The sequence below is a fragment of the Kitasatospora xanthocidica genome (assembly GCF_014656195.1).
In the GTDB taxonomy this organism is placed as follows: domain Bacteria; phylum Actinomycetota; class Actinomycetes; order Streptomycetales; family Streptomycetaceae; genus Kitasatospora; species Kitasatospora xanthocidica.
Genome location: NZ_BNBY01000023.1, coordinates 55,361 through 112,496 on the forward strand (window position 1 = coordinate 55,361; position 57,136 = coordinate 112,496).

The 57,136-nt window shown below is 73.7% G+C and carries 51 protein-coding genes and 1 pseudogene (2 of these 52 cut by a window edge); 33 read left to right on the top strand and 19 right to left on the bottom strand.

Annotation, left to right across the window (positions count from 1 at the left end):
• Positions 1–509: the 5' portion of a CGNR zinc finger domain-containing protein gene (locus tag IE332_RS30300; RefSeq protein ID WP_189922573.1), read on the bottom strand. Its footprint begins 55 nt before the window's first position; 509 of the gene's 564 nt are visible here — the first part of the coding sequence; its start codon is at positions 507–509; the stop codon falls past the left edge of the window.
• A gap of 134 nt (positions 510–643) precedes the next feature.
• Positions 644–2,278 (bottom strand): ribosomal protection-like ABC-F family protein, encoded by a 1,635-nt coding sequence (gene abc-f / locus IE332_RS30305; protein ID WP_189922575.1) that lies wholly within the window; start codon positions 2,276–2,278, stop codon positions 644–646.
• A gap of 444 nt (positions 2,279–2,722) precedes the next feature.
• On the opposite strand from abc-f, the gene IE332_RS30310 reads away from it, so the two are divergent.
• Together IE332_RS30310 and IE332_RS30315 are read left to right on the top strand one after the other, a co-directional pair.
• Entirely contained in the window at positions 2,723–4,336 is a 1,614-nt protein-coding gene (locus IE332_RS30310) for a tannase/feruloyl esterase family alpha/beta hydrolase (RefSeq protein WP_189922577.1), read from the top strand.
• 214 nt (positions 4,337–4,550) lie between these two features.
• Positions 4,551–5,543: a hypothetical protein gene (locus tag IE332_RS30315; RefSeq protein WP_189922579.1), complete on the top strand. Its 993-nt coding sequence runs from the start codon at positions 4,551–4,553 to the stop codon at positions 5,541–5,543.
• 81 nt (positions 5,544–5,624) lie between these two features.
• Here the strand turns inward: IE332_RS30315 and IE332_RS30320 are convergent, their stop codons facing one another.
• Complete coding sequence (locus IE332_RS30320) at positions 5,625–6,458, bottom strand: Bax inhibitor-1/YccA family protein (protein WP_189922581.1); 834 nt, start codon at positions 6,456–6,458, stop codon at positions 5,625–5,627.
• 187 nt (positions 6,459–6,645) lie between these two features.
• Positions 6,646–7,113, bottom strand: coding sequence for an SsgA family sporulation/cell division regulator (locus tag IE332_RS30325; RefSeq protein ID WP_189922583.1), 468 nt, complete (start codon positions 7,111–7,113; stop codon positions 6,646–6,648).
• Between the two features lie 283 nt (positions 7,114–7,396).
• On the opposite strand from IE332_RS30325, the gene IE332_RS30330 reads away from it, so the two are divergent.
• The gene (locus IE332_RS30330) at positions 7,397–8,323 is read left to right on the top strand and encodes an alpha/beta hydrolase (RefSeq protein ID WP_189922585.1); all 927 of its coding nucleotides are present in this window, start codon (positions 7,397–7,399) and stop codon (positions 8,321–8,323) included.
• 108 nt (positions 8,324–8,431) lie between these two features.
• On the opposite strand, the gene IE332_RS30335 is transcribed toward IE332_RS30330, so the two are convergent.
• The 4 genes and pseudogenes from IE332_RS30335 to IE332_RS30350 all read right to left on the bottom strand — a co-directional run bounded on the left by IE332_RS30335 (position 8,432) and on the right by IE332_RS30350 (position 11,678).
• Positions 8,432–8,860: an SRPBCC family protein gene (locus tag IE332_RS30335; RefSeq protein ID WP_189922587.1), complete on the bottom strand. Its 429-nt coding sequence runs from the start codon at positions 8,858–8,860 to the stop codon at positions 8,432–8,434.
• A gap of 208 nt (positions 8,861–9,068) precedes the next feature.
• Positions 9,069–9,263, bottom strand: a pseudogene (locus tag IE332_RS30340) (response regulator transcription factor); the annotation flags it as partial.
• Positions 9,264–9,308: 45 nt separating this feature from the next.
• On the bottom strand, positions 9,309–10,166 hold the full coding sequence (locus tag IE332_RS30345) for an alpha/beta fold hydrolase (RefSeq protein WP_189922589.1): 858 nt from the start codon (positions 10,164–10,166) through the stop codon (positions 9,309–9,311).
• 126 nt (positions 10,167–10,292) lie between these two features.
• A complete protein-coding gene (locus IE332_RS30350) occupies positions 10,293–11,678 on the bottom strand; it encodes an amidase family protein (RefSeq protein ID WP_189922591.1) in 1,386 nt (461 codons plus the stop codon).
• 399 nt (positions 11,679–12,077) lie between these two features.
• Between IE332_RS30350 and IE332_RS30355 the strand changes: the two genes are divergently transcribed.
• From IE332_RS30355 to IE332_RS30400, 10 genes are all read left to right on the top strand, one after another.
• Entirely contained in the window at positions 12,078–12,272 is a 195-nt protein-coding gene (locus IE332_RS30355) for a hypothetical protein (protein WP_189922593.1), read from the top strand.
• Between the two features lie 542 nt (positions 12,273–12,814).
• Entirely contained in the window at positions 12,815–13,903 is a 1,089-nt protein-coding gene (locus tag IE332_RS30360) for a transcriptional regulator (RefSeq protein WP_229929041.1), read from the top strand.
• A 243-nt stretch (positions 13,904–14,146) separates the two neighbouring features.
• The gene (locus IE332_RS30365; protein WP_189922595.1) at positions 14,147–15,067 is read left to right on the top strand and encodes a phytanoyl-CoA dioxygenase family protein; all 921 of its coding nucleotides are present in this window, start codon (positions 14,147–14,149) and stop codon (positions 15,065–15,067) included.
• 48 nt (positions 15,068–15,115) lie between these two features.
• Positions 15,116–15,598 (top strand): GNAT family N-acetyltransferase, encoded by a 483-nt coding sequence (locus tag IE332_RS30370; protein ID WP_189922603.1) that lies wholly within the window; start codon positions 15,116–15,118, stop codon positions 15,596–15,598.
• 75 nt (positions 15,599–15,673) lie between these two features.
• Positions 15,674–16,594: a TauD/TfdA dioxygenase family protein gene (locus IE332_RS30375; RefSeq protein ID WP_189922605.1), complete on the top strand. Its 921-nt coding sequence runs from the start codon at positions 15,674–15,676 to the stop codon at positions 16,592–16,594.
• A gap of 129 nt (positions 16,595–16,723) precedes the next feature.
• A complete protein-coding gene (gene argE, locus IE332_RS30380; protein WP_189922607.1) occupies positions 16,724–17,929 on the top strand; it encodes an acetylornithine deacetylase in 1,206 nt (401 codons plus the stop codon).
• An 82-nt stretch (positions 17,930–18,011) separates the two neighbouring features.
• On the top strand, positions 18,012–19,280 hold the full coding sequence (locus IE332_RS30385) for an MFS transporter (RefSeq protein ID WP_189922610.1): 1,269 nt from the start codon (positions 18,012–18,014) through the stop codon (positions 19,278–19,280).
• A 79-nt stretch (positions 19,281–19,359) separates the two neighbouring features.
• Positions 19,360–20,811 (top strand): hypothetical protein, encoded by a 1,452-nt coding sequence (locus tag IE332_RS30390; RefSeq protein WP_189922612.1) that lies wholly within the window; start codon positions 19,360–19,362, stop codon positions 20,809–20,811.
• A 28-nt stretch (positions 20,812–20,839) separates the two neighbouring features.
• Positions 20,840–22,072: a hypothetical protein gene (locus IE332_RS30395; RefSeq protein WP_189922614.1), complete on the top strand. Its 1,233-nt coding sequence runs from the start codon at positions 20,840–20,842 to the stop codon at positions 22,070–22,072.
• A gap of 83 nt (positions 22,073–22,155) precedes the next feature.
• Positions 22,156–23,475: a cation:proton antiporter gene (locus tag IE332_RS30400; protein WP_189922616.1), complete on the top strand. Its 1,320-nt coding sequence runs from the start codon at positions 22,156–22,158 to the stop codon at positions 23,473–23,475.
• A 70-nt stretch (positions 23,476–23,545) separates the two neighbouring features.
• On the opposite strand, the gene yczR is transcribed toward IE332_RS30400, so the two are convergent.
• Positions 23,546–24,988, bottom strand: a complete 1,443-nt coding sequence (yczR, locus tag IE332_RS30405) for a MocR-like transcription factor YczR (RefSeq protein ID WP_189922618.1) — start codon at positions 24,986–24,988, stop codon at positions 23,546–23,548.
• 213 nt (positions 24,989–25,201) lie between these two features.
• Between yczR and yczE the strand changes: the two genes are divergently transcribed.
• Positions 25,202–25,888 carry a membrane protein YczE gene (gene yczE, locus IE332_RS30410; protein ID WP_189922620.1) on the top strand — a complete coding sequence of 229 codons (687 nt, stop codon included), beginning with the start codon at positions 25,202–25,204 and terminating at the stop codon, positions 25,886–25,888.
• 194 nt (positions 25,889–26,082) lie between these two features.
• Entirely contained in the window at positions 26,083–28,146 is a 2,064-nt protein-coding gene (locus IE332_RS30415) for a GAF domain-containing sensor histidine kinase (RefSeq protein WP_189922622.1), read from the top strand.
• An 88-nt stretch (positions 28,147–28,234) separates the two neighbouring features.
• Here the strand turns inward: IE332_RS30415 and IE332_RS30420 are convergent, their stop codons facing one another.
• Positions 28,235–28,456 carry a hypothetical protein gene (locus IE332_RS30420; protein WP_189922624.1) on the bottom strand — a complete coding sequence of 74 codons (222 nt, stop codon included), beginning with the start codon at positions 28,454–28,456 and terminating at the stop codon, positions 28,235–28,237.
• Positions 28,457–28,774: 318 nt separating this feature from the next.
• Between IE332_RS30420 and IE332_RS30425 the strand changes: the two genes are divergently transcribed.
• Positions 28,775–29,392, top strand: a complete 618-nt coding sequence (locus tag IE332_RS30425; protein ID WP_189922633.1) for a TetR-like C-terminal domain-containing protein — start codon at positions 28,775–28,777, stop codon at positions 29,390–29,392.
• A 27-nt stretch (positions 29,393–29,419) separates the two neighbouring features.
• Here the strand turns inward: IE332_RS30425 and IE332_RS30430 are convergent, their stop codons facing one another.
• The 3 genes from IE332_RS30430 to IE332_RS30440 all read right to left on the bottom strand — a co-directional run bounded on the left by IE332_RS30430 (position 29,420) and on the right by IE332_RS30440 (position 33,366).
• Positions 29,420–30,784: an FAD-dependent oxidoreductase gene (locus tag IE332_RS30430; RefSeq protein ID WP_189922635.1), complete on the bottom strand. Its 1,365-nt coding sequence runs from the start codon at positions 30,782–30,784 to the stop codon at positions 29,420–29,422.
• A 158-nt stretch (positions 30,785–30,942) separates the two neighbouring features.
• Positions 30,943–31,794, bottom strand: a complete 852-nt coding sequence (locus IE332_RS30435; protein ID WP_373313880.1) for a slipin family protein — start codon at positions 31,792–31,794, stop codon at positions 30,943–30,945.
• A gap of 135 nt (positions 31,795–31,929) precedes the next feature.
• Positions 31,930–33,366, bottom strand: coding sequence for an MFS transporter (locus IE332_RS30440; RefSeq protein WP_189922637.1), 1,437 nt, complete (start codon positions 33,364–33,366; stop codon positions 31,930–31,932).
• 153 nt (positions 33,367–33,519) lie between these two features.
• Here IE332_RS30440 and IE332_RS30445 point away from each other — a divergent pair, with 153 nt between their 5' ends.
• Positions 33,520–34,443: a LysR family transcriptional regulator gene (locus tag IE332_RS30445; protein WP_189922639.1), complete on the top strand. Its 924-nt coding sequence runs from the start codon at positions 33,520–33,522 to the stop codon at positions 34,441–34,443.
• Between the two features lie 27 nt (positions 34,444–34,470).
• Here IE332_RS30445 and pdxR read toward each other — a convergent pair whose 3' ends face one another.
• The gene (gene pdxR, locus IE332_RS30450) at positions 34,471–35,871 is read right to left on the bottom strand and encodes a MocR-like pyridoxine biosynthesis transcription factor PdxR (protein WP_189922641.1); all 1,401 of its coding nucleotides are present in this window, start codon (positions 35,869–35,871) and stop codon (positions 34,471–34,473) included.
• A gap of 46 nt (positions 35,872–35,917) precedes the next feature.
• Between pdxR and IE332_RS30455 the strand changes: the two genes are divergently transcribed.
• Positions 35,918–37,102 carry an MFS transporter gene (locus IE332_RS30455; protein ID WP_229929042.1) on the top strand — a complete coding sequence of 395 codons (1,185 nt, stop codon included), beginning with the start codon at positions 35,918–35,920 and terminating at the stop codon, positions 37,100–37,102.
• A gap of 164 nt (positions 37,103–37,266) precedes the next feature.
• Positions 37,267–37,944: a pyridoxamine 5'-phosphate oxidase family protein gene (locus IE332_RS30460; protein WP_189922645.1), complete on the top strand. Its 678-nt coding sequence runs from the start codon at positions 37,267–37,269 to the stop codon at positions 37,942–37,944.
• A gap of 44 nt (positions 37,945–37,988) precedes the next feature.
• On the opposite strand, the gene IE332_RS30465 is transcribed toward IE332_RS30460, so the two are convergent.
• Complete coding sequence (locus IE332_RS30465; RefSeq protein WP_189922648.1) at positions 37,989–39,218, bottom strand: MFS transporter; 1,230 nt, start codon at positions 39,216–39,218, stop codon at positions 37,989–37,991.
• Positions 39,219–39,273: 55 nt separating this feature from the next.
• On the opposite strand from IE332_RS30465, the gene IE332_RS30470 reads away from it, so the two are divergent.
• From IE332_RS30470 to IE332_RS30485, 4 genes are all read left to right on the top strand, one after another.
• The gene (locus tag IE332_RS30470) at positions 39,274–40,263 is read left to right on the top strand and encodes an ArsR/SmtB family transcription factor (protein ID WP_189922650.1); all 990 of its coding nucleotides are present in this window, start codon (positions 39,274–39,276) and stop codon (positions 40,261–40,263) included.
• 166 nt (positions 40,264–40,429) lie between these two features.
• A complete protein-coding gene (locus IE332_RS30475; protein WP_189922652.1) occupies positions 40,430–41,668 on the top strand; it encodes a styrene monooxygenase/indole monooxygenase family protein in 1,239 nt (412 codons plus the stop codon).
• Positions 41,669–41,857: 189 nt separating this feature from the next.
• Positions 41,858–42,382 (top strand): hypothetical protein, encoded by a 525-nt coding sequence (locus tag IE332_RS30480; protein ID WP_189922654.1) that lies wholly within the window; start codon positions 41,858–41,860, stop codon positions 42,380–42,382.
• A gap of 80 nt (positions 42,383–42,462) precedes the next feature.
• A complete protein-coding gene (locus IE332_RS30485; protein WP_189922656.1) occupies positions 42,463–43,374 on the top strand; it encodes a squalene/phytoene synthase family protein in 912 nt (303 codons plus the stop codon).
• A 41-nt stretch (positions 43,375–43,415) separates the two neighbouring features.
• On the opposite strand, the gene IE332_RS30490 is transcribed toward IE332_RS30485, so the two are convergent.
• From IE332_RS30490 to IE332_RS30500, 3 genes are read right to left on the bottom strand one after another with little or no spacing between them, the layout of a single operon-like run.
• Complete coding sequence (locus IE332_RS30490; protein WP_189922658.1) at positions 43,416–44,024, bottom strand: response regulator transcription factor; 609 nt, start codon at positions 44,022–44,024, stop codon at positions 43,416–43,418.
• A complete protein-coding gene (locus tag IE332_RS30495; RefSeq protein WP_229929043.1) occupies positions 44,021–45,202 on the bottom strand; it encodes a sensor histidine kinase in 1,182 nt (393 codons plus the stop codon). The genes IE332_RS30490 and IE332_RS30495 overlap by 4 nt, the downstream gene beginning before the upstream one ends.
• A gap of 16 nt (positions 45,203–45,218) precedes the next feature.
• Entirely contained in the window at positions 45,219–45,677 is a 459-nt protein-coding gene (locus tag IE332_RS30500) for a hypothetical protein (RefSeq protein ID WP_189922660.1), read from the bottom strand.
• Between the two features lie 231 nt (positions 45,678–45,908).
• Here IE332_RS30500 and IE332_RS30505 point away from each other — a divergent pair, with 231 nt between their 5' ends.
• Complete coding sequence (locus tag IE332_RS30505; RefSeq protein ID WP_189922662.1) at positions 45,909–46,862, top strand: IS481 family transposase; 954 nt, start codon at positions 45,909–45,911, stop codon at positions 46,860–46,862.
• On the opposite strand, the gene IE332_RS30510 is transcribed toward IE332_RS30505, so the two are convergent.
• On the bottom strand, positions 46,859–47,770 hold the full coding sequence (locus tag IE332_RS30510; RefSeq protein ID WP_189922664.1) for a S41 family peptidase: 912 nt from the start codon (positions 47,768–47,770) through the stop codon (positions 46,859–46,861). The two genes, IE332_RS30505 and IE332_RS30510, sit on opposite strands and share 4 nt — an antisense overlap.
• Positions 47,771–47,828: 58 nt before the next feature.
• On the opposite strand from IE332_RS30510, the gene IE332_RS30515 reads away from it, so the two are divergent.
• The 9 genes from IE332_RS30515 to IE332_RS30555 all read left to right on the top strand — a co-directional run.
• Entirely contained in the window at positions 47,829–48,335 is a 507-nt protein-coding gene (locus tag IE332_RS30515; RefSeq protein ID WP_229929044.1) for an ArsR/SmtB family transcription factor, read from the top strand.
• A gap of 528 nt (positions 48,336–48,863) precedes the next feature.
• Positions 48,864–49,958, top strand: a complete 1,095-nt coding sequence (locus tag IE332_RS30520; protein WP_189922666.1) for a sugar ABC transporter substrate-binding protein — start codon at positions 48,864–48,866, stop codon at positions 49,956–49,958.
• Between the two features lie 168 nt (positions 49,959–50,126).
• Positions 50,127–50,915, top strand: a complete 789-nt coding sequence (locus IE332_RS30525; RefSeq protein ID WP_189922668.1) for an ATP-binding cassette domain-containing protein — start codon at positions 50,127–50,129, stop codon at positions 50,913–50,915.
• Positions 50,912–52,180 carry a sugar ABC transporter permease gene (locus IE332_RS30530; protein ID WP_229929045.1) on the top strand — a complete coding sequence of 423 codons (1,269 nt, stop codon included), beginning with the start codon at positions 50,912–50,914 and terminating at the stop codon, positions 52,178–52,180. The genes IE332_RS30525 and IE332_RS30530 overlap by 4 nt, the downstream gene beginning before the upstream one ends.
• A 225-nt stretch (positions 52,181–52,405) precedes the next feature.
• Positions 52,406–52,570, top strand: coding sequence for an SflA family class IV lanthipeptide (locus IE332_RS30535; RefSeq protein WP_189922671.1), 165 nt, complete (start codon positions 52,406–52,408; stop codon positions 52,568–52,570).
• 50 nt (positions 52,571–52,620) lie between these two features.
• Positions 52,621–55,206 (top strand): class IV lanthionine synthetase LanL, encoded by a 2,586-nt coding sequence (lanL, locus tag IE332_RS30540; RefSeq protein WP_189922673.1) that lies wholly within the window; start codon positions 52,621–52,623, stop codon positions 55,204–55,206.
• 485 nt (positions 55,207–55,691) lie between these two features.
• On the top strand, positions 55,692–55,862 hold the full coding sequence (locus tag IE332_RS30545; RefSeq protein WP_189922675.1) for a thiazolylpeptide-type bacteriocin: 171 nt from the start codon (positions 55,692–55,694) through the stop codon (positions 55,860–55,862).
• 54 nt (positions 55,863–55,916) lie between these two features.
• Positions 55,917–56,117 carry a thiazolylpeptide-type bacteriocin gene (locus IE332_RS30550; RefSeq protein WP_189922677.1) on the top strand — a complete coding sequence of 67 codons (201 nt, stop codon included), beginning with the start codon at positions 55,917–55,919 and terminating at the stop codon, positions 56,115–56,117.
• Positions 56,118–56,299: 182 nt separating this feature from the next.
• A protein-coding gene (locus IE332_RS30555; protein WP_189922686.1) for a lantibiotic dehydratase crosses the window boundary here: on the top strand, positions 56,300–57,136 show its start. 1,848 nt of this gene lie beyond the right edge of the window; 837 of the gene's 2,685 nt are visible here — the first part of the coding sequence; the start codon lies at positions 56,300–56,302; its stop codon lies off the right edge, out of view.

Below are 57,136 nucleotides of genomic sequence, written 5' to 3' on the forward strand. Positions count from 1 at the left end.
TTGATCTTGTTGCCGCAGGACTCCATGCCGCACCACTGGCGGCGCATGCCCCGGGAGCGGTCGATGTAGATCCGGGTGCACTCCGGGTTGCCGCACTCCTTCATCAGCGGGAGGTCCGGTCCGCTGAGGAGTTCGACGGCGTGCCGCGCGACGGTGGCCAGGGCCTGTTCGGGGGTCGCCTCGTTGTGCCGTCCGGCCAGGGTGAGCTGCGGTGTCACCGGTGGCTTGCGCGCGGCGCCGTTGAGGACGGCGAGCGCCTCGCGGTCGAACTCCTCCTCGGCGAGCCGGTTGGTGACGAGCCGGTAGACGGCCTCGCGCACGGTCTTCGCCTCCCGGACGTCGTGCTCGTCGCCGGGCGTGATCGTGTCCACGAGCCCGCAGTCGAGGTACCAGGCGTTCAGCCGCTCGGGCGTCACGAACATCTCGAACCGGGTCGAGCGCCGCGCGCGGAGGGTGGCGGCGAAGTCGAGGGCCGGGTGCCCGCACACGAAGACATGGTCAAGGTTCACATCACCATCCTGACAGGTGACTGTAAGAGGCGCAAGAACCACCCTCCGCGCGGGCCCCGACGGCAGGTGCACGAACGACACGCCCCGCGCCGGGCCCGGAGGCCCCGGCGCGGGCCGCGTCGTGCACCGACGGGTCACACCGTGGGGGCTCCGGTTTCCCGCAGGGTGCCGTCGGTGAGGCGCAGGCGGCGGTCCACGCCGATCTCGGCGAGGAAGCGCTCGTCGTGGCTGACCACCAGGAAGGCGCCCCGGTAGGCGTTGAGGGCGCTCTCCAGCTGGCTCGCGCTGACCAGGTCGAGGTTGTTGGTCGGCTCGTCGAGCAGCAGCAGGTGGGGGGCCGGCTCGGCGCACAGTACGCAGGCCAGGGTGGCGCGCAGCCGCTCGCCGCCGGAGAGCACCCGGACCGGCAGGTGGGCCCGGGCGCCGCGGAAGAGGAAGCGGGCGAGCAGGTTCATCCGTTCCGTCTCGGGGCGCTCGGGGGCGGCGGCCGCGAAGTTCTCGGCCACGGTGCGCTCCGGGTCCAGGAGGTCCAGGCGCTGGGAGAGGTAGGCGATCCGGCCGTCGGCGCGGGTGATCCGCCCCTCGTCCGGGGTGAGCTCGCCGGTGATCAGGCGCAGCAGGGTGGACTTGCCCGCGCCGTTGGGCCCGGTCAGCGCGATGCGTTCGGGGCCGCGGACGCTCAGGTCGACGCCGCCGTCGGCGAACACGGCGCGGCCGGCGTGGCGGACCTGGAGGCCCTCGCCGAGGAAGAGGTTGCGTCCGGCGGGCACCTGGGTGTCCGGCAGTTCCAGGGCGAGCCGCTGGTCCTCGCGCAGGGCCCGGCCGGCCTCGTCGAGCCGGGCCTTGGCCTCGCTGACCCGGGAGGCGTGCACCTGGCCGGAGCGGCCGGCCGCCTCCTGGGCGCCGCGCTTCATGTTTCCGGCGAAGATGCGGGGCAGGCCGGCGTTCTTGAGGCTGCGGGCGGCGTTGCTCGCGCGGCGCTCGGCGCGCTCGCGGGCCTGCTGCAGTTCGCGCTTCTCCCGCTTCAGCTCCTGCTCGGCGTTGCGGACGTTCTTCTCGGCGACCTCCTGCTCGGCCCGCACCGCCTCCTCGTACGCGGTGAAGTCGCCTCCGTAGTAGCGCAGTTCACCGCCGTCGAGCTCGGCGATGCCCTGCATCCGGTCGAGCAGCGCGCGGTCGTGGCTGACCAGCAGCAGGCAGCCGTTGAAGTCCGTCAGCACGTCGTAGAGCTTGTGCCGGGCGGCCAGGTCGAGGTTGTTGGTCGGCTCGTCGAGCAGCAGGACGTCGGGGCGCTTGAGGAGTTGGGCGGCGAGGCCGAGGGAGACGATCTGGCCGCCGCTGAGCGTGCTCAGGCCGCGGTCCAGGGCGAGGTGGCCGAGGCCGAGCCGGTCCAGCTGGGCGCGGGTGCGCTCCTCGATGTCCCAGTCGTCGCCGATGGTGGTGAAGTGCCGCTCATCGACGTCGCCGGACTCGACGGCGTCGATGGCCCGGATGACGTCGGCCACGTCGAGCACCTCGGCGACCGTGAGGTCACCGGTGAGGGGCAGGCTCTGGCTGAGGTAGCCGAGGGTGCCGCCGACCGTCACCGAGCCGGTGGCGGGCGTGAGTTCGCCGGCGATGAGCTTGAGCAGGGTGCTCTTGCCGGAGCCGTTGGGTGCGACGAGGCCGGTGCGGCCCGTGGGCACGGTGAAGGACAGGTCGTGGAAGACCGGGGTGTCGTCCGGCCAGGAGAAGGAGAGGTTGGAGCAGACGACGGAGGCGTCGGACATGGAGGTGACCTCGAAGGAGACTGAGGGCAGGGCTGGGAGCGCTGCCCCGGGCAGACATGGGAAAGGGGTACGACGAAACGGACCACTACGGCTGCGGCGCTCCTGGAGCACCGGCCGGTGGCCGTCGGTTCCGGATCTCACCCGGAGATGTCGTCGTCACCCGCCATGACTGCCACTCCTCGATCACATGATGTCTGGTCACACGCAGCGTAGCAGGTGTGACCGTCGGCCGCCGAGGTTTCTCACCGGACCGCGTGTGCCGCCTGGACCGCCCCCACCGCCCGTGCCAGCCTGCCCCGGTCGCGTCGTTGACAGCGGTGGCCGCCGACCCCTTTCGTCACCGGCTTGGCCGGTGATACGTTTCGACCAAGCCCCCTGCCCATGTGCCGTGCACATGTTTCCGCACGGCCGGGCACACACCCACCTTTCTCGGACGGGACACCCATGAAGAAAATCCTGATCGTGCTCGCCACCGGCGCGGCGCTGGCCGCCGCGAACCTGCCGATGGCGGCGGCGGCACAGAGCAGCCCCGTGCCCGCGACCTTCTCCTGCGCCCCGGTGTCCGTCCAGGCCCCCGCCGGCACCGCGGTGGAGTCCGTGACGACGCTCCGCCAGGAGGGCGGCACCGTCAACGGCACCGGAGTGGTGGGCGGCACCGTCACCGGCGTGCCCGCCTACTGCGAGGTGACCGTCACCCTGACCCACCCGGGCGACGACGACCACGCCAGGGTACGGACCTGGCTGCCCGTCAGCGGCTGGAACGGCCGCTTCCAGGCGCTCGGCGGCAGCGCCTACGCCGCCGGGGACAACAACGTCGGGATGGGCACCGCGGTCAAGAACGGCTACGCCGCGACCACCACCGACGCCGGACTCGGCGACGCCGTCGACGTCTCCTGGGCGCTGAACGCCAAGGGCGAGGTCAACACCGCGCTGCTGGAGAACCTCGCCTCCCGCTCCCAGCACGAGGCCGCGCTCGTCGGCAAGCAGGTCGTCGCCGCGGCCTACGGGCAGCAGGCCTCCTACTCCTACTTCAACGGGTGCTCCACCGGGGGACGCCAGGGCTACATGGAGGCCCAGCGCTACCCCGACGACTTCGACGGCATCCTCGCCAACGCGCCCGCCGTCAACTGGGGCGAGTTCGAGGTCGCCACCCTGTGGCCGCAGGTGGTCATGAACAACGAGAAGACCTACCCGTCCGCCTGCGAGTTCAAGGCCTTCACCGACGCCGCCGTCAAGGCCTGCGACCCGCTGGACGGCCTCAAGGACGGCCTGGTCAACGACGCGTCGCGGTGCGACTTCGACCCGCGCCGGCTGATCGGCACCACAGTGGTCTGCGAGGGCCGGGAGCTGACGATCACGGCAGCCGACGCGGCCGTGGTGCGCAAGATATGGGACGGCCCGCGGACCGCCTCCGGCAAGAAGCTGTGGTCCGGCGTCCCGGTCGGCGCGGACCTGTCGGCCCTGGCGGGTGTCGCCCGCGATGCCGACACCGGCGCGGTGAAGGGCGCGCCGTTCCCCGTGCCGCAGTACTGGGTGGCGAGCTGGCTGAAGAAGCAGCCGTCGTTCGACGTCTCGACGATCACGTACGACCAGTTCACCCAGCTGTTCGAGCAGTCCCGCGCCGAGTACGACCGGATCATCGGCACGGACGACCCCGACCTCTCCGCCTTCCGCGACGCCGGCGGCAAGCTCCTGAGCTGGCACGGCCAGGCCGACCAGTTCATCCCCACCCAGGGGACCGTCGACTACCGCCGGCAGGTCGAGCGGACGATGGGCGGCGGCAAGCGGGTCGACGACTTCTACCGCCTCTTCCTGGTCCCCGGCGCGGGCCACTGCGGCCTCAACAAGGGCGTCGGCACCATCGACGACCTCGCCGCGCTGACCGCCTGGGTCGAGCAGGGCAAGGCCCCCAGGACGCTGCCCGCCACCCTGACCGACGCCGCCGGACGCGACGTCAAGCGTGACGTGTGCGCCTACCCCAAGGTGTCCCGCTACTCGGGCCACGGCGACCCGGCGGCGGCGTCCAGCTTCCGCTGCGTCCCGGCGAACCGGTACTGATTCCCTCCCGGCACCGACTCTCTCTCCCGGCCCGTGCCCCCCTGGCGCGGGCCGGGTTCTTTCGTTCCGGGGCCACCAAGGGACGGTCCGGTCGAAGCGGTCCAGGCACGCGAGGCCGGGCGTGCCCAGGCGGGGGAGCAGGCCCTCCACCAACAGGGGACGGTCTCCTCGACGGCGAACGGCAGGTCAGAACTGCCCAGGGACGCGTCGTGACGTGCAACCCACCAACACCGCGCCGAGACCCCGCATCCGCCGGATGGCCCCGTTCGAGGAGTGGCCGCCGGGGGACATGCCCCGCATGAGACCTCAGTGGATCAAGACCGGTTGTTGGAGTCTGCTCGTCGGTGCGGTGATGGTCGCGGCGTCGCTCCACCCAGCGGCTCAGAACGCCGGTGGTGGAGCCCCCGAAGAGACAGCCGCAGACCCCGACGGGCCGACTGATGCGGGGACGGCCGGAAGGGGGCACTACAGCATCGTGAAGGGGGCTGCCGGCTACGCGCAGATCGTGGGGGTCTTCGGGGCCCTTGCGGTGCCGGCGATCGTGTTCCTCTTCACCTCGCTGTCGAGCGTCACGCCGCCCGGTTTCGTTGTCGACAGAGGCCGCGTAGCGCTGGCGGCGGGGCTTCTCGTCGTGGCGATGATCGGAAGCCTGGCAGGGGCGATCGGGCTGGCTTCGGTGGGCGGGGAGGAAGCGGAGACGCCGAACCTCCCGGCGGCGATCATGTTCGTGGGGGTGTCGGCGGTCGTGTCGCTCGTGACCATGCTGGGGGCCTTCGAGGTGATGGCCTCGGTCTACCTGGCGGAGCAGAAGAAGCTGTTCCAGGTGATCGTTTGGATCGGCGGGCTCGTCGGCGTCTTCTTCGTCTCGTGTGCCGTGGGCGACAGTTGGATCGACGGCCCGGCCGCCAGCGGATCCTGGGTCGCCGGCCAGAAGGCCGCGTACAGGAAGTCCCTATGGCTCGCGGTGACCGCTTTGGGCGTCGTCGTGGCCGGGATCCTGATTCGGTACATCGGGAAGGTCACGATTCCCACCTCCGCGAACTGGCCGGTCTGGGTGGGATTGGGGGTAGCGGTGCTCGCGTTGGGCTGGGGCGTCGGCCGGTCGCAGCACTCGCGCAGCCCGAAGGCTCTCAGGTGGTGGGAGGCGTACGGGACCGTCGTCTTCGCATGCGCCTACGTGGTGGTGCTGGCGATGTCGCTGCCCTAGCCCTGGGGCAGGTCGGACGGACACGCCGGAGGGGCATGCGCGGGTGCGCATGCCCCTCCGGCGTCCGGCGTCGGGGGGAGCTCAGTTGTCGTTGCTGTTGAAGAGGGAGAGGACCTGGAGGATCTCCAGGTAGATCCAGACCAGCGTGGTGGTGAGGCCGAAGGCGGCCAGCCAGGCGTCCTCCCGGGGGGCGCCGTCGGTGAGGGCGTCCTCGATCTGGCGGAAGTCCAGGGCGAGGAACCCTGCGCCGAGCAGGACGCCGATGGCGCCGAAGAGGAGGCCGAGGCCGCCGCTGTGGAAGCCGAGGCCGTTGCCCGCGCCGAAGGCGGAGAAGAGGGTGTCGGCGAGGAGCAGCAGGAGGAAGCCGGTCGCGGCGGCGGTGAGGAACCCGGCGAACCGGTGGGTGACGCGGATCCAGCGCATCCGGTAGGCGAGCAGCACGCCCGCGGCCACGGCGAAGGTGCCGAGGACGGTCTGGACGACGACGCCCGGGGTGAGGTGGGTGGAGGTCGCGCTGGAGATCACCCCGAGAAAGAGGCCTTCGAACGCGGCGTACCCGAGGATCAGGGCGGGGGAGGGCTGCCGCCTGACGGACTGGAGCATCGCCAGGGCGAAGGCGACGGCGGCGGCGCCCAGGGCGATCCCGTACGAGGTGCCGAGGTTCGCGGCGTCGACCGGGAGGAGGAGCCAGGAGAGCACCGCCGTCAGGACCGTGGTGCCGAGCGTCGTCGCGGTGCGTACGACGACGTCGTCCAGGGTCATCGGGGTTACGGGGGTGGGGTCCTCGTGGGTACGGAGGTCGCTCTCCGGCGGGCCGCCCGCGTGGACGCCGACCGGCTGGAGCAGCACGGTGTCGGCGGGGGCCGGGGTGCGGGTGGCGCCCCAGCGGGAGAGGACCGGGTTGGTGCTCTTCATGTCATTCCTCCTCGTCCGCCGCGCGAGCGGCCTGCGGTGGCGCGTCGTCAGGGGGTGTGCGGGGAGTGCCGAACGGCACACGTGTGACCTCACGCGCCCATCGGCTCGACGACGACCTTATGCGTCACCACTCTGACAGGTGACGCAAGGTCGGGCAAGTCGCTGAGGCCGGGTGCGACGGCCGCCGTCATTCGGACGGTGCTCCCGGGCGTTCGAGCAGCCCGCGGAGGAACCCGTCCCAGTCGATGCCGGCCAGTTCCGAACCGGCCGGGGCGATCCGGTAGGTGGCGTCCAGCCAGACCTCCAGCGGGCCGGTCGGCAGCTCGAACAGCGCCTCGATCTCCGGGGTTTCGAGGAGGAGCCAGGAGGAGAGCCGCTCGTCGGACTGGGCCGGCCACATCCGGACGTCGCCGCAGCCGCTCATCGTGCTCAGGCCGCCGTGCAGCAGCTCGCGGCCGAGCCGCCAGATGAGGCTCGGTCCGCGTTCCGCGAGGAACTCGACGGTGATCACGGCGGGCATCGCCGGATCGAAGCGGAACTCCGCCCGCACGGGCAGCCGGGTGAACTCGTCGAGCATCTGGTCGGTGTCCAGCAGCAGTGGCGGCAGGTGCTCGGGCGTCGAACGGGCCCGCAGTGGCGATTGGTCACGGTGCATGGCAGGAGTTCCCCCTCCGGGTGTGAACGGTGCGGCACCCACTCTTCGCCGGACGCGGCGCCGGGCGCATCGGTCACATGACGGTCGGCGGACGCGGTGCGGCGGGGCGCCGCGTCGGAGGGGGCGGCGCGGAGGGCGGTCCGGGCGTCCACGGGCGGACCGTCATTTGACTGTTCCGCCGCCCGATCCGACGGGCGCACAGTGAGGGCCGAGGCGCCGCGCCCCGCAGCGGGGCGACGCCGGGAGAGCACCGACGAGCCGATCGACAGGGAAGAGTGCCCGCATGGCCAGGTCCGACATCCGTTTCCACAGCGCCGGCATCGAGATCGCCGCGCACCTGTACACCCCCGACACCCCGGCGTCCGGCCCGCGTCCGGCGCTGGTGGTCGGGCACCCGGGCACCGGGGTGAAGGAGCAGACCTCCGGCACGTACGCGCGGCGGATGGCGGAGCGCGGCTTCGTCGCGCTCGCCTTCGACGCCGCGTACCAGGGCGAGTCGGGAGGTCTGCCGCGCGGGCTGGAGGACCCGGCCCAGAGGGTGGAGGACTTCAAGGCCGCGGTGTCCCACCTGCTCACCCGGGCGGAGGTCGACGAGGGGCGGATCGGCCTGCTGGGCATCTGCGCCTCCGGCGGCTATTCGCTGGCCGCCACCGGTGGTGATCCCCGGGTCCGGGCGGTGGCCGCGGTGTGCACCGCCGATCCCTCCCGCCAGTTCCGGCTCGGAGCCGACGGCGCCCAGGACCCGGCGGTCTTCCGGGCCCTGCTGGACGCGGCCGGCCGGGCCCGCACCGCCGCGGCCCGGGGGGAGGACCCCGGTGTGCTGACGATGTTCCCGGAGACGGCCGACGAGGCGTTCGCGCTGGGCGGCGACCACGGCGTCCAGGGCTTCGAGTACTACTGCACCTCGCGCGGCGGGCACGAGCGGTCCGCGAAGGTCCTGGCCTGGGAGAGCATCGACCGGATGGCCTGCTACGACGCCTTCTTCGCCGTCCCGCTGATCGGCCCGCGCCCGATGCTGCAGATCGTCGGCGAGCGCGCCGTCACCTCCTGGATGGCCGTCGAGGCGCACCAACGGGCCACCGGGCCCGCGGAGTTGCACTGGATCGAGGGGGCGGACCACGTCGGCCTCTACGACCGGAAGGAGTACATCGACCAGGCGGTGGACAGGCTCGCCGACTTCTTCACCGTCCACCTGGGCGCCGCGGACTGACGGGACCGTCGGAGGTGGCAGCACGAAGGGGCCGGCAGCTCGGGCTGCCGGCCCCTTCCGGGCTTCCGTCGGTCTCCCCGGTCCCGCCGAGCGGGGCCGGGGGCGTGCTCATGCGGCGCGCAGCGGGCCCGCGAAGGACTTGCGCAGGGACGGGGGAGCGGCGACCGGGAGGAGGGCGGCGAGCATCTTGCCCTTGAGGGTGGTGGGCTCCCGGGTCAGCTCGACGTCGACCCGGGTGCCGTCGCCCTCCGGGGCCATCCGGAAGACCCAGCCGCCGCCGGCGCCGAAGAGCTTGGAGTCGAGGGTGGTGACGGTGACGGTGTCCCCGCCGGCCCGCCACTCGTACCGGGCGCGCTCCCAGGCGGCGGCGGTGCCCTCGGTGACCTCGGCCCAGGTGTCGCCGAGGTCGTGGACCTCGAAGTGCTTGGCGTCGATCGTGGGCCACGCCTCGGCGCGGGCGGGGCTGAAGTCGGTCAGCACCGCCAGGACCTCCGCCGGGGCGAGCGTGGAGACGAGATGGAACCGTACGACTGCCATGATGGGCTTCCTCGCTGAGAAGTTACTGTTCTGACCGGTGACGATGGGGTTCCATGGCGATGCGTCACCAGTCAAGGTGGTGACGCTTGCCAGGTGTGCGAACGCCCGGGCGAGAGGGGCGGCCGCAGAGGGCCGAACACAGCGGCCGACCGTCGGACTTGAGTCATTCGACTGTCGTCCGCCCCCTTCGCCCGGGCGATGCCGGAGGTCAGGCGTTCCGCCCGTCGGACGCCGTGCCCAGGGCGTCGCGCAGGGCGGCCCGGGAGGTGATGCCCAGTCTGGGGAAGACGCGGTAGAGGTGGGTGCCGACCGTGCGCGGCGACAGGTGCATGCGGGCGCCGATCTCCTTGTTGGTGAGGCCGCCGGCGGCGAGGACCGCGATCCGGCGTTCCTGCCAGGTGAGGGCCGGGTGGCGGACCCGGGCCGGGTCCGGGTCAGGCAGGGCCGGTCAGCGGGCGGTGGCGCGGGCGGCCTGCTCGATGACGTCCGCGACGAGGCGGGGGCGGGAGACGGCGACCGAGTGCGAGGCGGCCACCTCGGTGGTGTGGGCGTGGGCGCGCTCGGCCATGTAACGCTGGACCGCCGCCGGGATGTTGAGGTCCCGGGTGGTGACGACGGCCCAGCTGGGCCTGGTCTGCCAGGCGGCGCCGGTGGCCTTCTCCTCCAGGGCGGCCTTGGCGATCGGGCGCTGTTCGGCGGCCATCAGGGCGGCCTGGCCGGCCGGGACGTCGGCGGCGAACTGCTGGCGGAACCTGTCCTGGCGGATGTACAGGTCGGTCGCGGTGCCGCCGTCACCATGCGGGTAGGTGACGGGGTCGAGGGCATCGGGGAGGGTGGAGCCCGGGAACCTGTTGGTGAGCTCCAGCGCGGTCTCGCCGGGGGCGGGCAGGAAGGCGGCCACGTAGACCAGGCCCTTGACCTCGGGGTCGTCGGTCGCGGCCGCGCTGATGACGGTGCCGCCGTAGGAGTGCCCGGCGAGGATCTTGGGGCCCTTGATGTGGTCGAGGACGGTGCGCAGGGCGGCGGCGTCGGAGGCCGGACCGCGCAGCGGGTTGGCGGCGGCGACCACCGGGTAGCCGTCCTTGCGCAGTTCGGCGATGACGCCGTTCCAGCTGGAGCCGTCGGCGAAGGCGCCGTGCTCCAGGACGACGGTCGGCTTGGCGCGGCCGCCGAAAGCGTCGGCCCCGGCGGCCCCGGCGGCCCCGGCCGGGCTCGGGAGGGTGAACGCGCAGAGCGCGAGACCCGCCGTGAGTGCCGAGACCGCGGCCGCCACCAGTCGCCCGCGTCGACCCTTGATGCTCACCACGACAAACCCCTTTCGGGCATTCCGGATATGGGCGGGGTCGGCAGGGCCGACCCCGTCACCGTTCTGACTGGTGATGAGTCTGTCCGGGCGTGGCGTCACCTGTCAAGGAAGTGACGGCGTCGGGGGCTACCCGCGGCGCACCAGGGCGTCGACCCGTACGGCCGCGGCCAGCAGCTCCCGGTCGGCCATCCGACGCCCGATCAGTTGCAGGCCCACGGGCGGGGAGTCGGAGACCGGGAGCGGGATCGTCACCGACGGTCGGCCCGCGGTGGCGGCCGGGGAGGTGTTGCGGATCAGGGTGAAGAACGTCGGCGCGTCCTGCCCGTTGAGCGGCAGGGAGTCCTCGAACCGGTGCAGCGGCCGGGCGCACACCGGCACGGTGGGGCTGACGATCGCGTCCAGGCCGTTCAGCGCGAAGAGTTCGTCGTAGGCGGCCTGCATCACCCGGCGTTGTGCGAGCGCCCCCTGCAGGGCGGCGGGCCCGGGGTACCCGGGGCCGGTCGGCAGCGCGGTGGCCTTGAGCATGTCGCCGATGACCGGGTCCCCGACGGCGTCGAGCAGCTCGGCCGGGGTCGGTCCGGCGCGGTGCTCGTCGAGGTAGCGGCCGAGGGCGTCGGCGAACTCGCCGAAGACGAGCGGGAACCCGACCCGGCCGTCGTGCTCCACCAGGTGCGCGGTGTCCACCGGGATCCAGGTGGCGTGCTCGGTGGAGAGCCGGACGACGGCCGCCTCCCAGGCGGCCCGGACCGGGCCCTCCAGGTCCTCGGTGAACACGTGCCTCGGCAGGCCCAGCCGGAGTGGGCGGTCCGGGCCCCGTGCTCCGTCGGTCTCCCCGGTGACGAGGGTGTCCAGCGTCCTGAGGAGGTCCAGGGAGCGCGCCATCGGCCCGGGGGTGTCCCGGGTGGGGCACAGGGGGGTGAGGCCCGCCGAGGGATAGCGCCCGGCGCTGGGGCGCAGGCCGTAGATCCCGTTGAGGGCGGCCGGGATGGTGACGGAGCCGCCGGTGTCGGAGCCGAGCCCGGCCTCCGCGACGCCGGCCGCCACCGCGGCGGCCGTACCGCCGCTGCTGCCGCCCGCGAACAGGGCCGGGTCGGTGCCGTTGCCGACCGCGCCGAAGGTGTGGTTGCACGAGGTGGCGCCCAGGGCCAGCTCGTGCATGTTCGTCTTGCCGAGCACGATCGCCCCGGCCGAGCGCAGGGCCCGGACGACGGGCGCGTCGGCGGCCGGGACGAAGTCCCTGAGGGCGGGGGTGCCCGCGGTGTTGGGCAGGCCCGCGACGTGGATGTTGTCCTTGACGACGAGGCACCAGTCGGCCTGGTCGGCCCGGCCACCCCGGTCGGCCTCGGCGTCCCGGCGCGCGGCCTGGGCGTCCCGGCGCGCGGCCTCGGCGAGCGCGCCCTCGGCGTCGAGGGTGATGAAGGCGTTGAGGTGTGCGGTCGCGGCGGCCCGGTCGAGTGCCGCCGACACGGTCTCCTGCGCTCGGCCGCGGCCGGAGGTGTCGGGGTTGGCCATGGAGTCGTCTCCTTCGTGCTGGTGTCGGTGAACGAGTCAGCCGTGGCCCCACCCCGGGGCGACTGCCCGGGGCGGAACCACGGCTGACCAGGACGTTACCGGGGTCGTCAGGCCGGGACCACCCGGTAACTCACGGCCACCAGTGGAACGTTGGACTGGGCCAGCGAACCGGTGAGCCAGGCGTGACTGCCGCCGCAGTCGGCTCCGGGGGACAGCGAACCGGTGAGCACCTGCCTGACGGGTGTTCGGCCGGATGTGAGACCGGGAGGGGGATCATCACATGTTCAACCATCTGTTGAAAGTGTGGATCCGGTCAAACACGTGTGCCGGGCGGTGGGGGGTGCGTATGTGCTCGTCACCGCCTTGACGGGTGACGGGTGCGGGCGCATGCTGAGGAGTATGAGTGAGGAATCCAGTCGCGATGCCGCCTCCGAGACGCGGCGGGCGCGATACGGCAAGCTGCCCGAGCGGATCCGCTTCGAGTCCATGACGGAAGGGGTGGCGCCCGCCCCGGGTGGCGATCCGAACGACCCGTACAACCCCGAAGGCGCCTGGAAGTTCTACAACTGCCTGGCCGTCGACCTGGGTCTGTAGAGCGGGCCTGGGTCCGGGGCCACGACGGAGAGCGAGGGGTGAGGGCGGCCATGTGTACGCCCGTCGGTGCAGTATCACAGCACGGGCGCCGTCGCGGAAGTGGCCAGACATGTCATCAGAAACACCCCAGGGCAGTCGAATCGGCCTTCCGGGGGGTTTCCAGCGGACGGATCGGCTCCGCCGGGGCGGCCCGGCGCGCCCCGGGCCGGCCGCCGCAGTGCCGCTCTGGGCTGGACCGTTCCCGGAATCAGGGGTGCCGGTAGGTGGTCCCGGCCGGACCGCCGGTATGTACCTCCGGCCGGTCGTCCGGGTGTTTGGGCACGTCAGGGAGGCTTCTGTCACACCGTCAGACAGTCGAGGTCATCTCGACAACTGCGGGAACGTCGACCGATGATAATGACAGGGCCCTGACGAATAGTCCGAGTCCGGCAACCACCAACGGTCGACGAGCCAACGCAACCAGAGCCATCCACAGTCGCGATCCGGCTACTCCTGGCATGGGGCCGCGTGCGGAACGTAGTGATTATGCGCAGGGGGGAAGGATGCAGCTGACAGCTGCTGGGAGCACCATGACCGCCCGCGTCGAAGACGCATTATCCGGCGTCCGGATGGAGTCGGTCATCCGCTCCGGCGGGCGGACCGCCGTCGTACGGATGTCCACGCTCTCACTCGGCGAGTCCCCGCGGACCGAGGGCGTGGACGGCGAACACGTCGCGAGACTGGCCTCCGTCGAGGACCGCCTGCCGCCGATCCTGGTGCGGCGCTCCGACCTCGTCGTCATCGACGGCATGCACCGTCTTCAGGCGGCCCGGGCCCGGGGGGACCAGACGATAGAGGTCGAGTTCTTCGACGGCTCGGACGGCGACGCGTTCCTGCGCGCCGTCGAAGCCAATGTGGCGCACGGTCTGCCACTCAGTCTGAAGGACCGGCGGGCCGCCGCGGCCCGCATCATCGCCTCGCACCCGCAGATGTCCGACCGGGCCGTCGCCAGGGCCTCGGGGCTGGGCGCGAAGGCGGTCGCCAGGATCCGCGCGGCTCGTTCAACTGCCGCACCGCCGCAGTTGGATAGGCGCGTCGGCAGGGACGGCCGGGTGCGCCCGCTGAACGCCGCCGAGGGCAGGTGGCGGGCGGCGGGTGTGCTGGCCGAGAACCCGGAGGCGTCACTGCGGGAGATCGCGCGGCTCGCGGGCATCTCGCCGGCCACCGCGAGCGACGTGCGCCGCCGGGTCCGGGCCGGACTGCCACCGGCCGACTCCGGAGGGGACGGGCCCGCCACCACGCCGCCGCCGGAGGAGGCCGGCGCCCGGACGGACCCGCAGGGGAGGCCTCCCGCGGGCACAGCCCGCCCGGACTGCCACCGCGCGGAGCGCCCCGCCGCTCCCCACCCCGACCTGCTGCTCGCCGCGCTCCGGCGCGACCCCTCGCTCCGGCTGCGGGAGGAGGGACGAGGACTCCTGCGGCTCCTCCAGCACAACGCCACCGCCGAGTGGTCCGGGCTGAGCAGCGCCGTCCCGGCGCACTGCGAGTCGATGGTGGGGCGGCTGGCCCGTCAGTACGCCGAGCAGTGGCTGCGGTTCGCCGAGCACCTGGAGGAGCGCGAGGAACCGGCCCGGCGCGATCCGGCGGGGTGACGGTCCCCCATTCCCTTTCCGGGTCACCGCGCCGCCGGACCGCCGGGCCGCCGGGCCGCCGGACCGGATCCGGGGGGAACGAACGGGAAGAGTGTGTGCGCACACACTTGAACACGCCTCGACGCCGGCGCCGGCCGGTGGATATCTTCGAAGGGAAGTCGGAAGTGCGCCGCTATGTGGCCGACCGCCACCCGGCGGCGCAGCCAGTGGAAATTCGCGGAAGAGATCTGGGGGAATTCCTCAATGATTAACCCGGCATTCGCTATCAGTGACGAGGACGTGGAGAGCTTCCGGGAACACGGCTTCCTGAAGCTCAAGCAGGTCTTCTCGGCCGGGCTCGTCGATCACATGAAGAAGCTCAGCACTTCGGAGATCGTCCCGCCCGCCGACAACTACGGATCGGGCTTCAGCAAGCTGAAGTACGACATCGGCAACGACGACCCGACGATCCTCGAACTCATGGGTGACCGCGGCTTCGCCACCGCCATGGCGGAGCTCACCGGCCAGAGGCTCTTCTTCACCCAGGGGCTCGGCTTCGAGCTGGAGAAGAACAAGAGCACCGGCTTCCCGTGGCACGTGGGCACCCAGAGCTTCGGCTTCCAGCGCCGCCAGGACGCCGGGTTCACCATCTGGACGCCGCTGTGCGACATCGACGCCGAGGGCCAGCGCGGCGGCATGAAGTACGTGTCGAAGAAGCACCTGTCCGGCGAGTTCGTCTACCAGCACATCAACCTGCTGCCCGGTTACATGCGGGCCCGGGCGGAGGCCGGCGAGGAGCTCGGCTACGACGACTTCAGCGTGCTGAAGAACAGCCTGCTGAACTCGCCCCAGATGACGGGCCTGCTGGACCACATCGCGGTGGAGGACTCGTTCGAGCCCGGCGACGCCCTGATCTTCGACAAGTACGTGCTGCACCGCAGCGTGCCGCTGGGGGAGGGCCCGATCCCGTCCCGGCTCGCCTACGCCCTCCGCTTCTCCTCGATCGACGCCCGGTACGACAAGGGCAGGGTCGACGCGCTCGCCTACCCGCGGGTGACCTTCAACTACGACGTGGGCAGCGACTTCAACGAGAAGGTCGCCTCGGACGACGGCGAGCGGGTCTACGCCGGCCGGTACTTCGACGGCACCCGCGAGGCGCGCACCCTGGACGTCCACAACGGCTGACCGGGACCGCTGCCGGTCCCGTCGCCCCGAGCACGGAACGGGAAGGACATGGCGACTGCTGCACACGGCGCTGCCGTCGGGATCCGGCCGGCCGCGGCCGCGGACGGCGAGGTCCTCGCGGAGATAGCGCGCGAGGCCTACGGGAAGTACCTCGGCCTGGTGGACGAACCGCCGGCCCCCCTGCTGCTCGACTACCGGGAGGTCGCGGCGTCCGGCCGGTGCCACGTCGCGGTCTCGGACGACGGGACGCTCGGGATGGTGACGGTGGAGACGCCGGAGGACGGGGACCCGTACCTCGTGCTCCGGAACCTCGCGGTGCGGCCGTCCTGCCAGGGGCGGGGCATCGGGAGGAAACTCGTCGCACTCGTCGAGGAAATGGCGCGGTCCGCCGGGCTGCGCGGTGTCCGGCTGTGGACCCGGGTGGAAATGGTCGACAACATCGCCTTCTACCAGGGCCTGCGGTACGAGGTCACGCACACCGAGCGGAACGAGCATTCGCACCGGGTATTCCTGCGCAAGGAAATCGCCTGAGACCGGATCCGGTTCCGCGTGGGTGTCGGGGCCGGGTAAACCCAGGTAAGGCGGAACAACGACGGAAGGAATGAAGTGACCGCTGAATCCACGGTCGTCGCGACCAGGGTCTCCGAGACGTTCGGCGCGGAGGTGAAGGAGCTCCGGCTGACCCCCGAGGTGATCCAGGAGCACGGACGCGCGATCTACGAGACGTACCTGGACCACAAGGTCCTGGTCTTCCGCTCCCAGGACATACCGGCGAGCACCTTCGCCCGGTTCGGCACCATCTTCGGCCGGCCCGAGGAGCACCACGTCATCAAGCTGCGCCACCCCGAGGAGCCGACCCTCTCCCTGCTCTCGAACCAGAACGAGCCGGGCCGGAACAAGGAGATGAAGACCTCCGGCCAGGGCTGGCACTCGGACTACTCCTACAAGCTCGTCCCGGGCAGCGCGACGATGCTGCACGGCCTGGAGATCCCGGTGGAGGGCGGCGACACCCTCTTCGCCAACGCCGAGGCGGCGTTCGAGGCGCTGCCGGAGGAGCGCAAGGCGTACCTGCGGACGCTCCGGGTGCGCCACCAGTACCGGTGGTCGCCGGACCGCGAGGACCCGTGGGCGCGGTGGAAGTACATCGGACCGGAGGAGCGCGAGCAGACTCCGGAGATCACCCACCCGCTGGTCCGCCGCCACCCGGACACCGGCCGCGAGACCCTCTTCATCCAGCCCCGGATCATCGGCAGCGTGGTCGGCATCGACGGGCTGCCCGAGGCGGAGAGCACGGCCCTCATCGAGGAGCTGATCGCGCACATCACCAGCGAGCCGTACGTCTACCGGCACCGGTGGAGCCCGCTGGACGTGGTGGTCTGGGACAACCGGTGCGTGCTGCACTCGGCGACCACGAAGGACCTCGACGAGAAGCACGTACGGAAGCTGCTGCGGCTGACCACGCACGGCCAGCCGGTGACGCCCTCGCTGCCTGAGGTCGGCCACAGCCGGCTCTCCCCGAAGGCCTGAGACCGGGGGAGCGCCCCTCGGCGCCGGACCGCGCCCGGGCCGGCGCCGAGGCCCAGGCCCCCCACAGACAGTCCGTCCGACCGTCCGCCTGACCGTCCGACCGTCCGTCCGACCCGTGAGCGAGTCACCATGGCATCCGGCATTCCCCTCCGCCCGTCCGACGGCGACCTGTACTCCCGCATGCTCGAAATCCTCGAACGGCTGGTGGGGTTCGACACCACCAGCCACCGGTCGAACATCGAACTCCTCGACTACGTGCAGGAATTGCTGTCCGGCAACGGGATCGAGAGCCGGCTCCACTGGAACGACGAGCACACCAAGGCCAACCTGGTGGCGACCGTCGGCCCCGGCGCCGACGGCGCGGACGGGGAGCGCGGCATCGTCTGGTCGGCCCACACGGACGTCGTCCCGGTCGACGGACAGGCCTGGGACACCGACCCCTTCGCCCTCACGCTCACGGACACCGTCGCCATCGGCCGCGGCACCGCGGACATGAAGGGCTTCATCGCCTGCTGCCTGACGATCCTGTCCCGGGTGGACCACGAGCGCCTCACCGTCCCCGTCACGCTGGTGCTCACCTACGAGGAGGAGGTGGGCTGCGTCGGAGCCCGCCGGCTCGTCGAGGAACTGCGCGGCTGGGAGGGCAAGGTCCGGGGCTGCATCGTCGGCGAGCCGACCGGCCTGAAGGTCGTCGTCGGCCACAAGGGCAAGCAGAACCACCGGATCAGCTTCAAGGGCGAGCCCAAGCACGCCGCGCTCGCCCCGCTGCTGCCCAACCCGATCACGGCCGCGGCCGCGGTCATCGGCCGGGCCGACATCCTCAACGAGACCTTCCGGGTCCAGGGGCCGCACGACGACCGGTTCGCCATCGGCCACTCCTGGATCAACGTGGGCCGGGTCGAGGGCGGGGTGAAGCCCAACATCGTGCCCGAGGACTGCGTGGTCGAGTTCGAGATCCGCAACATCCCCGACCACTCCTGCGACGGCATCGCCGCCGAACTCGGGCGCTTCGCGACCGGGGAGGTGCTGGCGGGCATGCGGGCCAAGTCCGACGCCGTCGAGGTGCGCACCGAACAGCTCACCGACACCCCGTCGTTCGCCATCGACCCGGAGCACGAGTTCGTCACCTTCGTACGGGAGGCGCTCGGCGCCAAGGAGGACCCCGAGTTCGTCCCCTTCGGCACCGAGGCCGGCCTGATCTGGGGGCACGCCCGGATCCCGACCGTCGTCTGCGGGCCCGGCGCCATCACCGAGGCGCACACCGCGAACGAGTTCGTCGCCCTGGCCCAGCTGGAGCAGTGCCTGCACTTCCTGCGCTCGCTCCCGCTCGGCTGACGGGCCCGGACGACCCCGCGCGACACGGACGACCCCGCGCACCACGGACACCGCGATCGTCGCATCGCAGAGGGAGAACCGAGTGAAGAGCGACGGCTCGCTGACCACCGAGGCGAGGCCGGACGGCGAGGAGGAACGGCCCGGACTCGGGCGGCAGTTCACCACCCTGTGGACCGCCGCGTCCTCCTCGTCGATCGGCGAAGGGGTGTCGATGGCCGCCGCACCCCTGATGGCCAGCACGTTCACCGACGACCCCCGGCTCATCGCGGGCGTCAGCATGGCCCTGACCCTGCCGTACGCGCTGTTCGGCATCCCGGCCGGCGTGCTCGTCGACCGGGTCGACCGGCGCCGGACGATGGTGCGCATCGACCTCTTCCGGGGCTGCCTCATCACCGGGTTCGTCCTGTCGGTCGCGCTGGGCTTCGGCAGCCTCTGGGCGCTGTACGCGTGCTTCTTCCTGATCGGCACCTGCGAGACCTTCTTCCGCAACGCGGCGCAGATCCTGGTGCCGTCCGTGGTGCCGGAGAAGCACCTGGTGGCCGCGAACGGGCGGATCATGGGGTCCGAGACGGTGGGCAACCAGTTCGTCGGCCCGCTGATCGGCTCGTCACTGTTCCTGCTCGCCCCGGCCGTCCCCTTCGGGGTCAACGCCGCGACCTTCTTCGCCTCGGCGTTCCTGCTCACCCGGCTGCGGCTGCCGCAGGGCGACCACCGGCCCCGGCCGGCGGCTGGGCGCCCCCGGCTGATCACCGACATGGCCACCGGACTGCGCTGGCTCTTCGCGAACCGTCTGCTGCGCACCCTGTCCTTCACCGCCGGCGCGATCAACCTGGTCTACACCGGCGCCCTGGCCGTGCTGGTGGTCTACGCGCACCGAGAGCTGGGCCTGTCCGACCTGGGGTACGGCGGACTGGTCGCCTGTCAGGCGGTGGGCGCGATCAGCGCCGCCAAGCTGTCGCCCTCGCTGGTGCGCCGGATCGGCAACGGCTGGGCGCTGGTGAGCGTGGTCACCGCGATCGGGTGCAGCAACCTGGTCATCTGGCTCGTCCCCCGGGTGTGGGCGGTCGGGGCGGCCCTGGCCCTGGGCGCCTGCGCCTCGGTGACCTGGAACACGGTGGCGGTCGTGCTGCGGCAGACCCTCGTCCCCAAGGACCTGCAGGGCCGGGTCAACAGCATCTACCGGCTGTTCGCCTGGGGCGCCCTGCCGCTCGGGGCGGGCCTGGCCGGCGTGGTCTCCAAGAGCCACGGCACCCCGGCCGTGTACGCGCTCGGCGTGGGGCTGATGGCCGTCGTCGCGATCCGGCTGGCCTTCGGCCTCCGGACCTGGTTCCCGACGCCCGCACCGCGCTGAACCGCGCCCGCACTCTCCCCCCCAGCTCACAGCCGTCCCCCCGCACCCCGTTCCGCCGCGACCGAAAGAGAAGCTCCCGATGACGCCACAACTCCCCACCACCGCGCGCGTTCCCCGGTCCGGGATCGGCGCCGAGTACCTCGACGTCCTGAAGCGGCGAGGTGCCGAGCCCGGCGAGCTGATCGAGCACGTCGTCGCGGACGACCTCGTCACCGTGGCCTACCGGGGCCGGTTCCTGGCCGCCCCGGTCTTCCTGTCGGCAGCCGAGCGCGCCCTGGTCGCGGCCGACCTCCTCCAGGTCCACCGGCTGCTCACCGAACTCCCCGAGCGGCTCTTCGACGGCGATGTCGCGGCGATGGCCCGCGCCGTCGGGATGACCGACACCCAGACCGACATCGTCCGCCGCGCCACCACGGCGGATGCGCCGCTCGTACCGCTCGCCCGGTCCGACCTCTACCGCGGCGCGGACGGCTTCAAGCTGCTGGAACTCAACATCACCAGTGCCCTGGGCGGCTTCGAGAACGCGGGCATCAACCGGGCGATGCTGGCGCACCCGGCGCTGTCCGAGTTCGTCGCGGGACGGAAGCTCGGCTACGTCGACACCTTCGCCGGCATCACCAGGACGCTGCGCGCCGAGTGCGCGCGGCACATGGAGCCGCGGGGCCGGCGCCCCGTCGTGGCCCTGGTCGACTGGCCGGAGAGCTTCAAGTCCTACGAGCCCCGGCTGAAGGTCATGGCGGCGCTGTTCGACCGGGAGGGGATCGACGCCGTCCCCTGCCACGTCGGCCAGATCGGCGAGAACGGCGGCCGCCTCGAGGTCGCGGGCCGCGCCATCGACGTGCTGTACCGCTTCTTCCTCGTCGAGGAGATCGCCACGCCCGCCGACGCGGCGTTCGTCGAGCCGCTGCTGCGCGCCTTCGAGGAGGGCCGGGTGGGCATGTTCAGCCGCCTGGACGCGGAGCTGTACGGCAACAAGGGCGCGCTCGCCATGCTCTCCGACGACCGTAACCGGCACCTCTTCACCGCCGAGGAGCGGGCCTGCGTCGACCGCTTCCTGCCGTGGACCCGGCACGTCAGGGCCACCGCGACCGACGCCGAGGGCCGGGAGCTGGACCTCCTGCCGTACGCCGAGGCGCACCGGGAGGACCTGATCCTGAAGCCGACGCTGCTGCACGGCGGCAGCGGCATCGTGCCCGGCTGGACGGTGGGCCCCGAGGAGTGGCGGGCCCGGCTGGCCGAGGCACTGGACGGCCCCTACGTGCTCCAGGAGCGCATCAAGCCGATCCCCGAGGTCTTCCCCGCGGACGACGGCGACGGCACCCAGGAGCTGTTCCTCAACTGGGGCGTGTTCCTCACCGATCCGCTGGTCACCGGGGGCGACGGCTACAACGGCTGCCTGGTGCGCGGGAGCACCGATCCGGAGGTGGGCGTGGTGAGCATGAACGGCGGCGCCCGGGTCGCCTGCTCTTTCTACGAGACCGGCGAGACCGGCGAGACCGGTGACGCCGCCCCCGCCGTCGACCCGGCCTGACGAACGCGCGCCCCGGAAGGACGTACCGATGAAGATCGCGGTGATCGACGGCTACTCGACCGGCCGACTGCTCGTCTCCGCCCTGCGCGACCGCGGTGCCCGTTGCGTGCACGTGCGGTCCTCCCCGGACATGCCGGAGTACTTCACCCGCGCCTTCGACGCCTCCGACTACACGGAGCTCCTGGACGGCGGCGGCGACCCGGCCGAACTCGCCCGGATCCTGGCCGCGTCGGGCGTGGACCGGGTGGTGGCCGGCACCGAGTCGGGGGTCATCCTCGCCGACACCCTCACCCATCTGATGGGCCTGCCGGGCAACCGCGTCGAGACCCTCGCCGCCCGCCGCGACAAGCAGGCGATGGCCGACACCGCGTCAGCCGCCGGCGTCGCCGTGCCACGGGGCAGGCGCTTCGAGGAGGCCGACGCGGCCGCCGCCTGGTTCGAGGCGGGCGGCCTGACCGAGGCCGTGGTCAAGCCGCCGAACAGCGCCGGCACCGACAACGTCCGGTTCTGCCGGAGCGTCGACGAGGTGCGCGACGCCTGCAAGTCCGTCCTGTGCGCCGACAACCTCTACGGGCAGCCGAACACCGCCGTCCTGGTCCAGGAGCGGGTGCACGGCGTCGAGTACTACGCCAACACCGTGTCGCACGACGGGGTCCACCGCTTCGCGGAGTTGTGGAGGTACACCAAGCGGGCCGGCAGCGTCGGCCACCCCGTCTACGACTACGAGGAGCCGGTCCCCGCCGACTCGGCGGAAGCGGCACCCCTGCTCGGTTTCGTCACCGCGGCCCTGGACGCCCTGGGCATCGTCTCCGGGGCGGCCCACACCGAGGTGATGACGACCGCCCGCGGCCCGGTGCTGATCGAGACCGGCGCCCGGCTCGGCGGCGGCACCGCGCCCGCGGTGGTGGAGAAGTACGCCGGGGTCTCGCAGACCTCGCTGCTGGCCGACACCCTGCTCGCCCCCGAGCGGCTCGCGGCCTTCCGGGACACCGCCGTCAGCTGGTCCGGCGCGCTGCGCAACGTCGCCCTGATCAACCCGGCCGCCGGGATCGCCGGACCGCTGGACTGGACCGAGCGCCTGCGGGAGCTGCCCACTCTGGTCCACCTCGCGCACGGCGTCGCCCCCGGCCGGCACCTGCCCGCGACCAGCGACCTGATCAACAGCCCCGGCTACGTCTACCTGGCCGCCGAGGACCCGGCCGAGGTCGAGCGCGACTACCGGGCCCTGCGGGCGCTGGAGGAGGACGGCCTCTACACCTGACCGGGACGGCTACCGGCGGCAGGACCCGTACCACCCCGGCGCGCACCCGCGCACCCGGTCCCCTCGGCATGAAAGGACGTCGGATGGTACTGGCCACGGCGCCCGTACCCGGCATCAGCCACGGTCACCTCCTGGTGTTGCTGGTCCAGGTCGGTACGCTGCTCGCCCTCGCGACCGGCCTCGGCCGGCTCGCCCTGCGCCTCGGACTGCCGGCGGTGGTCGGCGAACTCCTCGCCGGCATCGTGGTGGGGCCCTCCGTACTGGGCGGCGCGGCCCCCGCGGTGTCCGACTGGCTGCTGCCCAGGAACGCCGAACAGATGCACCTGCTCGGCGCCATCGCGCAGTTGGGCGTCCTGCTGCTGGTGGGCATCACCGGCGCCCACATCGACCTGGACCTGCTGCGCCGCAAGCGGGGCGCCATCACCTGGGTCAGCCTCGGCAGCGTGCTGCTGCCGATGGCGCTGGGCATCGGCCTGGGCTTCCTGCTGCCCGGGTCGATGCTGGGCAGGGCCGGTGACCGCACCACCTTCGCCCTCTTCATCGGGGTGGCCGTCGCGGTCAGCGCCCTCCCGGTGATCGCGAAGATCCTGATCGACATGAGGCTGCTGCACCGCAACGTCGGCCAGGTGATCATCGGCGCCGCCGCCGTCAGCGACATCCTGGGCTGGCTGATGCTGTCGGTCGTCTCCGCCATGGCCACCGAGGGCCTGCGGGCCGGCGTGGTGGCGGAGTCCGTCGGCTACCTGCTGCTCGTCCTGGCCGTGACGGCCTTCCTGGCCCGCCCGCTGATCGGCCGGCTGCTGCGGCCGATCGAGCGGGCCGAGAACGGGCGGGAGCTGGGCGCGGCGACCGTCCTGGTGCTGATCGTGTTCGCCGCGGCCGGCACCCACGTGCTCGAGATGGAGCCGATCCTCGGCGCCTTCCTGTGCGGCATCGTCATCGGCTCCCTCGGCGCCGGGGCCCGGCGCTTCCTGGACACCCTGCGGCCGTTCGTCATGGCCGTGCTCGCGCCGCTGTTCCTGGCCACCGCCGGACTGCAGGTCGACCTGACCGCGCTCAAGGACCTCTCGGTGCTCGGCGCCGCGCTGGTCACCCTGCTCGTCGCCGTCGGCGCGAAGCTGGTCGGCGGGTACGCCGGAGCCCGGCTGGGCCGGCTGGACCACGACGAGGCCGTGGCCATCGGCGCCGGGCTGAACGCCCGCGGCGTGGTCGAGATCGTCCTGGCCTCCGTCGGCCTGGGCCTCGGCGTGCTCAACACCGCCTCGTACACCGTCGTCGTCCTGGTGGCGGTGGTCACCTCGGTCATGGCGCCGCCGCTGCTGCGCCGGGCGACCGGCCGGATCGCCCAGACGGCCGGCGAGATCGAACGCGAACGGGACTACGCCACGCAGCTGGTGGCCTGACCGGCGGCCCGGGAGGCGCGCCACACCCTTCCCGGGCCGGTCAGAGCACCGAGTCCCTGACCAACGAGTCTCAGACCACCAGGTGCGGCCGTCGCGCCGGCGACGGGGCCCGCAGCCCCTCGGCCATGGTCGCGGCCATCCGCCGCACCGCCTCGTGCAGGACGGCGGGCGGCATCGTGTACGGGATCCGCAGGCGGTTCTCGAAGACGCCCGGATCGGTGGCGAAGCAGGCGCCGCTCTCGATCCGCACGCCGTGGTCCAGGAGCCGTTCGGCGAGGGCGGTCGCGACCGGCGCCCCGAGGTCGACCCAGAGCGAGAGCCCGCCGGGCGGCAGCTGCCAGCTCCACCGGGGGAGGTGCTCGGTCAGGGCGTCGGCCAGCGCGGCGCGCTGACCGCGCAGCGCGTCCAGCCGGCCGCGCTGCGGCCCGTCTCCGGCGTCGAGCAGGGTGTGGGCCAGCAGCTGGTCCAGGACGGAGCCGCCCAGGTCGGTCGCTATCCGCTGGCCGGCGAGCTCCGTCACGAGCTGCGCCGGCGCGCGCAGCCAGCCGATCCGCAGCCCGCCCCAGTGGGTCTTGCTCATCGACCCGAGGGTGATGACCCCGCCCGCGCCGCCGGACAGGGCACGGCTCGCGAAGGGGGCCGGGGCCGGGCAGTCGAGGGCCAGGTCGGCCATGGTCTCGTCGATCACCAGCCAGGTGCCGTACGCCCGGGCCGCCCGGGCGATCCGGGCGCGGCTCTCCTCGGGCATCAGCAGACCGGTGGGGTTGTGGAAGTCCGGGGTGAGCAGGGCCAGCCGGGGGACCGCCCCGCGGAACGCGGCCTCGACGGCCTCGACGTCCCAGCCGTCCTCCGAGACCGGGGTGGGCACCAGCCGCAGCCGGGCGCGGCGCACGGCCTCCAGGGCGTTGGGGTAGGACGGGTTCTCCACCAGCACCCGGTCGCCCGGCGCGGCCAACAGCCCGAGGACCAGGCTGAGCGCGTGCTGGGCGCCGGAGGTGATCAGGACCTGGTCGGGCACGGTCGGCAGCCCGCGCCGGGTGAACCGGTGGGCCACCGCCGCCCGCAGACCGGGCAGCCCGTACGGGTGGTAGCCGGAGCCGCGGGTGTACACGGCCAGTTGCGGGGCCACCCGGGCGAGGGCGTCGTCCAGCACCTCCGAGGGCAGCCCGGGGGCCGCTCGGGCCAGGTCGATGGCGGCGTCGGGGGCGGGCAGCGCCCGGCTGACCTTGTGCGGCACGACCTCCTCCGGCAGGGCGGTCCAGGTGCCGGAGCCCCGCCGGCTGTGGGCGTACCCGTGCTCGCGCAGCAGTTCGTAGGCGGAGGTGACGGTCGGTCTGCTGAGCCCGAGTGAGGTGGCCAGCGCCCGCTCGGCGGGGAGCCGGACGTGCAGCGGCACCCGGCCGTCCAGGATCAGCGCGCTGATCCCCTCGAACAGGTGGCGGTAGACCGGCCGGGCCCCGCTCAGGCCGGGCAGCAGGGCGGCCAGCTGTCGTGCGCCGAGCGCCTGTGTCATCGGACCGTGTCCCTCGGATCGGCGCCGTGTCCCGCGGAGCGGTGCTGCCTCCCTCGGAGCGGCGCTGCGTCATCCGGACTGGCGCTGCGTCATCCGGATTGGCTATGGGGAACATACCACTTGCCGCCGATTGGCCATCCAATTCCGGTCGGCGGCCCCGGAGACTCCTCGTCAGGTGCACGGCACAGCGCACCAGGACCGGAGGAACACCCCATGCCCGTCACCACCTCGCCGCCCCGCCGTCCGGCCGCCGGACGCGCGCCGCTGCCGCCGCTCGGCTACCTGCCGCTCGCGGAACGCCCGGTGCAGCGCCTCGCCCGGCTGCTCGTCGGGCTGGCCCTGTACGGGTTCAGCCTCTCCCTGCTGGTCCGCGCCGCTCTCGGCGTCAACCCCTGGAGCGTGCTGTACCAGGGTCTGCAGCACCACTCCTCGCTGAGCTTCGGCACGATCAGCGCGGTGGTGGGCGTGCTCGTCCTGCTGGCGTGGGTGCCGCTGCGGCAGAAACCGACGCTCGGCACCTTCGCCAACGTCCTGGTGCTCGCCTTCTCCTCCGACCTGGGGCTCGCGGTCATCCCCGAGGACCTCGGCATGGCGTACCGCTGCTTCCTGCTGCTGGCGGGCATCCTCCTCAACGGGTTCTCCGTCGCGGTCTACGTCGGCGCCCGGTTCGGGCCGGGCCCCCGGGACGGGCTGATGACCGGGCTGGCGGCCACGACGGGCCGCTCGGTGCGGTTCGTCCGGACGGGGCTGGAGGTCACGGTCCTCGCGGCCGGCTGGGCGCTCGGCGGGACGGTCGGCCTCGGCACGGTCCTCTACGCCCTGCTGGTCGGGCCGGTCACCCAGTTCTTCCTGCCGTACTTCACCTACCGCCGGCCCGCCCCGGCCGCTGACCCCGCCTGACGCGACGGTTCGACGAGCCCGCCTGACGCGACCGTTCGACGAGCCCGCCTGACGCGACCGTTCGCTGAGCCCGTCGCGCGGCGCCCCCNNNNGGGGGCGCCGCGCCCCGCCGGGGCCACTGCCTCATGTGCCCGGGACACCGGGTGCTGGACACTGCTGCCATCCGGTGGGTCCGCGGAGAGGAACGGGTGCTCATGGCCACGGAGAGTGTGCGGAGAGCCTGGTGGCGGCCCCGGTCCGGCCCGGCGGAGCGGCAACTGGCCCTGGCGGGGCTGTGCGCCGTCGTCTGCCTGGTGGCCGGCGGCCTGTGGATCGGCTACGTGCTGAGCCACCGGGGCGCACCCGGGATCTCCGTGCCCGCCCACCACCTGGCGGTGCTGGGCTACGGCCTCGCCGCCGTGGCCGGCGGGGTACTGCTGCACGCCCACCGCCCGGGCAACCAGCTCGGCTGGGTCCTGCTCTGCTACGGGACGGCGCTGATCGTCCCGCTCGCCGCCCAGACCCCGGTCTGGGTCGAGGTGGGCGACTCGCGGGTGGTCGGGGCCGTCGTGGTCCTGGTGTCGGCCGGGTACACCGTCAGCGGCACCATCTGGCACGCCCTGCCGCTGTGGCTGCCGTACGGGACGCTGCCGAGCCGCCGGTGGTGGTACGCGATCGGCGCGGTGGCGCTGTGGATGCTGCCCCAGGCCTGCTACTACGTGTACCAGCCCACGGTGTTCGGCCGGCCCAACCCGCTGGCGGGAAGCACGGTCGCGAGCTGGCTGCGGACCTTCAACGACCGGCTGCACACCACCCAGCTGATCGTGTTCGTCGTGCTGGCCGTCCTGGTGGTCCTGGTCCCGCTCGCCCGCACCCGCGGGGTGTCGCGGCGGCGCCGGCAGAACGTCCTGCTCGGCCTGGGCGTCTACCTGCTCTGGGGCGGTGCCGAACTCGGCTACTACTTCGACGACCAGAGCACGCCCTCGTACGTCGCCTTCGCGGTCACCTCCGCGCTGTGGACGCTCACCCTGGCCGCCGTCGTCGTCCGGGACGGCTCCTGGCGGCTCGACCGGGCGGCCCGCCGGGTGCTCGTGGGCCTGCTGGTGGCCACCGGGCTGGTCGTGGTGTTCGTCCTGGTGGCCTGCGTGCTCTCCACCATGCTGATGCCCGGGCGGCGCGGCGCCGGGGCGCTGCTGCTGGTCGCCCTGGTCTTCCTGCTGGCGGCCGGGCTGCCCCGGGGCGTGCGCTGGGCCTCCGGCGTCGTGGACCGCTGGTACTACGGCTCGCGGGCGCAGCCCTACCAGGTGCTGCGCAGCCTGGCCGGACGGGTCAGCCAGACCGTCGACCCGCAGGACGTGCCGGCCGTGCTGTGCGCCACCGTCGGTGACGAACTCCGGTTGTCCAGCGTGGCGTTGACCGTCTCCACCCGCGGCGGCGAACGCCCGCTGGCCGCCTTCGGGGACGGCTCCGGCAGCGTCGAGGGCTTCCCGCTGGTCCACCGCGGCGCCGAGATCGGCCGGCTCACCGTCGCCCCGCGCCCCGGCCAGCGGACCCTCGACGACAGCGACCGGGACATCCTGCGCTCGCTCGCCGACCAGGCCGCGCCCGCCGTCGCCTCCCTCCGGCTGATGGAGGACCTCCGGGCCAGCCGCGAGCAGATCGTCGCGGCCCGCGAGGAGGAGCGCCGCCAGCTGCGCCGCGACATCCACGACGGACTCGGCCCGATGCTGGCCGGCCTGCGGCTGCGGCTGCAGGGAGCGGCCGCGGTGGACGACCCGGCGCGGTTCTCCGGTGCGCTGGAGCGGGTCGCGGACGACCTCGCGACGGCCGTCCGGGAGGTCCGGCGGATCACCGACCGGCTCGGACCGACGGCACTGGGCGACTACGGGCTGTCCCGGGCGCTGGGCCGGCTCGCGGAGACCTTCAGCGGTGCGGACCTCTCCGTCACGGCCCGGCTGGAGCCGGACCCGCTGCCGGAGCTGCCCGCCGCCGTGGAGGTCGCGGTCTACCGGATCACCGCGGAGGCGCTCAACAACGTGCTGCGGCACGCCCGGGCGCGCAGCGCCACGGTGTCCGTCCGGGTGGACCCGGGGGCGCTGGAGCTCGTCGTCGAGGACGACGGGCAGGGCCCCGGCCGCAGCGGCCCGGCGCACCCGGGGGTGGGGCTGCGGTCGATGTCCGAGCGGGCCGCCGAGATCGGCGGCAGCTGCACCGTCGACGCCCTCAACCGCGGCACCCGGGTGCACGCGGTGCTCCCGCGGCGCCCCGCGCGCGGCTGAGCGGGGCTGAGCGGCGCGGGTCCGCCCCCGGCGCGGACGGGCGGCCGGGGGCGGGGACGGCTGGCGGACGACGGGATCGGCGGCGCCGTCAGTTGCAGTTCGGCGGATTGGGGCACTTGTGGGTGGGCCTGCCGGAGGAGTGCCCGGTGCTCGGCCGCCGTCTCCGGCCGCCGCCCCCGTGGCCTCCGCGGCTTGTGCCGCCCTCGACCCGGCACCGGCAGGCCCGGGCCGCTGCGGCGAGGCTGACGACGGCGAAGACCGCCGCGGCCGCGGCCGCCAGCAGTGTCGCACCGCCCGTTCTGTCGGTCATGGTGACCTCCACGGTGGGTTCCGCGGGCCGGTCGTTCCGGCCCGCTCCTCCATGCCACCGCCGGTCGCGCCCCATCCGCATGGGGCGACGGTCCTGATCCGGTCCCGCCGGGTGAGAGCGTGGTCGCGTCGAGTGCTGCCGACCGAGCGATGGGAACCCCTGTTCGAAGCGTATCCGGGCGACCACCCGCCGCAACTCGGCCGCGGGCGCGCGGTTGGGAGGGGAACGGGTTCGTTCACTAACATCGAAGGTGGTGGCGTGAGAGGGGAAACGCCGTCGCCGTGATCGAGGAAGGACGACGGACGAAGGTGCACAGCCATGACCGCTGAAACGGATGCCGTACCGGGACCGGTGGCCGGCCCCCCGCTGCGGCGGCGCGGTGAGGCGCTGGAGAGCGCCATCCACGAGGCGGTGCTCCGGCAGCTCACCACCGACGGCTACGCCCGGCTGACCATGGAGGGGGTGGCCGCCGCCGCGCAGACCGGCAAGGCGGCGCTCTACCGGCGCTGGACCTCCAAGGAGGAGCTGGTCATGGACGCGCTGCGGGCGAGCCTGCCCCCGGCCGGGCCGGTCCCCGACACCGGCAGCCTGCGCGGGGACCTGCTGGCGGTGGTGGCCGGGCTGCGGGCGGCGATGTTCAGCGACCTGGGCGCCGCCGTGCGGGCGATCATGAGCGAGCTGGACCACCGGCGGGCGCACGCCTTCGTCGCGATCGTGCTGGAGCGGGTGGTCGAGCCGACGACCGCGCTGATCGCCGAGGTCCTGGACCGCGGCACCGCGCGCGGCGAGGTCCGGCCTGGGGCCGTCACCCCGCTGGTCACCGACGTGGTGCCGGCGCTGATGCTGTACCGGATCAAGATGTGCGGCGGGGACGTGGTGCAGCTCGACCCGGCGGAGATCGTGGACGAGGTGCTGCTGCCGATCGTCCGCCCGTGAGGGCCGGACGACCGGCGGCCGCCGGTCTCACGCCCCGCTGTGGCGGAGCATCTCCTCGCGCTCGACGACCTTGACCCGCTCGCGGTCCTCGGCCGCGCCGAGCGCGCGCTCGTGGGCGTCGAGCTCCTGCCAGCCCGCCCAGGTGGTGTAGCGCACGCCCCGGTCGCGCAGGTGCTCCTCGACCGCCGCCGGGTCGGGCTCGAGGGCGCCGGGCAGGCGGCCGGTCGCGTGGTCGTCCAGCAGGCAGGCCACGGTCTCGTTGGCGTCGCCCTTGGTGTGGCCGATCAGGCCGACCGGGCCGCGCTTGATCCAGCCGGTGACGTACGTGGCGGCGCGGTGCGAGCCGTCGCCGTCCAGGACCCGGCCGGCCGCGTGCGGGACGGTGCCCGAGACCGGGTCGAAGGGCAGCTTGGGCAGCTCGTCCGAGTAGTAGCCGACGGCCCGGTAGACCGCCCGCACGTCCCAGTCGGTGAAGCGGCCGGTGCCGCGGACGTTGCCGGTGCCGTCCAGCTCGGTGCGCTCGGTGCGCAGCCCGGCCACCTGGCCGTCCGCGCCGAGGACCTCCACCGGGGACTCGAAGAAGTGCAGGAAGATCCGGTGCGGGCGGTCGCCGACGTCGCGGATCGCCCACTTCTCCAGGGTCGCCGCGACCAGGTCGACGTGCTTGACGGCGCGGCGCTCGGCGATCGAGCCGGCGTCGTACTCGATGTCCTCGGGGGCGACGATCACCTCGATGGTGGGGGAGTGGTCCAGCTCGCGCAGCTCCATCGGGCTGAACTTGGCCTGGGCCGGCCCGCGGCGGCCGAAGACGTGCACCTCGCGGGCGCGGTTGCGGCCCAGGCCCTCGTGGACGTTCGGGGGGATCTCGGTGGGCAGCAGCTCGTCCGCGGTCTTGGCGAGGATCCGGGCCACGTCCAGGGCGACGTTGCCGACGCCGAGCACGGCGACCTTCTCGGCCTCCAGCGGCCAGTCGCGGGGCACGTCCGGGTGGCCGTCGTACCAGGAGACGAAGTCGGCCGCGCCGTAGGAGCCGTCCAGCCCGATGCCGGGCAGGTCGAGCGAGCGGTCGGCCATCGCGCCGGTGGCGAAGACCACGGCGTCGTAGAACCGGTGCAGGTCGTCCAGGGCGAGGTCGGACGGGTAGTCGACGTTGCCGAAGAGGCGGACCTGGGGCTTGTCGAGCACCTGGTGCAGGGCCGTCACGATGCCCTTGATGCGCGGGTGGTCGGGCGCGACGCCGTAGCGGATCAGGCCGAACGGGGCGGGCATCCGCTCGAACAGGTCGATCGAGACGCCGGGCGTCCCGGCGGCGTCGGACTTCAGCAGGGCGTCCGCGGCGTAGATGCCGGCGGGGCCGGCACCGACGATCGCGACTCTGATCGGACGGGGCATGGCGGTCCTCCGGGCGGGCGCGGCGACAAGTGGTCTGGACCCTTGCAGCCAACCCGGAGGTGGGGCGGTGGTGTAGTCGGCTCCGGTCTATGACCTCATAGAGACGACCTATGGGTGAGCGGCCGGTCCGGGTGGGTGCCGGGACCGGCCGCGCGGCGTCAGCTCCGGTCGGCGGGGGCCTGCCCGGGGACGGCCGGCGGGGCCGGGGTCCCGGCGGCGGCGCTGTCGTCCGTGCCGCTTGTGCCCTCGGCTCCGCCGGTGATCCGGGTGGCGGAGGCCTCGAAGAAGCGCAGCAGCTCCACCGGGAAGGGCAGCACCAGCGTGGAGTTCTTCTCCGCCGCGACCTCGACCACGGTCTGCAGCAGCCGCAGCTGCATCGCCGCCGGGGTCTCGGCCATCTTGGCGGCGGCCTCGGAGAGCTTGGCGGCCGCCTGGAACTCGCCGTCGGCGGTGATGATCCGGGCCCGGCGCTCGCGGTCCGCCTCGGCCTGGCGGGCCATCGAGCGCTTCATCGAGTCGGGCAGGCTGACGTCCTTGATCTCCACCCGGTCGATGTGCACGCCCCAGCCGGTCGCCGGGCTCTCCAGCATGACCTCCAGCCCCTGGTGGAGGTTCTCCCGGCCGGAGAGCAGGTCGTCCAGCTCGCTCTTGCCGATGATCGAGCGCAGCGAGGTCTGGGCGACCTGCAGCATGGCGAAGGCGTAGTTCTGCACGTCCACGGTGGCCCTGATCGGGTCCATCACGCGGAAGTACAGCACCGCGTCGACGCTGACCGAGACGTTGTCCTTGGTGATGCCCTCCTGTGCGGGCACCGGCATGGTGACGACCTGGACGTTGACCTTGCGCATCCGGTCCACCAGCGGCATCAGCAGGGTGAGGCCCGGCTCGCGGACCTGCGGGAGCACCTGCCCGAGCCGGGACACCACACCCCGCTCGTACTGCTGCACCACCCGCACACCCGTCATCAGCCACAGCAGGAGCACCACGGCGACGATCACGACGACTGCCACGATTCCGACCCCCCGTTCGCGGCGCGACCGGGCCGGGACCGAACTGGCCCTGTCGCCCGGTGCGGGCCGCGCAGCACAGTATGCGCCCGGGGCATCGGGCCTGACAGGGGTGTGCGCAGCGGTTTTGACGGATCTTTAGCGCACGCCGGCCCGCTCGGTCTCCCGCGCGGGTTCGGCCGTGGCCGGTACGGTCCGGCAGCGCCGGCCGGCCACCGCGTTGAGCGCCGCGACCGCCAGGCCCAGGCCGAGCGCGATCAGCCAGGCCCGCCGCTGGTCGAGGTGGGGGCCGGCCGCGACCGAGGCGAGCACCGCCACGCCCAGGGTGTTGCCGAGCTGCCGGGAGGTGGTGGCCAGCGCGGAGGCCACGCCCGCCTGCTGCGCGGGCAGACCGGTCACCGCGGTGTTGGTGATCGGCGGGTTGACCAGGCCGAAGCCCAGCCCGAGGGCCAGGTACCCGGCGGCGTACGGTGGGTAGGCGTCGCCCCCGGCCGCCAGCGCGAGCAGGCCGGCGCCCAGCGCCAGCAGCAGGCCGGAGCCCACCAGGAGCCGGCGCGCCCCCACCACGGGGATCAGCCGGCCGCTCAGCGGGGAGACCACGGCGATCGCCAGCGTCGCCGGGAGCAGCGCCAGCCCGGTTCCCAGCGCCGAGACGTGCCGCTGCTGCTGCCAGTACACGCTGGAGACGAACAGGAACCCGGCCAGGATCGCGAACACCAGCACCGCGCTGACCGTGGCCGCGGTGAAGGTCGGACGGCGCAGCAGCGCGAGCGGGAGCACCGGGTGCGCGCGCCGCCGTTCGACCGCCACGAACGCCGCGCCGCCGCCCAGCGCCAGCACCGCGCAGACCACCGTGGTGACGCCGCCGAAGCCCTGGTGGGCGCCGTGGATGAGCAGTTCGGTGACACCGAAGACCGCCACCGCGCCCAGCGCCAGCCCGGCCGGGTCGAGCGGACGGGCCGTACCGCCCCTGGTCTCCGGCACCCGCACCGACGCCGCCAGCACCAGCGCGACCACCGGCAGGTTCACCAGGAAGATCCACCGCCAGCCCAGGGCGTCGATCAGCGAACCGCCGACCAGCGGGCCGAGCGCCGCGGCCAGCCCGAAGATCGCCGCCCAGAAGCCGAGCGCCCGGGCCCGGCGCACCGGATCCTGGATCGCCGTGGTCACGGTGGACAGCGCGTTGGGCCCGAGCAGCGCGGCGCCGAGGCCCTGGACGACCCGGACGGCGATCAGCTGGTCGGCGCTGCCGGCGAGCGCGCAGCCCAGCGAGCCGATCCCGAAGACCAGCAGACCGGCGCGGAACATGGTGCGCCGCCCGAGCCGGTCCCCGAGCGAGCCGGCCAGGAGCAGCAGCACCGCCAGGGTGAGCGTGTAGGCGTCCACGATCCAGGCCAACTGCGATGAACCGGCGGACAGTTCGGTGCGCAGGGAGGGCAGGGCGACGTTCACCGCGGTGGAGTCCAGGCTGGTGACGAACAGCGAGGCGCCGCAGACGGCGGTCAGCCCGGCAGGGCCGAGGGGGCGGCGCTCGCGCCGCGTCCGGTGGCCGGGTTCGGGCACGGCAGAAGGCATGGGGGACCCCTTCCGGGTCGAGGCGGGAATCGGCGACGGGCAGGGCGCCCCGGTGCGGACACCGGTCGGGCGGGCTGCGGTCGCTCTGCCTCGAACCTAGGCGGCCTGCTGATTTGCGGCAATCGGCAAAACGGCAACTGATAGTTTCACCTGGTGCAACTGTCCTCGGTCGACCTCAACCTGCTGGTGGTCCTGGACGCCCTCCTGGAGGAGGGCTCCGTCACCCGGGCCGCGCACCGGCTCAACCTCTCCGTCCCGGCGACCAGCCGCGCCCTCGGCCGGCTGCGCCGCACCTTCCGGGACCAGCTGCTGGTCCGCTCCGGCCGCGGGCTGCGGCCCACCGCCGCCGCCGTCGACCTCCGGCCGCGCCTGCGGCTCTGGCTCGAACAGGCCGAGCAGCTCCTCGACCGCCAGGCCCAGCCGCTCGACCGGAGCCTGACGGTCGTCGCCCCGCAGGACCTGATCGTGACCAGGAGCGCCGACCTGCTCGCCCGGCTCGCCGTGGACGCCCCCGCCGCCGAACTGCGCCTGCTGGCCTCCGACGGCGGGCGGGACGGCGCCGAAGCCGTCCGGGACGGCACCGCCGACCTCGCGGTCGTCGTCAACGCGGCCAAGTACCCGGACCTGCGCTCCCTCGGCCTCGTCCGGGCCGGGCTCACCGCCGCCGTCCGGGCGGGCCACGACCTCACCCGCGGCGAGGTGACCGCCGAGCGGTTCGCCGCCGCCGAGCACGTCCTGGTCTCCCGCAGCGGCCGCCCCGAGGAGGCGCTCGACCGGGAACTGCGCGAGGCCGGCCTGCCCCGTACCGTCCGCTGCGTCGTGCCCGGGTACCTCGCCGCACTGCACCTGGTCGGCCGCACCGACCTGGTCACCCTCGCCCCCGCCGCCCTGGTCCGCGAACTCGGCCCGGCCCTCGGCGTCCTCCCCGTCCCCGCACCCGCCCGGCTGCGCCCCCTGCGGGTCACCCTCCTCTGGCACCCCCGCCGCGACCAGGACCCCCTCCTGCGCCTGCTCCGCGACGGCCTCGCCGCCCTCGCGGCCGACCTCACCGGCGCCGGGGACGAACCGCCGCACTGAGCCCTCTCGGAGGGTCGCCCCCGGGGCTCAGCGCAGCAGGTCCCCGACGGCCGCGATGCCCGCCGCGATGGCGCGCTCGGTGACGTCGCCGAAGCCGAGCACCAGCCGGGGCGGGTCGCCGGCGCCGGAGGCCCGGTTCGCGCTCATCCCGTACAGGCCGACCGAGCGCTCGCGGGCCGCCGCGACCACCCGCCCCTCGTGCGCGCCCTCCGGCAGCCAGGCGACGGCGTGGAAGCCCGCCGCCAGGCCGGTGACCGGCAGGCCGGGGGCGTGCTCGGCCAGTGCGGCGAGCAGCGCGGTCCGGCGGGACGCGTAGAGCGCGCGCATCCGGCGCAGGTGCCGGTCGAAGCGGCCGGACTCGATCAGCCGGGCCAGCGCCAGCTGGTCCAGCACGGGGGAACCCCGGTCGTCGATCTGCTTGAGCTCGCACAGCCGGTCGGTGAGCGCCGGCGGGCAGAGCACCCAGCCGGTGCGCAGCGCGGGCGCGAGCGACTTGCTGACCGTGCCGATGGCGACCACCCGGTCGGCGGCCAGGCCCTGCAGGGCGCCCACCGGTTCGCGGTCGTACCGGAACTCGGCGTCGTAGTCGTCCTCGATCACCACCGCGTCCCGCGCCCGGGCCCAGTCGATCAGGGCGAGTCGCCGCCGCGGTGCCAGGGCGACCCCGGTCGGCCACTGGTGGGCGGGGGTGGTGACCACCGCGCGGGCGTCGGTGGCCGCCAACGCGTCCACGACCAGGCCCTGTTCGTCCACCGGCACCGGGACGGCCCGCAGACCGGCCACGGCGGCGGCCGCCCGGACGGGGCCCGGCGAGCCCGGGTCCTCGTACGCGACGGTGCGCACGCCCGTGCGGGCGAGGGCGCGCAGGGTGAGCGAGAGCCCCTGGGCGTAGCCGGAGCAGACCAGCAGGTGGTCCGGTTCGGCGGCGGCCGCGCGGACCCGGCGCAGGTACCCGGCCAGCACCTCGCGCAGCGCCGCGGCGCCGCGCGGGTCGCCGTAGTCGAGCGCCTCCCTCGGCAGTGCCCGGCCGGCCTCGCGCACCGCCCACAGCCAGTCGGCCATCGGGAAGGCCGTCAGGTCCGGGACGCCGTGCCGGAAGTCGGCCAGCAGCCGGGGCGCGGGGGCGGCACCGGCGGTCGGCGCGGGCGGGGCGGCCGCTCCGGCGGCGACCCGGGTGGCGGACCCGCCACGGGTCACCAGGTAGCCCTCGGCGAGGAGTTGGGCGTAGCAGTCCTGGACCAGGCCGCGTGAGAGGCCGAGCGTGCGGGCGAGCTCCCGGGAGGACGGCAGCCGCTCACCGGCCGCCAGCCGTCCCGTGCGGATCGCGCAGCGCAGGTGGTCCTCCAGCTGCGCGCGCAGCGGCCGGCCGCCGCCGCGGTCGAGGACCAGCAACAGCTCGGGCGAGAAACCGGACCACTCCAGCGGCATGGAATCGGATCTTACCGGTGGTCCGGTGGGCCGATACCGTCACCGGGTGACCACGACGACGATCAACTCCCCTTCCCCGGAGGCCGGTTCCGACCGGCCGCCGCTGCTCACCCGGGCGCTGCTGCTGCGCTTCGTCTCGCTGCTCGGCTCCGCCGTCGGCTTCAACCTGCTGCTGTCCGCCGTTCCGCTGTACGCCCAGGAGTCCGGTGGCGGCGACCACGCGGCGGGGCTCGCCACCGGGGCGCTGATGCTGGCCACCGTGGCCGGTGAGCTGGCGACGCCGGCGCTGACCGCCCGGTACGGCTACCGGCTGGTGCTGGCGGCCGGGCTGGTGCTGCTGGGCGCGCCCGCGCTGGTGCTGGCCGTGACCGGCGGGATGGTGGCGGTGGTGGCGGTATGCCTGCTGCGCGGGCTGGGCTTCGCGCTCGCGCTGGTCGCCGGCGGGGCGCTGACGGCCTCGCTGATACCGGCCGAGCGGCGCGGGGAGGGGCTCGCGCTGGTCGGGCTGGTCTCCGGCCTGCCGTCCCTGTTCGGGCTGCCGCTCGGCGTCTGGCTGGGCCAACACGTCGGCTGGGGCTGGGTGTTCGCGATCGGGGCGGCCGCCCCGCTGGCCGCCGTCGCCTCCGTGCCCGCGCTCCCGGACCGCACCCGGGCCGCCGGCCCGTCGGTGGGCCTGCGGGACGGGCTGCGCAGCGGCGCCCTGCTGCGGCCCGCCACCGTGTTCGCCGCCACGGCGCTGGCGGCCGGGATCATCGTCACCTTCCTGCCGCTCGCCGTGCCCTCCGCCACGGCCGTCGCCGTCGCGCTGCTGGTCCAGCCCGGGGCGATGACGCTCGCCCGCTGGCTCGCCGGGCGGCACGGGGACCGGCGCGGCCCGGCCCCGCTGGTGCTGCCCGCCCTGCTGGTCTCGGCCGCCGGTGTGCTGCTGCTGGCGTGCACGGGCAGCGCGGTCGCGGTGGTCGCCGGGGCGGCGGTGTTCGGGCTCGGCTTCGGCGTCGCGCAGAACGCGACGCTGGCGCTGATGTACGCCCGGGTGCCGCCGTCCGGGTACGGCACGGTGACCGCGCTGTGGAACGTCGCCTACGACGGCGGGATGGGCATCGGCGCGGTCGCCTTCGGGGCGGTCGCGGGCGGGACGGGCTACCCGTGGGCGCTGCTGCTCACCGCGGCCGTGATGCTCGCCGCGCTCGCCCCGGCGTGGCGGGACCGCGGGAGCGCCGCGGCGCGCTGACGCCCCGTCGGCCGGGCGCGCGACGACACGCACGGGCCGCGCAGCTGCTCGACTTGCCGCGGACCGGGCGGTTGGATGGATCCGCCCCGGTCAACCGGACGGAACCGCACCGGACTCCGCCCGGACGCGGCCCGAACACCCCGGCGAGCCGAGGAGTCACCCCCGTGCACGACAGCCCCGACAGCCCTGACACCCACGACAGCCCCGACCCGGCCGTGGTGGCCCGGCGGATCGCCGAACGGTGCCAGGAGCTGGGCCTCGACGACGAGGACCTGGCGCGCCGGGCGGCGATGGCTCCCGGCTACCTCCGCCATCTGCTCGTCGCCGGGCCCGGCTTCGACCCGGCGGGCTTCGTCCGGCTCGCCGCCGTGCTCGGCAGCAGCCGCGACGAGCTCCTGTACGGCCGCGCCGACGCCGCGCCCGGCCACGGCGGGCCCGGGCCGCACCCCCGGTTGCAGAACCTCACCGAGGCCGAGTGCTGGCAGCTCGTCGGCACCCACGGCGTCGGCCGGATCGCCCTGCCGGTCGAGCCGGGGCCGGTGGTCCTGCCCGTCAACTACGTGGTCGACCGGGCCTCCTTCGCCTTCCGCACCGGCGAGCACAACACCACCGCCCCCACCGAGGGCGCCGCGGTCTCCTTCCAGGTCGACCGCATCGACGAGCACCTCGGCCGCGGCTGGAGCGTCCTCGCCCTCGGCCCGGCCCACTACGTGACCGACCCGGCCGAACTCCACCACCTGACCGGCCTCCCCGGCGCCTCCCCCTGGGCAGGCGGCGACCGGCCGCGCTGGGTGCGGATCCGGCCGGAGGAGGTCACCGGCCGCCGCCTGGTCACCGGCTGACCCCGCCGCGGCCGGACGCGGCGGGTCCTGCCTTCCGGGGCCGTTCACTGCGACCCCGGCCAGGGGTGCGGGGCCGCTGTCAGGTGGCGGGTCAGGGCGAGGGCGGCGAGCAGGGCGAGGAGGGTGCACACGCCCCACCAGCCCGCCCGGCTCCAGACCTGGACGCCGAGCCAGGAGCCGGCGGTGCCGCCCAGGTAGGCGCAGGTCATGTAGGCGGTCCTGAGGCGGCCGCGGGCGTCCGGCCGGAGGGCGTTCACCCGGGCCTGACCGGCGACCGTGCCGCACTGCATGGCGACGTCGAGCAGCAGGGTGCCCAGGGTGAGGGCGGTCAGGCCGAGCGGGCCGCCCCGGCGGCCGGCGGCGAGGACGGCGGCCGCCGCGAGGACGCCCAGCAGGCAGGCGAGGTTCACCGGGTCGGGGCCGTGGCGGTCCACCAGCCGTCCGGCGTACGGGGTGCAGAGCATGGTGGCCGCGCCGACCAGGGCGAGCAGCCCGACCGCCCGGGCGTCCAGTCCGTAGGCCGGGCCGGTGAGCAGCAGGGCCAGACAGGTCCAGACGGCGGAGAAGCCGGCGAAGACGCTCGCCTGGTACACGCAGGAGCGGCGCAGCTCGGGTTCGGTGCGCAGCAGGCGCAGCGGCTCGGTGAGCAGGGCCGGATACGGCGCGCGGGAGGAGGCGGTCGTGGCCGGGACGGTGCGGGCCAGGACGGCGGCGAGGAGCAGGGTGAGGGCGGCCGCGGCCAGGTACGGGGCACGCCAGCCGAGCCACTCGCCGAGGGTGCCGCCGAAGGTGCGGGCGAGCAGCATGCCGCCGGTGGAGCCGCTCAGCAGCGCGCCGATCACCGCGCCCTGGCGGTCGGCGGCGGCCAGGTTCGCCGCGAGCGTTCCGACGACCTGGGCGGCGACCGTGGTGAGGCCGACGGCGGCGCTCGCCGCGATCAGGACGGGCAGGGTCGGCGCGCAGCCCGCGGTGAGCAGGCCCAGGCCGGTGAGGGTGAGCAGCGCGACGAGCAGCGGACGGTGGGGGAGCCGGTCGGCGAGGGGCACGAGCAGGACGATGCCGGCGGTGTACCCGAGCTGGGTGGCGGTCACGACCAGGGCCGCCGCGTCGGGGGGCACGTGCAGTCCGGTGGCGATCAGCGGGCCGACGGCCTGGGGGAAGTAGAGGTTCCCAACCGCCACGGCGCAGGCCAGGGCCAGGAGGAGGACCAGCCGACGGGTCAATCCGTCGGCCTGGCCGGGAGTGTCGGCGGTGCGGCGCACGGGAGTTGTCATGGCGCCAGTGCACGGGAACGCCGCGGCGCCGCCAATCGATGTAGCGTGGCGCTTAATGATCAGCTTCGTCCTGGACGTCGAGGACCTCGCGGACACCCGGTTCGCGCTGTCGCCCCTGCACGAGGCGGTGCTGAGCCTGCGGGTGCTGCGGGACCCCGGGCTGTCGGCGCTGCACCTGCCGTGGCGCCGCGCCGTCCTCGCCCGGCTGGGCGCGCTCGACGCCGGGCTGCTGCTGTCCCTGGTCGCACGCCGGCGGACCGTCCCCGACTTCCTGACGCCGGTGCCGGCCGTCTTCGCTCCGAGCTTCGAGGAGGAGCTGGCCGTGGTGCGCCGGACCGAACCGGAGCTGGTCCGCCGCGACCTGGTGGCGACGCACGCGCCGGACCCGGTGCCCGAGGCGCTGCGGCTCTTCGTCGCCGGCGACGACGCCGCGGTCGCCGGGCTGCGCGACGGCCTGTGCGAACTCCTACGCCGGTACTGGGAGTCGGCGATCGAGCCGGAGTGGCCGCGGATGCGCCTGGTACTGGAGGCGGACATGACCTACCGGGCCCGGCGGCTCGCGCTCGGCGGCGCCCGGCTGCTGTTCGCCGACATGCACCCGGACCTGCGCTGGCGGGGCGGCGTGCTGCACATCGACCGGATGATCAGCCGGCACCGCGTCGCGGCGGCGGGCCGGGGGCTGCTGCTGATGCCGTCCGTGTTCGCGCACAAGCCCGCGCCGCCGCTCAGTCCGGAGGAGCCGCCGAGCCTGGTCTACCCGAGCCGGGGCGTGGCCACCCTGTGGGACACCCCGCCCGCCGCCGACCCGACCGCCTTGGCGGCGCTGCTGGGCGCGCCGCGCGCCCGGCTGCTGGTCCTCCTGGCGGAGCCCTCGGCCACCGTCGAGCTCGCCCGCCGGCTGCGGGTGACGCCGAGCGCCGTCTCCCAGCACCTGCGCGTCCTGTTCGCCGGGGGACTGGTCGTCCGGGCCCGCGACGGGCGGCAGGTCCTGTACCGGCGCAGCGCGTTGGGTGACCAGCTGGTGGCCGGCCGGGCGGCACCGTGACGGCCCGGCCGTTGTGCTGACGGACCGTACGTGGAACCGCCGCCCCCGTCGGCCGGCCTGCCGCACGGCCCGTGGACGAGCGCGCCGATGACTGGTATCCAGACCACTGGGCAGCCGGACGGAACGGGCCGCCGGGCCGCGACGTACCACCAGGAGAGCAGGGGCGATGCGCAGAATTCTGATCGTCGGCGCCGGGCAGGCCGGACTCCAACTGGCCCTGGGGCTGCAGTCCCACGGCTACGACGTGACGGTGCTGACGGACCGCGGCGCGGACGAGGTGCGGGCCGGGCGGGTGCTGTCCAGCCAGTGCATGTTCGAGTCCGCGCTGAGTACCGAGCGCGCCCTGGGCCTGGACCTGTGGGCCGACGAGGCGCCCCGGATCGAGGGCGTCGGCCTCTCCGTCCCCGGGCCGGACGGGACGCGGGTGATCGACTGGGTCGGGCGGCTGGACGCCTACGCGCAGTCCGTCGACCAGCGGCTGAAGATGTCCACCTGGCTGGAGGCCTTCGCCGAGCGCGGCGGCCGGGTCGAGCTGCGCAAGGTGACCGCCGCCGACCTGCAGCACCTGGCCGGCTCGTACGACCTGGTGCTGGTCGCCTCCGGCAAGGGCCCGCTGGGCTCGCTGTTCGAACGCGACCACGCGCACTCCCCGTTCGAGCGCCCCCAGCGCGCGCTGTCCGCCGTCTACGTGCACGGGCTCGGGCCGCGCCCCGAGCACGACTTCCCGGCGGTGCGCTGCAACGTGGTGCCCGGCATCGGCGAGCTGTTCGTGATGCCGGCCCTGACCGTGTCGGGGCCCTGCGACATCGTGCTCTGGGAGGCCGTGCCGGGCGGACCGGCGGACGCCTTCGACGGGATCCGTGACCCGGCCGAACACCTGCGGGTGACGCTGGAGTTGATGAAGACCTTCACACCTTGGGAGTACGACCGGGCGCGCAAGGGCCTCGAACTCACCGACGCCGGCGCCACCCTGGCCGGCCGCTTCACCCCGGTGGTCCGTCGCCCCGTCGGCGAACTGCCCGGTGGCGGCACGGTGTTGGGCGTCGCGGACGTGGTCGTCACCAACGACCCGATCACCGGACAGGGCGCCAACACCGCCGCCAAGTGCGCGGCGCTCTACCTGGCCGCGATCCTCGCCCACGGCGACAAGCCCTTCGACCGGGACTTCCAGCAGGCCGCCTTCGACGCCTTCTGGCAGGTCGCGGGCCCGGTCACCACCTGGACCAACGCCATGCTCGCCCCGCCGCCCCCGTTCGTCCTCGACCTGCTGGTCGCGGGCGGGCAGTACCAGGCCGTCGCCGACCGGTTCGCCAACACCTTCGACGACCCGGCGGACGCCGAACGCTGGTACCTCGACCCGGACAAGGCGGCCGCCTACCTGGCCTCGGTCACCTCGGGAGACTGACCGTACGTCCGGAAAACGGGGGAACGCCCGGAATCTGAAAGGTCAAAAGCTTCCCAAGTCGGGTGCGGGCGGCCGTCGATCATGGTGGGTTCGTCTCGCCCCCGCCGAGGGGGACATCCGGCTCGGCACGACGAGCGGTACGGACATCCGGAGAACGGGAGACACGTGGTGGCGGTCGACGGGGGCAACATGGCCCAGGCAGTGATCGATACGGCGTACAACGAGCGCAAACGGCTGCACACCGGCCGCAGCCGGACCACCACGATGGTCGTGCTGGGCGTCCTGGCCGCGATCGGCATCTTCCTGGCGCTGGTCGTCGGCAAGTCCGACCCGGACACCGCGCCCACCTGCGACGGCCACACCATGACCCGGACCAGCGAGTGCCGGATCTGGTCCAACCACGGCGGCGGGGGCACCTACTCCTACGACGAGATGATCGACCGCCGGGAGTCCTCCAACGGCGTGTGGCGGGGCATAGGCTTCGGCGCCGCCGGGCTCGCCGCCGTCCTGATGGTGGTGGCCTACACCAAGCTGAACCCGAACCGCCCCTGGGGCAAGCCGGTCAGCGCCGCCTGCCCGCGCTGCCGGGAGCTGAACCTCCGGGAGAAGCTCACCGTCCACAGCATCACCAAGGGCCGGACGACCTACCGCTACAGCGGCATCGTCACGCTCTGCACCCCGGCCTGCGGCTTCTCCACGATCCGCCAGCGCTGACGCTGCCGGGCCCCGGCCGGGACCGCCCGACTCCCGCCCACTACGCTCGGTCCCTCACGAACAGGATGTGGGTGGACCGAGTGAGCAGGTGGGAGCGGGCGCTGGACGCGGCCGGCGTGCACGACCCCGGGCTGCGGGCCGACTTCGGCCGGCAGCGGGACCGGGTCAGCCGGTACAAGCGGGAGGTCACGCTGGCGGCCGGTCTGCTGCTGCCGGACCGCATGGTCCCGCCCGTGATCGCGGCGGCCGCCTTCATGCACCACACCGACACCCTGCTCGACAGCGGCCCGCTCGCCGAACGCCGGGCGGCCTCCGCCCGCTGGCGGCGGGACGTCACCGAGAGCCTCGCCGCCGGCCGCACCGACGATCCCGACCTGCGCCCCCTGCTGCACAGCGTCGAGGCGCACCCCGCCCTGCGCGACCGGGCCCTGGACTTCCTCGCCGCGGCGGACGCCGACCTCGACTTCGCCGGCTTCGCCACCGAGGCGGACTACCAGGCGTACGTGGACGGGTACTCGCTGCCCGGCTTCATGGTCGTCGCCGCGCTGCTCGGCCCGGACGGCGACCAGAGCGCCTACCGCGCCGCCTGCCGCACCTTCATCGACGCCAGCCAGCGGCTCGACTTCGTCAACGACCTCGCCGAGGACCTGGCCGAGGGCCGGCTGACCGTTCCCGAACAGACCCTACGGGCCCACGGCGTCACCCGGGCCGACCTGGAGCAGGCCCGCGACCTGCCGGCCGTAAGGGCACTGCTCGGCGAACTGCTCGACCTGGCCGACCGCACCCTCGCCGAGGGCCGGGCCGTCGTCGACCTGGTGCCGGCCGCGCACCGGCCGATGGTGCGGTGCATCGTCGGGGTCGAGGAACTGACCGGCGTCGCCGCCCGCGCCGACCTGGGCGCGCTGCTGCGCCGCTCCGCGAGCCCGGCCAAGTTCGCCGCGCTGCGGCTGCTCGCCCGGGAGTACCTCCGGGCCCGACGGCTGCGCGGCTGACGGTTCACGGCTTTCGGCTCCCAGCCCCGTACCGGGCCGGGTCAGAGCCAGCCGCGCTCGTCCGCGACCCGCAGCGCCTCCGTACGGTTGCGGGTGCCGGTCTTGGCGATGGCCGAGGAGAAGTAGTTGCGGACCGTCCCCTCGGAGAGGTACAGCTTCGCGGCGATCTCGGCGACCCCGGCGCCCGGGCGGGAGGCGTTCAGCACGTCGCGCTCGCGGGCGGTGAGCGGCGAGGTGCCTGCGGCCAGGGTGGCGGCGGCGAGCTCCGGGTCGACCACCCGCTCCCCGGCCGAGACCCGGCGGATCGCGTCGGCCAGCACCTCGGCGGGCGCGTCCTTGACCACGAAGCCGACCGCGCCGGCCTCCATGGCCCGGCGCAGGTAGCCGGCCCGCCCGAAGGTGGTGAGGATGACGACCCGGCACCGCGGCGCCCGCTGGGCCAGGACGGCGGCCGCCGCCAGGCCGTCCAGACCGGGCATCTCGATGTCGAGGAGGGCGACGTCCGGCCGGTGCTCGCGGGCCGCCTCCGCCACCTGGTCGCCGCGGCCGACGGCGGCGACCACCTCGAAGTCGTCCTCCAGGTCCAGCAGGGCGCACAGCGCGGTGCGCACCAGCTCCTGGTCCTCGGCGAGCAGCAGACGGATCGTCATGGCGTCCCTTCGTGCGGAGAGTCGGGGCGACCGGACGGGACGGTCACCAGCAGCCGCCATCCGCGCGGGGCGAGCGGGCCCGCCTCGACCGTACCGCCCGCCGCCGCGACCCGTTCGCGCAGCCCGGTGAGGCCCTTGCCGCCGCCCCGGATGCCCCGGCCGCCTCGGGCACCGTGAGCGTCGGGTCCCGGACCGTCGGGTCCCGGGCCGTCGTCGCGGATCTCCACCGAGGTCGCGGTGAGCACCACCGAGCAGCGGTCGGCGCGGGCGTGCCGGACCGTGTTGGTGATGCCCTCGCGCAGCACCCAGCCGAACAGCTCGCGGTGGTCCGGCCCGACCGCGTCCGCCGCCGACGGCAGGTCGGCCACCACCCCGGCGGCGCGCAGCAGTTCGCGGGCTCGGGCGAGCTCCCCGGCCACGGTCACCTCGCGGTAGCCGGTGACGGCCGCACGCACATCGGCCAGCGCCTGCCGGGAGAGCGACTCCACGGCCGCCATCTCGGCGACCGACCGGCCCGGGTCCCGGTCGGCCAGCCGCTGCGCCAGCCGGGACTTGACGGTGATCGCGGTGAGGGAGTGGCCGAGCAGGTCGTGCAAGTCGCGGGCGATCCGGTCGCGTTCGGCCTCGGAGGCCAGCCGGGCCACCTCCGCCCGGGCGGCGACCAGCTCCCGGTTGGTGGCGGCGATCTCGGCGAAGGCGCGGCAGGTGAGCGCCGTGAACAGCAGCGCCAGCGCCTGGAACCCGCCCGGCCCGGAGTGCCAGGGGCGCACCGCCCAGGGCAGCAGGAAGGCGGCCAGCGCGGCCCCGGTCACCACCGTGCCGGCGTGCTCGCGCCACAGCACCGCGACCGCGGAGACGACCACCGTGGCGAGGAAGAAGGCGTCCGCGTGGGCGAACGGCAGCGCGGCGAGGAACAGGACGGTCATCACCGTCAGCAGCGGCACGATCCAGGTCCGTCGGCCGCGCTCCAGGGCGACGGCGGTGAGCGCGTAGCAGAGGCAGAACGCGGTGACCACGGCGTACCCGGCGGCCGCCGCCGCCCCGTCGACGGTGCCGTTCACGGCGACGGCGGTGAGTGCCGGGAAGACCAGCATGCCGGCGCCCAGCAGCAGGCGCCGTCGGCCGTGCCCCCAGCGGTGGGCGGCGCCCGGCGTCGCCCCGCGGTCGAGGTCGGTCACCCTCGCGTCCCTTCCCTCAGAGCCTGGCGAACAGGGTACGCAGCCGCCGCCCGTTGACCGGGACGGCCACTCCCAGCAGCGCGAGTCCGCACAGCCCTTGCTCGACCTTCATCCACACCGGGAAGACCCCCGGCAGGACGATGATCGTGGCGATCGCGGCGAGCATGACCGCCGAGACGATCCGCAGCCGCCGGAACGCCCCCCGGGAGCCGCGGGCCGCACGGTCGGTGAGCAGCAGGGTCACGGCGGCGCTGATCACGACGATGGTGCCGCGGATCCAGACCGCCGGGGTGACGAGGGAGTGGTGGTCGCGGAGGACGAAGGCGGCCACCAGGGTGAGGACGCTGAGGCCGAGGTAGGCGAGGACGAACCGCCGTACGGTGCGGAAGGCCCGCCGGGTGTCGCCGTGGAGCGGGCCGGCGGCTTCGGGGCCGGGGCCGGGGCCGGGACCGGTGCGGGTGTCGGTGGAGGTCATGCACCCATCGTGGCCACGGGCCCGGTGCGCGGTGCAGTGTGCTCCCGCACCGACGCACCATGACAATTGTCAGCGGGAGGGGCTGCGGCTCCTCGGGTTCGAAGACGAGCCCTAGATGTTCTGACCACGGAGGTTGGTGACGGGGTTCGCGGCCTGGTGATCTTGAAATGAGTGAGGGCCTTCTGGCTCGGTGTGGATTGCGACATCTGCACCGACTTCAGAAAGGCCCTCATGCCACACCGTAACGCACCGCTGACCGAGACCGGACGCCTGCGTCTGGCCCGCTGCGTGGTCGAGGACGGCTGGCCACTGCGCCGGGCCGCCGAACGCTTCCAGGTCTCGCCCACCACCGCGAAGCGCTGGGCAGACCGCTACCGCACGCTGGGCGAGGCCGGCATGAGCGACCGCTCCAGCCGCCCCCACCGCAGTCCGCGCCGGCTGTCGGCCCGCACCGAGCGGCGGATCATCAAGGTCCGTGTGCTCCGCCGCTGGGGACCGGCCCGCATCGCCCACCTGCTCCGCCTGAACCCGGCCACCGTCCACCGGGTCCTGGTCCGCTACCGCCTCGCCCGCCTCTCGCACCTCGACCGCGCCACCGCACGCCCGGTGCGGCGCTACGAACGCGCCGCACCGGGCGATCTGGTCCACGTCGACATCAAGAAGCTCGGCAACATCCCCGACGGCGGCGGCCACCACGTCCTCGGCCGCCAGGCCGGCCGCAAGACCCGCTCGGGCGCCGGCTACAGCTACCTGCACAACGCCGTGGACGACCACTCCCGGCTGGCCTACAGCGAGATCCTGCCCGACGAGCGCAAGGAGACCGCCGCCGCGTTCTGGGCCCGGGCGAACGAGTTCTTCGCCCGGGCCGGGATCACGGTCCAGCGGGTGATGACCGACAACGGCTCCTGCTACCGCTCGCACCCGTGGCGTGATGCCCTCGCGGCCGAGGGCATCACGCACAAACGCACCCGGCCCTACCGGCCCCAGACCAACGGCAAGGTCGAACGCTTCAACCGCACCCTGCTCGACGAGTGGGCCTACGCCCGGCCCTACCGCACCGAGCAGGAACGCCGCGACGCCTTCCCCGACTGGCTCCACACCTACAATCACCACCGCGGACACACCGCACTCGCAGGCAAGCCACCCGCCAGCCGCGTCCCCAACCTCACGGGTCAGAACACCTAGACCAGGCGCGTCACGGCCAGGGCCAGTGCGCGGTCGAGGGCCGCGTCGGCGTCGCACGGGACGTCGGGCCGGACGCCGGTGCCCTCCCAGTTGGTGCCCGAGACCGGGTTGACCGCGCGGGCGACGGGCACGCTGAGTTCCAGGTGCGGGTGCACCGTCCAGCCGTCCCGCGGGTGGGCGCCGCCGCGGGTGGCCTCCCCGACGACCTCGGCGCGCCCGAGCTGCTGCAGGTCGTAGGCGAGCTCCTCGGCGGCGGAGAAGGTGTTTCCGCTCGTCAGCACGTAGACCGGCTTGTCGGCGCCGAACCGGGCACCCGGTACGTACGGGGGAGTCCAGGACTGCTCGGCCACCTCGCCCTGCCGCGAGACGAGGGTGTTGAGGTGGGTGCGGCCGTCGAGCAGGTAGCCGCAGACGAAGGCGACCGTGTCCGGGTCGCCGCCGGTGTTGCGGCGCAGGTCCAGGATGAGGGCGCGGGCGGGGGCCGCCAGGGAGAGCGCCGCGGCCAGCGGCTGCGCGGCCCAGTCCAGCGGGAACACCTTGGGTCCGATCTCCAGGACCGCGACGCCGCCGTCGAGGAGCTCCACGCGCGGAACGCCGCCCAGGGAGGAGTCGAAGTCCCGGCGCATCGCGGCGAGTACCGCCGCGCCGCGGTCCGGCGGCACGGGCACGGCGTGGTACTGAAGGGCCAGGTGCAGGTCGCCGTTGACGGACCGCAGGTCCGTGGTGACCGCGTCGGCCAACTCCTCGGCGGATTCGGTCCGGTAGGCGCCCTCGGCGTTCCGGCGCCGCAACAGGGCCGTCAGTTCCCGGGCGGTGTCGGGGAAGACGTAGTGCTCGCCGACCAGGTCGGCGATCGACTCGACGACGACGGCGGCGTCCAGCGCTGGTGGCGAAGTGGTGGAGGTCATGGGAGGGAGTACACCAGCGGGCTTGCCAGAGCGTCAAGCGTACTTAACGCTTGATCTGGTGAGCCATCAATCAGACGAAGACGTCCAGCGGATCAGCACGCCTCAGCAGCACACCGCACTCGCCCACCCCGTGCGCCAGCGCCTGCTCTTCGCCCTGAGCGGCCGGCCGTCGACGATCAGCCGGCTCGCCGCGCAGCTGGGGGTGAACAAGGGCAGCGTCTCCCACCACCTCAGGGTGTTGTGCGAGGCGGGGCTGGTCCAGGACGCGGGAACGCGGCAGGTGCGCGGCGGTACCGAGAAGTACTACCGGCGGACCGCCGAGCGGCTCCTCGTCGCCGAACCGCAGGCCGAGGGCACGGCCGCGCTGTTCGGCGCGGTCGCCCAGGAGCTGGACCGCTCGCCCGCCGACCACCTTCTGACGCTTCGTCACATCAGGCTCAGCCCGGCCAAGGCGGCGCGGCTGGCCGAGGCGCTGGCCGCACTGGTCGACGAGACGGAGGAGGATCCGGAGGGCGAGCCGGTGTACGGGCTTCTGGTGACGCTCTATCAGCAGGCCGGTGTGTAGGGCCTGTTCGCCGGAGATCGTGTCGCGGTACGACCGGCGACACGCACCGCCCCCGGCGTGAACGTTCGCTTGACGTTCCGCGGCCCGGATCGGCTCCGCGGCGCGGCGGCCGGCCCGATGGGTGCTCCGGTGGGTGCTCCCGGTGGGTGCGCTCGGTGGTGCTCCCAGTGGCGGCCGGGCCGGGGGTCCGGGCCGGGGTCCGGGTCCGATGTGCGGACTCTATCCCAGACGACACATCTTGAACGCGCGGGGCTCCTGGGTGGCCAGGTAGCGCCCGGCGCCCCGGTGCGGTGCCTCGACGGTGCCAGGTGGGCTGTCCTGCGGATGGTCGTCGTCACCGAATGTTTCCCGGCGGTTTCGTTGCGTGCTCATGACGCCCGGATCTGTGATGTCTGTGTTCAGGAAGATAACGAAAAGGCCCCACGTCATCTCGTCTTGGATTTACTTCTTGACTCCATTCGGCATGTGCGGGTTGACTCCCTCACACCCCGCCGCACCGTCGCGGCGACGTCAGGGAGGCACCCCCACATGAACGCAATGATGCGTCGCGCCGTTATCGCCACTGCGGCCGTCTCGATGGCTCTGTCCATGGCCGCCTGCGGCAAGGCCGGCAGCGACAAGAAGGACTCCGCCGCCTCCGGCGACAACAAGTCCATCGGTCTGCTGCTGCCCGAGAACGCGTCCTCGACCCGCTACGAGTCCTTCGACCGCCCGTTCATCGAGGCCAAGGTCAAGGCGCTGTGCGCGGACTGCAAGGTGCTGTACAACAACGCCGAGGGCAGCGCGTCCAAGCAGAAGCAGCAGTTCGACACCCTGATCGCCCAGGGCGTGAAGGTGATCGTGCTGGACGCCTTCGACGCCACCTCCACCCAGGCCTGGGTCAAGGAGGCCGCCGACAAGGGCGTCAAGGTCGTGGCCTACGACCGCCTGGCCACCGGCCCGGTCGCCGCCTACGTCTCCTTCGACAACGAGAAGGTCGGCGAGCTCCAGGGCCAGGCCCTGGTCGACGCCCTCGCGGGCAAGGCCGCCGACGCCAACGTCGTCATGATCAACGGTGACTCCGCGGACCCGAACGCCGGCCAGTTCAAGGCCGGAGCGCACAAGGTCCTCGACGGCAAGGTGAAGAAGGTCGTCTACGAGCAGTCCGGTGAGTGGAAGCCCACCGTCGCCGGCCAGAAGATCGGCGCCGCGATCACCGAGCTCGGCAAGGACGGCTTCCAGGCCGTGTACTCCGCCAACGACGGCATGGCGGGCGCGATCATCACCCAGCTCCAGGGCGCGGGCATCAAGGTCCCGGTCGGCGGTCAGGACGCCGGCCTCGACGCGATCCAGCGCATCGTCAACGGCGACCAGGCCTACACGATCTACAAGGCCTACCGCCCGCTCGCCGACAACGCCGCCGAGCTGGCCGTCGCGCTGCTCCAGGGCAAGGACGTCAAGTCCGTGGCCACCGCGAGCGTCGACAGCGCCACCGACAAGGGCATCCCGGCCAAGCTGCTCGACCCCAAGGTCGTCACCAAGGCCAACATCAACGACACCGTGATCGCCGACGGCCTCTACAAGGCCGCCGACATCTGCACCGCGGACTACGCCGCCGCCTGCGCCACCGCCGGCCTGAAGTAGCACCGTCCGGGCGGAGCTCCCCCTCACCCCGGGGAGCACCGCCCGCACCGCGCGGCGGGCCACGCCCCGCCCCGGCACCCCCTTTTCGACGTTCACCCGCCCGCCCGCACGGCGCGCGGGCCACCCCGGCCGCCCACCCACCGTCACGGCGAGCGCGGGAAGAAGGAGATGGTTCACGTGACAGGCGCACCCGTACTGGCGTTGCGCGGGGTCTCCAAGCGCTTCGGCGCCGTCCAGGCACTGACCGACGTGCACCTGGAGGTACACGCCGGCGAGGTGGTGGCCCTGGTGGGCGACAACGGCGCCGGAAAGTCCACGCTGGTGAAGACCATCGCCGGAGTGCACCCGATCGACGAGGGAACGATCGAGTGGGAGGGGCAGTCGGTCACCATCGGCCGGCCGCACGACGCCCAGGCGCTCGGCGTCGCCACCGTCTACCAGGACCTCGCGCTCTGCGACAACCTCGACGTGGTCGGCAACCTCTTCCTCGGCCGCGAGCTGAGGCGCTTCGGCACGCTCGACGAGGTCGCCATGGAGAAGCGCGCCCGGGAACTGCTCGACACCCTCTCCATCCGCATCCCGAGCGTGCGCATCCCGATCGCCGCGCTGTCCGGCGGCCAGCGCCAGGTGGTCGCCATCGCCCGCGCCCTGGTCGGCGACCCCAAGATCGTCATCCTGGACGAGCCCACCGCCGCGCTCGGCGTCGAGCAGACCGCCCAGGTCCTCGACCTGGTCGAGCGGCTGCGCGACCGCGGCCTCGGCGTGATCCTGATCAGCCACAACATGGCCGACGTCAAGGCCGTCGCCGACACCGTCGCGGTCCTGCGCCTGGGCCGCAACAACGGCGTCTTCGAGGTGGCGAACACCTCGCACGAGGAGATCATCTCCGCCATCACCGGCGCCACCGAGAACGCCGTCACCCGGCGCCAGGCCCGACTCGCGGAGGACGCGAAGTGACCACCGACCAGACCACCACCCCCGCCGCTCCGGCGGACGCGGCCCCCGCGGTCGACCCCCGGCTGCTCGTCCGCGAGGCCGGCCTGGCCGGCTACGTCGCCGAGTTCAAGCGGAAGATGAAGAACGGCGACCTCGGCTCCGTTCCCGTCGTCCTCGGCCTGATCCTGATCGGCGCCATCTTCCAGGGCATCACCGGCGACTTCCTCAACGCCGACATCCTCACCAACATCACCAAGTGGATCGCCGGCCCCGGCCTGATCGCCGTCGGCATCGTCTTCGTGCTGCTGCTCGGCGAGATCGACCTCTCGCTCGGCTCCGTCGCCGGTGTCTCCGCCGCGATCGCCGCCGTGCTGTCCGCGCGCTCCGGCTACAACGAGTGGCTCTCCTGCCTCATCGCGGTCGCCGCGGCCGTCGCCATCGGCGCCCTGCACGGCTTCTTCTTCGCCAAGATCGGCGTACCGGCCTTCGTCGTCACCCTCGCCGGCCTGCTCGCCTGGAGCGGCCTGCAGCAGTACGTGCTGGGCGACAAGGGCACCGTCAACGTCGTCAACGACGGCGTCCTGGCCAACCTGGACACCTACTTCCTCGGTGACGGCGACATCGCCTACACCTGGGGCCTGGCCGTCCTCGGCATCGCGCTCTTCGCCGCCGGCCAGCTCCTCGACGCCCGCCGTCGCGCCGCCGCCGGCCTCGCCGCGCGTCCGACGAGCGAGATCGCGCTGCGCACCGGGGTCCTCGCCGCGATCGCGCTGACCGCCGCCTACATGCTCAACCAGGACCGCGGCCTGCCGCTGCCGCTGGTGGTCTTCCTGGGCGTGGTCGTCATCACCGACTTCGTCCTGCGCCGCACGAGCTACGGCCGGCAGATCTTCGCCGTCGGCGGTGGCGTGGAGGCGGCCCGCCGCGCGGGCATCAACGTCGCCTGGGTGCGGATCTCGGTCTTCATGATCTCCGCCGGCATGGCGGCGCTCGGCGGCCTGTTCATCGCCTCGCAGCAGGGCTCGGCCGACAAGCTGCTGGGTGGCGGCAACGTCCTGATGAACTCGATCGCCGCGGCCGTCATCGGCGGCACCAGCCTGTTCGGCGGGCGCGGCAAGACCTGGTCCGCCCTGCTGGGCATCCTGGTCATCCAGTCGATCATCACCGGGCTCGACCTGGTCCACGTCGACCAGGCGATCCAGTACATGATCACCGGCGCCGTGCTGCTCGCGGCCGTCGTCCTGGACTCCGTCTCCCGCCGCACCCGCAAGACCGCCGCACGCTGACCCCTCGGCGCACGCGGCACGGGCCGGTCCGGTACCCACCCCCTCGGGTACCGGGCCGGCCCGCTCGCGTCGTACCCGTGGGCACACGCGGTGTCCACAAACGGAACCACCCTTTGACGTAGGCGGGTTCCCTCCTCCCGGGCCCTGTCGCGGCCTGTCGGGCGTGGCTAGCATGGGGCAGCTCCACGAAAGGTTCCAATGACCAGAACCACAGGGAGGACCCCCATGAGTGCACTGGTGACCGACGTCCGCGACGCCGGCCTGCTGGACATCGACGAGGACGCCATCGCGTTCGAGGACGCCTTCGACGCGGACCTCACGCCGGTCGCTTGTCTCGCCGACCCGTGGGTCACGTACGTCCCGACCCGCTTCCCCTGCGAAGACTTCTGATCCCGGCGATCCGACCGGAGGACAGCGGAACCGGGGGAGGGAACGGACCCTTGAGCACACCACCCGCCCCCGCCCCCGGCTCCGCCGACGGGCTGCGGCGCAGCGTCGAGGCGCTCGCCGCAGCTGCCGCCGCAGCCGCCACCGGTACCGCTGACGCCGCCGCGCGCGGACCGCTGCGCACCGACGGACAGTGGTGGTACCTCCAGGACCGGCGGCTGCCGGAACTGGCGCACGGATGGAAGCTGCACGTGTCCGCCCGCCCCGGCGGACTCGCGGACCTGCTGGGGGTGGTGCTCCCGATCCTGCTGCGCCACACCTGCGACGTGAAGTTCGCGCACAGCGCGGCGGTGCTGCAGGAGCTCAACAGCGGCCGGCACGGCGGCGCCGCCGTCGGGAAGGCCGTGACGGTCTACCCGAGGCCGGACGAAGTCCACGCCCTGGGGCAGGAGTTGGCGCAAGCGTTGGCCGGCTGGGCCGGTCCCGAGGTGGTCAGCGACCGCCGGATCAGGCCGGACTCCCCGGTGTACTACCGCTACGGTCCCTTCCGGGTCACGGAGGAGGAAGCGGAACGCGGCATGGCCGGCCCCGACGGCTCGCGGTTCCCGGGCCTGGCAGAGGCCCGCTACCGTCAACCGCCCTGGGCGAACGACCCGTTCGCGCCGGAGGGCGACTCCGCCCGGACGGCGACCACCCGGGTCGGCGACGGCCGCTACCGCATCACCGCCGGGATCTCCCGCGCGCCCAGCGGCCACGTCTACCGCGCCGTCGAACTCGCCACCGGGCGCGAGGTGGTGGTCAAGCAGGCCAGGGCCTTCGTCGCCGAGGACGGCGCGGGCACCGACGCGCGCGGCCGGCTGCGGCACGAGCGCCGGGTGCTCGCCGCACTGGCGGGCGTGTCCGGGGTGCCTCCGCTGGTCGACTACTTCCGGCACGGGACCGACGAGTACCTGGTCAGCGGCGCCCGCGGCCGGCGCGACCTGCGGCGGGAGGTCCTGACCTCCGGCCCGTACACCGCTGCCGAGGGCGGGGGAGAGGGCGAGGGCGGGCGCGACGGCCGGGCGCTGGCGCGCGAGCTGCTGCGGATCCTGGACGCGGTGCACGCGCGCGGCGTCGTGGTCTGCGACCTCAAACCCGCCAACGTGGTGCTCGACCAGGACGGCCGCGCCTCGCTGGTCGACTTCGGAGTGAGCGCCCTGGCCGGCGACCGTCCGGCCGGGGCCACCGCCGGCTACGGCCTGCCGGGCGGCACCGGCCACGACCCCACCGAGGACCTCTACGCGCTGGGCACCACCCTGCACTACGCCCTCACCGGACTCGACCCGGTCGTCATCGACCCCGATCCGGAGACGAACCGCGACCGGACCGTGGCCTGCCTGCGCGCGGCCCTTCCGGAAGCGGACGCGCTGGTGGACCTGGTCGCGGGGCTGCTGAGCTTCGACCCGGCGCGGCGCGCCGAGGCGGCCTCGGGGCTCCGGCGTTCCGACCCGACCGCCCTCACACGGCGCCGGCCCGCGCGGCCCGGGCGCGCGCCGTTGGACGAAGCGCTGGACCACACCGTCACCACCTGCGTCCGGATGGCCCGCGAGCTGGTCGCGGCCGGCCCCGGCACGGAACGGCCGCGCACCCTGCTCTCGCTCTACGACGGCGCGGCCGGGCTCGGCCTCGAACTGCTGCAGCACCCGGAGCGCCCGGACGCCCGCTCCGCCGCCGCCGACCTCGCCCGCTGGACCGCCGCCCACCCGGCCCTCGACCGGCTGGACGACTCCCTGTACCAGGGCCGGGTCGGCGTCGAGCTGTTCCTCGCGGAGGCGGCGGGGGTGCTGGGGGCGAAACTGCCGGAGGCTGGCCCGTCCTGCACGCTTGGTCGGAGCGCGGGGACGGGCACGGGGACGGATCAGATCGGGGGCGCGGCCGGGATCGGCACCGGGCGGTTGCTGCTCGCGGAGCTTCGCGGCCCGGAGGCCGACGGGCACCGGGAGTCCGCCGCCCGCTGTGCGCTCCGGCTGACCACCGGGCCCCTCGACGAACCCGAGGACGAGCCCAACCCCGGTACCGCCGCCCTCGCGGAGGGCTTCGCCCACGGCCGCGCCGGCATCGCCCACTTCCTGCTCGCCATGCCCGACGAGGCGTCCCGGCACACAGCCCGCCGGATCGTCGACGGCCTCGCCGCCGACCTCCCCCGGATCGCGGACGCCGCGCTCCGGCCCGGTGCGACCCGCCGCTACCTCTCCTGGTGCCGGGGGCTGGCAGGACTCGGCACACTGCTGGTCCAGGCCGGACTGCGGTACGGCGACCAGGAGTTGCTCGACCTGGCCGCCGACGCCGCCGACACCTGCCGGACCCTCGCCCCGCGGACCGCCCAGGTGTACCGCTGCTGCGGCCTGGCCGGCGTCGGGGACCTCCTGGTCGACCTGGCCGTGGCCACCGGGGACAACCGCCACTGGACGGCCGCCGAAGAACTCGCCGGCCTCCTCCTCACCCGTGCGGGCGGCCCGCCGACCCGGCCGGTCCTCGCAGGCCGGCAGCCGGACGCCGAGGCCCGTGCCTGGGCGGTCGGCACCCCCGGCGTCACCACCTTCCTGCGCCGCCTCTCCCGCCGCGGCGGCCCGGTGCCGGGACTGCTGCCGCTGAGCTGAGCCGCCCCGGCAGGGCACGTGAGAGGTCCTCCGGGAGACGCGCGGGAGTTCGTCGCGGAGCGCCGGGTGCCTTCCCGCGGAACGGCTGCGAAACGCCCGGCCGAGTGCGCCGGAAATTCCCCCATCGAGCGGGTGCGGACGGCCGCGCCCGCCATTCGGCGTGCTTCTCGATTCCCGCTCAGGAAAAGGTCGTTCGACCGCTGTCGGAGGCGGAACATCGCAGGTCGGTGGCGGATCGCTCAAGCGCCGCTGAAGTGGCGGCGGCGATGCGCCGTCGGGGCACGGACTACCGGCCAAACGCCCGGCGGACCGTATCGCCGGCCCGTTCCCGCGGCCTAGAGTCGACCTCGGGCGGCGCGACGCCAGGGTCCGAGGGATCCGCGGTCGACGCACCCACGGGGGGCCCGGCACATCCCGCAGCACCACCCACCTCGCAGGCGCGTCCCGGCCCGGCCGGCCCGTCTGCCACCTCAAGGGAGTCCGCCATGTCCGACAACACTCTCGACCTCCAGGACCTCGACCTCAGCGAGCTGACCGTCACCTCCCTGCGCGACACCGTCGCGCTGCCGGAGAACGGCGCCTCCTGGGGCTCCTGCTCCTGCCAGGCCTCGTCCTCCTGCGCCCAGCCGCAGGACATGAGCGCCCCGATCGGCTGACGTTCCGTCAGTTCACCGTCCGGCCCAATCCGTTCGAGATTCCGGGAGACCGCAATGTCCGATCAGGCCCAGCGCGAGCTCACGCTCGCCGACGTACTCGACCTCGACAGCCTCGACCTGGGGGAGCTGACCGTCACCTCGCTGCGCGACACCGTCGCGCTGCCCGAGACCGGTGCCTCCGGTGGGGTCAGTTCGAGCTCCTGCGGATCGTCGTCCTGCGGCGTTCCGCACCCGCCGGTCCTCGAGACCTACTGAGGTCGGTAGCAGGGCACCACCCGCACCACCCGTAGGCCCCGCACCACCCCGTGAGCTCCGCAGCACTCGCAAGCCCCGCACCACCGCGCACCTGATACGCAGCAAGGCCGAACCCGGCGCGTTCGCGCGGACGCGCCGGGTTCCTGCCGTGCACCGCCCGAGTCCCGTCGGAGGGAGCAGCCATGCCGAACCGAACCCTGCCACGCCCCTCGCTCCCCGAGGCCCCGGCGACCGCCGCGTACACCGCGCGCCACGCCCTGGTGCGCGCCACCGTCCTCGCCCGGCCCGCGCAGTCCGCCGCCTCGGCAGCCGTCCGGAGCCTGCTGGCCGAACTCGGCGCCGTGGAGGCCGTGGACGCGGCGCTGCGGCCCGAGCTCTGCGACGACCTGTACGACAGCCGCGCCGGCCACGATGAGGAGTTCCACCGTCGGATCGTGCTCACACTCCGCCGCGACCTGCACAACGGGCGCCCGCCCCGCCCCGCCCTGCTCGACCGGCTCGCCGACCTGCCGCAGCGCGTCCCCCGGCTCGCCGAGTGGCTGGAACTGCGGCTCCGACGAGCCGAGTTGACCGCCGCGCTGGCGGACGCCGTGCCGCCCGCGCTGGCCGCCGAGCGCGCGGCCCTCGTCGGGCTCTGCGGCGAACCCGCCTTCGCCCGCGCCATCGCGCTCACCAGCGCCGACCTGCTGCGCGCGGTCGCCAACACGGCCCGCGAGGCGGGGGCGACGGGGACGAAGTCCGGGCGGGCCCGCAAGGAGGAGGCCGCCGTGCTGCGCCACGCGCTGCGGGCCACCACCAAGACCAGCCCGCTCTCCTGGTTCACGGCGGTCGGCTGGTCCGCCGGGGACGTGACGGCGGACGGGATGGCGGACGGGTCGCTGGACGGGACGGCGGACGGGGTAGCGGATGACCCTGCCGGGCTTCCGTACGCGGTGGTCCGGGAGAACCGGACGCTGGTCGCCGCGCTCGTCCAGGCCCTGCTCGACGACCCCCGGCGCAGCCGCACCCTGCCGCACCGG

Coding starts and splice junctions, on each gene's coding strand:
- abc-f (WP_189922575.1), bottom strand. CDS start 2,278: ATGTCCGACGCCTCCGTCGTCTGCTCCAACCTCTCCTTCTCCTGGCCG.
- IE332_RS30310 (WP_189922577.1), top strand. CDS start 2,723: ATGAAGAAAATCCTGATCGTGCTCGCCACCGGCGCGGCGCTGGCCGCC.
- IE332_RS30320 (WP_189922581.1), bottom strand. CDS start 6,458: ATGAAGAGCACCAACCCGGTCCTCTCCCGCTGGGGCGCCACCCGCACC.
- IE332_RS30325 (WP_189922583.1), bottom strand. CDS start 7,113: ATGCACCGTGACCAATCGCCACTGCGGGCCCGTTCGACGCCCGAGCAC.
- IE332_RS30330 (WP_189922585.1), top strand. CDS start 7,397: ATGGCCAGGTCCGACATCCGTTTCCACAGCGCCGGCATCGAGATCGCC.
- IE332_RS30335 (WP_189922587.1), bottom strand. CDS start 8,860: ATGGCAGTCGTACGGTTCCATCTCGTCTCCACGCTCGCCCCGGCGGAG.
- IE332_RS30350 (WP_189922591.1), bottom strand. CDS start 11,678: ATGGCCAACCCCGACACCTCCGGCCGCGGCCGAGCGCAGGAGACCGTG.
- IE332_RS30355 (WP_189922593.1), top strand. CDS start 12,078: ATGAGTGAGGAATCCAGTCGCGATGCCGCCTCCGAGACGCGGCGGGCG.
- IE332_RS30360 (WP_229929041.1), top strand. CDS start 12,815: ATGCAGCTGACAGCTGCTGGGAGCACCATGACCGCCCGCGTCGAAGAC.
- IE332_RS30365 (WP_189922595.1), top strand. CDS start 14,147: ATGATTAACCCGGCATTCGCTATCAGTGACGAGGACGTGGAGAGCTTC.
- IE332_RS30370 (WP_189922603.1), top strand. CDS start 15,116: ATGGCGACTGCTGCACACGGCGCTGCCGTCGGGATCCGGCCGGCCGCG.
- argE (WP_189922607.1), top strand. CDS start 16,724: ATGGCATCCGGCATTCCCCTCCGCCCGTCCGACGGCGACCTGTACTCC.
- IE332_RS30390 (WP_189922612.1), top strand. CDS start 19,360: ATGACGCCACAACTCCCCACCACCGCGCGCGTTCCCCGGTCCGGGATC.
- IE332_RS30395 (WP_189922614.1), top strand. CDS start 20,840: ATGAAGATCGCGGTGATCGACGGCTACTCGACCGGCCGACTGCTCGTC.
- IE332_RS30400 (WP_189922616.1), top strand. CDS start 22,156: ATGGTACTGGCCACGGCGCCCGTACCCGGCATCAGCCACGGTCACCTC.
- yczR (WP_189922618.1), bottom strand. CDS start 24,988: ATGACACAGGCGCTCGGCGCACGACAGCTGGCCGCCCTGCTGCCCGGC.
- yczE (WP_189922620.1), top strand. CDS start 25,202: ATGCCCGTCACCACCTCGCCGCCCCGCCGTCCGGCCGCCGGACGCGCG.
- IE332_RS30415 (WP_189922622.1), top strand. CDS start 26,083: ATGGCCACGGAGAGTGTGCGGAGAGCCTGGTGGCGGCCCCGGTCCGGC.
- IE332_RS30420 (WP_189922624.1), bottom strand. CDS start 28,456: ATGACCGACAGAACGGGCGGTGCGACACTGCTGGCGGCCGCGGCCGCG.
- IE332_RS30425 (WP_189922633.1), top strand. CDS start 28,775: ATGACCGCTGAAACGGATGCCGTACCGGGACCGGTGGCCGGCCCCCCG.
- IE332_RS30430 (WP_189922635.1), bottom strand. CDS start 30,784: ATGCCCCGTCCGATCAGAGTCGCGATCGTCGGTGCCGGCCCCGCCGGC.
- IE332_RS30440 (WP_189922637.1), bottom strand. CDS start 33,366: ATGCCTTCTGCCGTGCCCGAACCCGGCCACCGGACGCGGCGCGAGCGC.
- pdxR (WP_189922641.1), bottom strand. CDS start 35,871: ATGCCGCTGGAGTGGTCCGGTTTCTCGCCCGAGCTGTTGCTGGTCCTC.
- IE332_RS30465 (WP_189922648.1), bottom strand. CDS start 39,218: ATGACAACTCCCGTGCGCCGCACCGCCGACACTCCCGGCCAGGCCGAC.
- IE332_RS30470 (WP_189922650.1), top strand. CDS start 39,274: ATGATCAGCTTCGTCCTGGACGTCGAGGACCTCGCGGACACCCGGTTC.
- IE332_RS30475 (WP_189922652.1), top strand. CDS start 40,430: ATGCGCAGAATTCTGATCGTCGGCGCCGGGCAGGCCGGACTCCAACTG.
- IE332_RS30480 (WP_189922654.1), top strand. CDS start 41,858: ATGGCCCAGGCAGTGATCGATACGGCGTACAACGAGCGCAAACGGCTG.
- IE332_RS30490 (WP_189922658.1), bottom strand. CDS start 44,024: ATGACGATCCGTCTGCTGCTCGCCGAGGACCAGGAGCTGGTGCGCACC.
- IE332_RS30500 (WP_189922660.1), bottom strand. CDS start 45,677: ATGACCTCCACCGACACCCGCACCGGTCCCGGCCCCGGCCCCGGCCCC.
- IE332_RS30505 (WP_189922662.1), top strand. CDS start 45,909: ATGCCACACCGTAACGCACCGCTGACCGAGACCGGACGCCTGCGTCTG.
- IE332_RS30510 (WP_189922664.1), bottom strand. CDS start 47,770: ATGACCTCCACCACTTCGCCACCAGCGCTGGACGCCGCCGTCGTCGTC.
- IE332_RS30520 (WP_189922666.1), top strand. CDS start 48,864: ATGAACGCAATGATGCGTCGCGCCGTTATCGCCACTGCGGCCGTCTCG.
- IE332_RS30525 (WP_189922668.1), top strand. CDS start 50,127: ATGGTTCACGTGACAGGCGCACCCGTACTGGCGTTGCGCGGGGTCTCC.
- IE332_RS30535 (WP_189922671.1), top strand. CDS start 52,406: ATGAGTGCACTGGTGACCGACGTCCGCGACGCCGGCCTGCTGGACATC.
- IE332_RS30545 (WP_189922675.1), top strand. CDS start 55,692: ATGTCCGACAACACTCTCGACCTCCAGGACCTCGACCTCAGCGAGCTG.
- IE332_RS30550 (WP_189922677.1), top strand. CDS start 55,917: ATGTCCGATCAGGCCCAGCGCGAGCTCACGCTCGCCGACGTACTCGAC.